The 57,671-nt window shown below is 72.5% G+C and carries 45 protein-coding genes and 1 pseudogene (1 of these 46 running past the window's edge); 25 read left to right on the top strand and 21 right to left on the bottom strand.

Going from position 1 to position 57,671, the window contains the following annotated elements; translation table 11 throughout:
* The coding region (locus IF43_RS0123000; RefSeq protein WP_234332493.1) for a TPM domain-containing protein at window positions 1–1,896 on the bottom strand (1,896 nt) is incomplete at its 3' end.
* Window positions 1,897–2,642: 746 nt separating this feature from the next.
* Between IF43_RS0123000 and IF43_RS0123005 the strand changes: the two genes are divergently transcribed.
* The gene (locus IF43_RS0123005; protein ID WP_030203835.1) at window positions 2,643–3,218 is read left to right on the top strand and encodes a hypothetical protein; all 576 of its coding nucleotides are present in this window, start codon (window positions 2,643–2,645) and stop codon (window positions 3,216–3,218) included.
* 94 nt (window positions 3,219–3,312) lie between these two features.
* On the opposite strand, the gene IF43_RS0123010 is transcribed toward IF43_RS0123005, so the two are convergent.
* The 4 genes from IF43_RS0123010 to IF43_RS0123025 all read right to left on the bottom strand — a co-directional run bounded on the left by IF43_RS0123010 (window position 3,313) and on the right by IF43_RS0123025 (window position 7,268).
* Window positions 3,313–4,077 (bottom strand): succinate dehydrogenase/fumarate reductase iron-sulfur subunit, encoded by a 765-nt coding sequence (locus tag IF43_RS0123010; RefSeq protein WP_030203836.1) that lies wholly within the window; start codon window positions 4,075–4,077, stop codon window positions 3,313–3,315.
* Window positions 4,074–5,987: a fumarate reductase/succinate dehydrogenase flavoprotein subunit gene (locus IF43_RS0123015; protein ID WP_030203838.1), complete on the bottom strand. Its 1,914-nt coding sequence runs from the start codon at window positions 5,985–5,987 to the stop codon at window positions 4,074–4,076. The genes IF43_RS0123010 and IF43_RS0123015 overlap by 4 nt, the downstream gene beginning before the upstream one ends.
* Window positions 5,988–6,013: 26 nt before the next feature.
* On the bottom strand, window positions 6,014–6,838 hold the full coding sequence (locus IF43_RS0123020; protein WP_030203840.1) for a hypothetical protein: 825 nt from the start codon (window positions 6,836–6,838) through the stop codon (window positions 6,014–6,016).
* Between the two features lie 202 nt (window positions 6,839–7,040).
* The gene (locus IF43_RS0123025; RefSeq protein WP_030203843.1) at window positions 7,041–7,268 is read right to left on the bottom strand and encodes a hypothetical protein; all 228 of its coding nucleotides are present in this window, start codon (window positions 7,266–7,268) and stop codon (window positions 7,041–7,043) included.
* 356 nt (window positions 7,269–7,624) lie between these two features.
* On the opposite strand from IF43_RS0123025, the gene IF43_RS0123030 reads away from it, so the two are divergent.
* From IF43_RS0123030 to IF43_RS36780, 7 genes and pseudogenes are all read left to right on the top strand, one after another.
* Entirely contained in the window at window positions 7,625–10,084 is a 2,460-nt protein-coding gene (locus IF43_RS0123030; RefSeq protein ID WP_030203845.1) for an ABC transporter family substrate-binding protein, read from the top strand.
* A 415-nt stretch (window positions 10,085–10,499) separates the two neighbouring features.
* Entirely contained in the window at window positions 10,500–12,404 is a 1,905-nt protein-coding gene (gene typA, locus IF43_RS0123035; protein WP_030203847.1) for a translational GTPase TypA, read from the top strand.
* Between the two features lie 507 nt (window positions 12,405–12,911).
* The gene (locus tag IF43_RS0123040; protein WP_030203850.1) at window positions 12,912–14,543 is read left to right on the top strand and encodes an ABC transporter substrate-binding protein; all 1,632 of its coding nucleotides are present in this window, start codon (window positions 12,912–12,914) and stop codon (window positions 14,541–14,543) included.
* 133 nt (window positions 14,544–14,676) lie between these two features.
* Window positions 14,677–15,603, top strand: a complete 927-nt coding sequence (locus IF43_RS0123045; RefSeq protein WP_030203853.1) for an ABC transporter permease — start codon at window positions 14,677–14,679, stop codon at window positions 15,601–15,603.
* Window positions 15,596–16,540, top strand: coding sequence for an ABC transporter permease (locus IF43_RS0123050; RefSeq protein ID WP_030203856.1), 945 nt, complete (start codon window positions 15,596–15,598; stop codon window positions 16,538–16,540). Before IF43_RS0123045 ends, IF43_RS0123050 begins: the two co-directional genes overlap by 8 nt.
* Before the next feature lie 11 nt (window positions 16,541–16,551).
* Entirely contained in the window at window positions 16,552–17,613 is a 1,062-nt protein-coding gene (locus IF43_RS0123055) for an ABC transporter ATP-binding protein (protein ID WP_030203858.1), read from the top strand.
* Window positions 17,606–18,546 (top strand): annotated as a pseudogene (locus IF43_RS36780) (ABC transporter ATP-binding protein). The gene IF43_RS0123055 and the pseudogene IF43_RS36780 overlap by 8 nt, the downstream one beginning before the upstream one ends.
* 138 nt (window positions 18,547–18,684) lie before the next feature.
* On the opposite strand, the gene IF43_RS39760 reads toward IF43_RS36780, so the two are convergent.
* Window positions 18,685–19,296, bottom strand: coding sequence for a hypothetical protein (locus tag IF43_RS39760; protein ID WP_051795900.1), 612 nt, complete (start codon window positions 19,294–19,296; stop codon window positions 18,685–18,687).
* A gap of 161 nt (window positions 19,297–19,457) precedes the next feature.
* On the opposite strand from IF43_RS39760, the gene IF43_RS0123070 reads away from it, so the two are divergent.
* Window positions 19,458–19,766, top strand: coding sequence for a hypothetical protein (locus tag IF43_RS0123070; RefSeq protein WP_030203862.1), 309 nt, complete (start codon window positions 19,458–19,460; stop codon window positions 19,764–19,766).
* On the opposite strand, the gene IF43_RS0123075 is transcribed toward IF43_RS0123070, so the two are convergent.
* From IF43_RS0123075 to IF43_RS0123100, 6 genes are all read right to left on the bottom strand, one after another.
* Window positions 19,763–20,731 carry an ABC transporter ATP-binding protein gene (locus IF43_RS0123075; RefSeq protein WP_051795903.1) on the bottom strand — a complete coding sequence of 323 codons (969 nt, stop codon included), beginning with the start codon at window positions 20,729–20,731 and terminating at the stop codon, window positions 19,763–19,765. The two genes, IF43_RS0123070 and IF43_RS0123075, sit on opposite strands and share 4 nt — an antisense overlap.
* A complete protein-coding gene (locus IF43_RS0123080; protein WP_030203869.1) occupies window positions 20,724–21,707 on the bottom strand; it encodes an ABC transporter ATP-binding protein in 984 nt (327 codons plus the stop codon). The genes IF43_RS0123075 and IF43_RS0123080 overlap by 8 nt, the downstream gene beginning before the upstream one ends.
* Before the next feature lie 40 nt (window positions 21,708–21,747).
* Window positions 21,748–22,668 carry an ABC transporter permease gene (locus IF43_RS0123085; RefSeq protein ID WP_199922769.1) on the bottom strand — a complete coding sequence of 307 codons (921 nt, stop codon included), beginning with the start codon at window positions 22,666–22,668 and terminating at the stop codon, window positions 21,748–21,750.
* A gap of 133 nt (window positions 22,669–22,801) precedes the next feature.
* Window positions 22,802–23,725, bottom strand: coding sequence for an ABC transporter permease (locus IF43_RS0123090; RefSeq protein WP_030203873.1), 924 nt, complete (start codon window positions 23,723–23,725; stop codon window positions 22,802–22,804).
* A gap of 96 nt (window positions 23,726–23,821) precedes the next feature.
* Window positions 23,822–25,444: an ABC transporter substrate-binding protein gene (locus IF43_RS0123095; protein WP_030203875.1), complete on the bottom strand. Its 1,623-nt coding sequence runs from the start codon at window positions 25,442–25,444 to the stop codon at window positions 23,822–23,824.
* A gap of 168 nt (window positions 25,445–25,612) precedes the next feature.
* On the bottom strand, window positions 25,613–26,542 hold the full coding sequence (locus IF43_RS0123100; RefSeq protein WP_030203877.1) for a GNAT family N-acetyltransferase: 930 nt from the start codon (window positions 26,540–26,542) through the stop codon (window positions 25,613–25,615).
* 415 nt (window positions 26,543–26,957) lie between these two features.
* Between IF43_RS0123100 and mdlC the strand changes: the two genes are divergently transcribed.
* The 6 genes from mdlC to IF43_RS0123130 all read left to right on the top strand — a co-directional run bounded on the left by mdlC (window position 26,958) and on the right by IF43_RS0123130 (window position 35,448).
* On the top strand, window positions 26,958–28,673 hold the full coding sequence (mdlC, locus tag IF43_RS0123105; RefSeq protein ID WP_037889673.1) for a benzoylformate decarboxylase: 1,716 nt from the start codon (window positions 26,958–26,960) through the stop codon (window positions 28,671–28,673).
* Between the two features lie 85 nt (window positions 28,674–28,758).
* The gene (locus tag IF43_RS0123110; RefSeq protein WP_030203879.1) at window positions 28,759–30,156 is read left to right on the top strand and encodes an FAD-binding oxidoreductase; all 1,398 of its coding nucleotides are present in this window, start codon (window positions 28,759–28,761) and stop codon (window positions 30,154–30,156) included.
* Window positions 30,153–31,604 (top strand): cytochrome P450, encoded by a 1,452-nt coding sequence (locus tag IF43_RS43560; protein WP_030203880.1) that lies wholly within the window; start codon window positions 30,153–30,155, stop codon window positions 31,602–31,604. The genes IF43_RS0123110 and IF43_RS43560 overlap by 4 nt, the downstream gene beginning before the upstream one ends.
* A gap of 169 nt (window positions 31,605–31,773) precedes the next feature.
* Entirely contained in the window at window positions 31,774–33,150 is a 1,377-nt protein-coding gene (locus tag IF43_RS0123120) for a hypothetical protein (RefSeq protein ID WP_030203882.1), read from the top strand.
* A gap of 127 nt (window positions 33,151–33,277) precedes the next feature.
* On the top strand, window positions 33,278–35,191 hold the full coding sequence (locus IF43_RS0123125) for a peroxidase family protein (RefSeq protein WP_078910373.1): 1,914 nt from the start codon (window positions 33,278–33,280) through the stop codon (window positions 35,189–35,191).
* Window positions 35,188–35,448 (top strand): hypothetical protein, encoded by a 261-nt coding sequence (locus tag IF43_RS0123130; protein ID WP_030203886.1) that lies wholly within the window; start codon window positions 35,188–35,190, stop codon window positions 35,446–35,448. The genes IF43_RS0123125 and IF43_RS0123130 overlap by 4 nt, the downstream gene beginning before the upstream one ends.
* A 58-nt stretch (window positions 35,449–35,506) precedes the next feature.
* Here IF43_RS0123130 and IF43_RS0123135 read toward each other — a convergent pair whose 3' ends face one another.
* The 5 genes from IF43_RS0123135 to IF43_RS0123155 form a co-directional block, all read right to left on the bottom strand.
* Window positions 35,507–36,748, bottom strand: coding sequence for an ABC transporter ATP-binding protein (locus IF43_RS0123135; RefSeq protein ID WP_078910374.1), 1,242 nt, complete (start codon window positions 36,746–36,748; stop codon window positions 35,507–35,509).
* Entirely contained in the window at window positions 36,745–37,833 is a 1,089-nt protein-coding gene (locus tag IF43_RS0123140) for an ABC transporter ATP-binding protein (RefSeq protein WP_030203893.1), read from the bottom strand. Before IF43_RS0123140 ends, IF43_RS0123135 begins: the two co-directional genes overlap by 4 nt.
* A gap of 11 nt (window positions 37,834–37,844) precedes the next feature.
* Window positions 37,845–38,822 carry an ABC transporter permease gene (locus IF43_RS0123145; RefSeq protein ID WP_030203895.1) on the bottom strand — a complete coding sequence of 326 codons (978 nt, stop codon included), beginning with the start codon at window positions 38,820–38,822 and terminating at the stop codon, window positions 37,845–37,847.
* A 79-nt stretch (window positions 38,823–38,901) separates the two neighbouring features.
* Window positions 38,902–40,710 (bottom strand): ABC transporter substrate-binding protein, encoded by a 1,809-nt coding sequence (locus IF43_RS0123150; RefSeq protein WP_051795904.1) that lies wholly within the window; start codon window positions 40,708–40,710, stop codon window positions 38,902–38,904.
* 119 nt (window positions 40,711–40,829) lie between these two features.
* A complete protein-coding gene (locus IF43_RS0123155; protein ID WP_078910375.1) occupies window positions 40,830–41,858 on the bottom strand; it encodes an ABC transporter permease in 1,029 nt (342 codons plus the stop codon).
* A gap of 544 nt (window positions 41,859–42,402) precedes the next feature.
* On the opposite strand from IF43_RS0123155, the gene IF43_RS0123160 reads away from it, so the two are divergent.
* The 8 genes from IF43_RS0123160 (at window position 42,403) to IF43_RS0123195 (ending at window position 50,258) form a co-directional block, all read left to right on the top strand.
* Window positions 42,403–42,597, top strand: a complete 195-nt coding sequence (locus IF43_RS0123160; protein ID WP_030203903.1) for a hypothetical protein — start codon at window positions 42,403–42,405, stop codon at window positions 42,595–42,597.
* A gap of 24 nt (window positions 42,598–42,621) precedes the next feature.
* Entirely contained in the window at window positions 42,622–43,515 is an 894-nt protein-coding gene (gene mshB, locus IF43_RS0123165) for an N-acetyl-1-D-myo-inositol-2-amino-2-deoxy-alpha-D-glucopyranoside deacetylase (RefSeq protein WP_030203906.1), read from the top strand.
* Window positions 43,512–43,958, top strand: coding sequence for a DUF6113 family protein (locus tag IF43_RS0123170; protein ID WP_030203908.1), 447 nt, complete (start codon window positions 43,512–43,514; stop codon window positions 43,956–43,958). The genes mshB and IF43_RS0123170 overlap by 4 nt, the downstream gene beginning before the upstream one ends.
* A 356-nt stretch (window positions 43,959–44,314) precedes the next feature.
* Window positions 44,315–46,567 (top strand): peptidoglycan binding domain-containing protein, encoded by a 2,253-nt coding sequence (locus IF43_RS0123175; protein WP_051795907.1) that lies wholly within the window; start codon window positions 44,315–44,317, stop codon window positions 46,565–46,567.
* Between the two features lie 211 nt (window positions 46,568–46,778).
* Window positions 46,779–47,705: an ABC transporter ATP-binding protein gene (locus IF43_RS0123180; RefSeq protein WP_030203912.1), complete on the top strand. Its 927-nt coding sequence runs from the start codon at window positions 46,779–46,781 to the stop codon at window positions 47,703–47,705.
* A complete protein-coding gene (locus IF43_RS0123185; protein WP_030203915.1) occupies window positions 47,702–48,445 on the top strand; it encodes an ABC transporter permease in 744 nt (247 codons plus the stop codon). Before IF43_RS0123180 ends, IF43_RS0123185 begins: the two co-directional genes overlap by 4 nt.
* The gene (locus IF43_RS0123190) at window positions 48,442–49,641 is read left to right on the top strand and encodes a sensor histidine kinase (RefSeq protein WP_051795909.1); all 1,200 of its coding nucleotides are present in this window, start codon (window positions 48,442–48,444) and stop codon (window positions 49,639–49,641) included. The genes IF43_RS0123185 and IF43_RS0123190 overlap by 4 nt, the downstream gene beginning before the upstream one ends.
* Entirely contained in the window at window positions 49,638–50,258 is a 621-nt protein-coding gene (locus IF43_RS0123195) for a response regulator (RefSeq protein ID WP_030203919.1), read from the top strand. The genes IF43_RS0123190 and IF43_RS0123195 overlap by 4 nt, the downstream gene beginning before the upstream one ends.
* A 79-nt stretch (window positions 50,259–50,337) precedes the next feature.
* On the opposite strand, the gene IF43_RS0123200 is transcribed toward IF43_RS0123195, so the two are convergent.
* Window positions 50,338–51,189 (bottom strand): MBL fold metallo-hydrolase, encoded by an 852-nt coding sequence (locus IF43_RS0123200; RefSeq protein WP_030203922.1) that lies wholly within the window; start codon window positions 51,187–51,189, stop codon window positions 50,338–50,340.
* A gap of 69 nt (window positions 51,190–51,258) precedes the next feature.
* Window positions 51,259–52,233, bottom strand: a complete 975-nt coding sequence (locus tag IF43_RS0123205; RefSeq protein WP_078910376.1) for an alpha/beta fold hydrolase — start codon at window positions 52,231–52,233, stop codon at window positions 51,259–51,261.
* Window positions 52,234–52,314: 81 nt separating this feature from the next.
* Here IF43_RS0123205 and IF43_RS0123210 point away from each other — a divergent pair, with 81 nt between their 5' ends.
* Both IF43_RS0123210 and IF43_RS0123215 read left to right on the top strand, forming a co-directional pair.
* Window positions 52,315–52,908: an ABATE domain-containing protein gene (locus IF43_RS0123210; RefSeq protein ID WP_030203926.1), complete on the top strand. Its 594-nt coding sequence runs from the start codon at window positions 52,315–52,317 to the stop codon at window positions 52,906–52,908.
* 207 nt (window positions 52,909–53,115) lie between these two features.
* The gene (locus IF43_RS0123215) at window positions 53,116–55,803 is read left to right on the top strand and encodes an ABC transporter substrate-binding protein (protein WP_158939469.1); all 2,688 of its coding nucleotides are present in this window, start codon (window positions 53,116–53,118) and stop codon (window positions 55,801–55,803) included.
* A gap of 97 nt (window positions 55,804–55,900) precedes the next feature.
* Here the strand turns inward: IF43_RS0123215 and IF43_RS0123220 are convergent, their stop codons facing one another.
* Both IF43_RS0123220 and IF43_RS36790 read right to left on the bottom strand, forming a co-directional pair.
* Window positions 55,901–56,728, bottom strand: coding sequence for a transglutaminase-like domain-containing protein (locus IF43_RS0123220; protein ID WP_030203933.1), 828 nt, complete (start codon window positions 56,726–56,728; stop codon window positions 55,901–55,903).
* Window positions 56,725–57,671 carry the 3' portion of a GNAT family N-acetyltransferase gene (locus tag IF43_RS36790; protein WP_030203937.1) on the bottom strand. The gene runs 100 nt beyond the window's last position, so the window shows 947 of its 1,047 coding nt (coding positions 101–1,047); its start codon lies beyond the right edge, outside the window; its stop codon occupies window positions 56,725–56,727. Before IF43_RS36790 ends, IF43_RS0123220 begins: the two co-directional genes overlap by 4 nt.

A 57,671-nucleotide genomic window follows, 5' to 3' on the forward strand; every position in this document is an offset into this window, starting at 1 on the left:
ACCCCCACCCCCGCCCCAACTCCCGCCCCCGCCGTACGGGGACAGGAAGCCCCCCACGTCCTGCTCGGCCAGCTGCTGCGCCTCACGGGCCAGCGCGTCCGCCCGCTGCGCCTCCGCCAGCGCGCCCGACGCGTCCGGGCCGGCCAGCTCCCGGGCCCGTTCCAGGTGCCGCTGCGCCTCCGCCAGCCGGGTGCGGGCCCGGCTGCCGACCGCCCCCCGGGAGGTCGTGACGTAGTCCGCGGCCGCTCCGATCGTGCTGCGCGCGGTCAGCAGGGTCTGCTCCAGCAGGGCCCGGGCCCGCTGGTTGGAGGTCTCCCGCTCCCGCGCACCGGCCAGCGCCTCGTCCAGCACGGCGTCCGCCTCCTCGGTCCGGCGCAGCGCGTCGAGCGGGTCGTACCGGCCGGCGGCCCGCTCCTGCCGTACGTCGGCCAGCACCGACTCCGCCCGGGCGATGCGGCCGCGCAGGTCGGCGGTGGACACCCCGTCGGTGGTGCCCGTGAGGAGTCCGCGCGCGTCGGCGAGGTCGGTCTCGGTCTCGGTGAGCGCGCCGTCGAGCCGGCCGGCCGCCTCGGCGAGGTCCTGGGCCCGCCGCTCCACGGCGTCCACGAGGGTGGCGGCCTGGTCGACCGCGCCCTCCGCGGCCCGGACGTGGACGGCGGCGACGGCGTTGTCCGCGGCGTCGAGGGCGGTGCGGGCCTCGCCCAGGCTGGTGGTGGCGAACAGCAGCCGGTCCTCGGCCTGTTCGACGCTGCCGGCGACCGGGGCGGAGGCGGAGTCGGCGTACCGGGTGCGCAGTGCGGTCAGGGTGGCCCGGGCGATGGTGGTCCGGCCGGTCAGCTCGCGGAAGCGGGCCTCGACGGCCGCCAGCGCCTGCGGGGCGTTCTTCTGCAGGTCGCGCAGCCGGTCGAAGGCCTCCGTCTCGGCGTCGAGGCCGGCGTTGGCCTCGGTGCAGCGGGCGATGATCTCGTCGAGCATGCGGCGCCGGGTGGGGTCGTCCTCGGGGTAGGCGTCGTCGAGTTGCTGGCGCAGCCGGAAGGCGGCGGTCAGCTCGTCCTCGGCGCGGGCCAGGGCCTCGGTGAACGGCCGGGCCGCCGCGTCGCCGAACTGGGCGGTGGCGAAGCCGAGTTCCTCGGTGCTGGTGCGGACCGCGTCGTCGGTCTCGACCAGCAGGGCCTTCGCGTGGGCGTCGAGCTCGGGCAGGGGGACCTGGCCGGGCGGGGCGGCGGGGGTGCCCCAGCCGGGCGGCGCGGGCGTGGTCGTGCCGGCCTTCGCGCCCTTGCGGCGGCGGCTGCGGCGGTAGGCGAGCGCGCCCAGGGCACCGGCGGCGCCGACCGCGACGACGGGCAGCACGTAGTCCCCGGCGCTGGTCCCGTCGTCCTCGGCCGCCGTGCGGCTGCCGCCGCCCGGGTCGGGGTCCCCGGGGGTGATCGCGGGGGTCGGTACGGGCCGGCCGCCGAGCACCGCGTCGTAGCCGTTCGCCGCGCCGATGGCCGCGCCGGCCCAGTCGTTCTGCCGCAGGGCGGGCTCGACGGCCGTCCGGGCCACGTCGTCCAGCTGCTGCTGGGTGAGGCCGGAGTCGGCGGCGGCGGAGTACGCGTACTGGCGGTCGCCGGTGGCGATCGCGAGGAGGACGTCGTCCCTGCCGAGGCCGTTGCGCTCGGCGGTGGCGTCGGCCCAGCTCTGGGGCGAGCGTCCGGAGAAGCCGTCCACGTACGCGACGAACAGCTGCACGCGGCGGCTGTCGTACAGCCGGTCCAGGGCCCGTGCGACCTCCGCCCGCCGGCCCGCGACGGCTCCGACCCGGTCGGTGACCTGGCCCTGTCGGTCCAGCGCGATGGGGTCGTCGGCGGGGGCGCGGGCCGGCCCCGCCGGCTGCGCGTGCGGTACGGCCGCCACGGCGCGCGGTACGGCCGCCACGGCCGTGCCCGGCGCGGTCCGGCGGGCCGGGTCGGTGCCCAGGCCGTCGAGGTGCCCGGTGGCCGCGCGGGCGGCGTGCTCCGGGGGGCGGACGGTGTGCGGGGCGGGACGGTCCGCCCGTTCGGGCGGGGCCGCCACGGCGGCGCCGGGGCCCTGTGACACGGACTCCGTCAGGGCGAAGGCCGTGAGGCCGAGCGCGGCGAGCGCGAGGGCTGCGCGGGCGGCCGCGCCGGCGCGGCTGCGTCTCCTCCTCGGCGGCGTCACATCTGGGAGCGTATGGGGGGTTCGTCCCCCTCGCGACCGGAGCCGCGGGCGGTGTCGTCGGCGAGGCCGCGCGTCCCGGCCGCGGGACGGTGCGGACCCTGCGGAATGCCCCCCCCGGCCGATTGCCCTGGTGCTTCGCGCCGTGCCCTCCATGACGGGGCCGGCAGTGGCCAGAGCCCTTGGTTGCTGGAACCGCCGGTGCCGGGCGCGGCGGGGCCGCTCGGTTCAGCGCGGAATGCGTAAAGGGGATTCGTGCATTCCGTTCCCCCCCTTTTTAGCGGGTATTGAGACACCGGTCGGTCATATCTAGCCGAGCTTGATTGTGGGTGGGGTGTACTTGCTCAGAGCTTCCTCAATTCTGTTGTCGATGTTCACTCAATCGTGATCCCTTGGTCCTGCCCGGCCGCTGACCCGCGACCGGAGCCCCAGGTTGGGCACGGATTATTCGGATCGGAGAACCTGTGAACAAGCAGTTGAAGGCCGTCGCATTCACGACCGCTGCGGCCGGTGCTGCGGTGATGATGGCCGTCACGCCGGCCTCGGCCGCCGTGACGCCCGGAGCCTCGACCATTGTGGCGAAGAGCAGTACCCCGAACACCGCGACCAGTTCCCTTGCGGGCTGGGATGCTCGGCGCGCTCGGGGCTGCACGAGTGGCGCCTACCTCCTGGGCCGCGTCACCTACCACCTCGGCCGGGTAACGGCGACCAGCGTTGAGCTGAAGAGCTTCGACCTTGAACTCACCGGCGGCAAGGTCACCCAGGTCGGCGGCATCCGCATCGCCCGTGGCACCGACGGCAAGCAGGTTTGGGGCAACCCGTGGAGCATCCCCCCTTACACGCCGAGCCGCACCCAGAAGAAGAACTACCCGGTGAACAAGGTAATTCCGGCGGGTGAGGCGAGGGCCAAGGCTATTCAGCTCACCGTCTACTGGAACGTCTCGCAGGCGCGGGGCGGCGAGCCGGCGGACTGCTGGGGCCAGGGTGATTTCATCTTCAAGGTTCGCCCGGGCAGGTTTACCTACAACGAGCCCGCCTGATGCAGCCTGAGGCGGCCCCGCCGAAATAGGCGAGAGGTGCTGCTGTGAGGGAATGGGGTCGCCCGACGGCGACCCCATTCCCTCATTCGCCGCGCTACCGGCGGCGGATGCGGTTGCCGAGCCAGACCAGGGGGTCGTACTTGCGGTCGACGGCGCGTTCCTTCAGGGGGATCAGGGCGTTGTCCGTGATGCGGATGCCCTCGGGGCAGACCTCCGTGCAGCACTTGGTGATGTTGCAGTAGCCCAGGCCGTGGTCCTCCTGGGCGGTCCGCTTGCGGTCGAGGCCCTGGGACTCGGCCGCGTCCAGCGGGTGCATGTCCAGCTCCGCGACCCGCATCAGGAAGCGCGGCCCGGCGAAGGCGGCCTTGTTCTCCTCGTGGTCGCGCACCACGTGGCACGTGTCCTGGCACAGGAAGCACTCGATGCACTTGCGGAACTCCTGCGAGCGGTCCACGTCCACCTGCTGCATCCGGTACTCGCCCGCGGCCACCCCCGGCGGCGGCACGAAGGCCGGGACCTCGCGCGCCTTCGCGTAGTTGAAGCCCACGTCCGTGACGAGGTCGCGGATGACGGGGAAGGCCCGCAGCGGGGTGACCGTGACGGTCTCGGAGCGGTCGAAGACCGACATGCGCGTCATGCACATCAGCCGCGGCCGCCCGTTGATCTCCGCGCTGCACGAACCGCACTTGCCCGCCTTGCAGTTCCACCGCACCGCCAGGTCCGAGGCCTGCGTGGCCTGCAGCCGGTGGATGATGTCCAGCACCACCTCCCCGTCGTTGACCTCGACGGTGAAGTCGGCCAGGTCCCCGCCCTCCGCGTCGCCCCGCCAGACCCGGAAGCGTGCGTCGTAGGTCGTCACTCGTAGAGCTCCTCTTCGGCGAGGTACTTGACCAGCTCTTCCTTCTCGAAGAGCGCGAGCAGGTCCGGACGGATGGGTTCGGTGCGGGTGCGGACCAGCTCGATGCGGTCGGCGGCCGGGTCCGCGGGGGCCGGGTCGACGGGGCGGCACAGCAGGTTCACCGGCCGCCAGGTCCGCTCCATCGCGGGGCGGTCCTCCCGGGTGTGCCCGCCGCGGCTCTCGGTGCGCTCCAGGGCCGCCTTCGCCACGCACTCGCTGACCAGCAGCATGTTCCGCAGGTCCAGCGCCAGGTGCCAGCCGGGGTTGAACTGCCGGTGGCCCTCGACCCCGGCCCGGGCCGCCCGCGCGCGCAGGGCGGAGAGCCGTTCCAGGGCCTCGCGCATCTCGCCCTCCCGGCGGATGATGCCCACCAGGTCGTTCATGGTGTGCTGGAGCTCCTGGTGGAGCGTGTACGGGTTCTCGGCGCCCTCGGCGGCGTGGAACGGCGCCAGCGCCTCCGCCGCCGCCTCGTCGATCCGGGCCTGCGCCACCGTCGGCCGCGTGCCGGTCCCGATCCGCCCGGCCGCGTACTCGGCGGCGTGCAGCCCGGCCCGGCGGCCGAAGACCAGCAGGTCGGACAGCGAGTTGCCGCCCAGCCGGTTCGAGCCGTGCATGCCGCCGGCCACCTCACCGGCCGCGTACAGGCCGGGGACGCCCACGGTCGCGGCGGTCTCGGAGTCGACGGCGATCCCGCCCATCACGTAGTGGCAGGTCGGGCCGACCTCCATGGGCTCGGCGGTGATGTCGACGTCGGCCAGTTCCTTGAACTGGTGGTACATGGAGGGCAGCCGCCGCCTGATCCGCTCCGCCGGCATGCGGGTGGACACGTCCAGGAAGACCCCGCCGTGCGGGGAGCCGCGCCCGGCCTTGACCTCGGAGTTGATGGCCCGGGCGACCTCGTCGCGGGGCAGCAGCTCGGGCGGGCGCCGGTTGTGGTCCGGGTCCTCGTACCAGCGGTCGCCCTCCTCCTCCGTCTCGGCGTACTTCTCCTTGAAGACGTCCGGGACGTAGTCGAACATGAAGCGCCTGCCCTCGGAGTTGCGCAGTACCCCGCCGTCGCCGCGCACCGACTCGGTGACGAGGATGCCCTTCACCGACGGCGGCCAGACCATGCCGGTGGGGTGGAACTGGACGAACTCCATGTTCAGCAGCGGCGCCCCGGCCAGCAGTGCCAGCGCGTGCCCGTCGCCGGTGTACTCCCACGAGTTGGACGTCGTCTTGAAGGACTTGCCGATGCCGCCCGTGGCCAGCACGACCGCCGGGGCCTCCAGGACGAAGAAGCGGCCGGACTCCCGCTCGTAGCAGAAGACGCCGGCGACCGCGCCGCCGGCGTCCTTCACGACGCGGGTGACGGTGCACTCCTGGAAGATCCTGATGCCGGACTCGTAGTCGCCGGTCTCGGCGTGGTCCTTCTGCTGCAGCTGGACGATCTTCTGCTGGAGCGTGCGGATCAGTTCGAGGCCGGTGCGGTCCCCGACGTGCGCCAGCCGCGGGTACTCGTGGCCGCCGAAGTTGCGCTGCGAGATCCGCCCGTCCGGGGTGCGGTCGAAGAGGGCGCCCCAGGTCTCCAGCTCCCAGACCCGGTCGGGGGCCTCCTTGGCGTGCAGCTCGGCCATCCGCCACTGGTTGAGGAACTTCCCGCCGCGCATGGTGTCGCGGAAGTGCACCTGCCAGTTGTCGTGCTCGTTCACGTTGCCCATGGAGGCGGCGATGCCGCCCTCGGCCATCACCGTGTGGGCCTTGCCGAAGAGGGACTTGCAGATCACCGCGGTACGGGCGCCCCGCTCGCGGGCCTCGATCGCGGCCCGCAGCCCGGCGCCCCCGGCGCCGACCACGACCACGTCCCACTCCTGCCGGTCGACTTGAGCCATCTCGTGCAGCACCTTTCCGTGGGGAGCTAGAAGAAGCGCGGATCCTCGAAGGCGCCGGTGGCCAGCAGGTACACGTACAGGTCGCACACCGCGACGCTGACCAGCGAGGACCAGGCCAGCAGCATGTGGCGGGCGTTGAGCCTCCCCACCCAGCCCCACATCCGGTAGCGCACCGGGTGCTTGGAGAAGTGCTTCAGGCGGCCGCCGATGATGTGCCGGCAGGAATGGCAGGACAGCGTGTACGCCCAGATCAGCACGATGTTCGCGAGGAAGACCAGGCTGCCCAGGCCCATGTGGCCCCAGGCGTAGTGCTCGTCGCGGAAGGTCAGCACGGTGTCGTACGTGAGGATGCCGGCGACCGGCAGCGCCGCGTAGAAGAAGTACCGGTGCAGGTTCTGCAGGATCAGCGGGAAGCGGGTCTCCCCGGTGTACGCCGTGTGGGGCTCGGCCACCGCGCAGGCGGGAGGCGAGGCCCAGAAGCCGCGGTAGTAGGCCTTGCGGTAGTAGTAGCAGGTCAGCCGGAAGCCGAGCGGGAAGACCAGGATCAGCAGGGCGGGGGACAGGCCCCACCAGCTGCCGAACAGGGCCCAGTTGGGGCCGCCGTGCATGGGCGCGCAGTTCTCCGCCAGGCAGGGCGAGTAGAAGGGCGAGACGTAGGGCGCCGCGTAGTAGTGGGCGTTCGCGAAGGCCCGCCAGGTCGAGTACGCGATGAAGGCGAGCAGGCCGGCCGCGGTGGCGGCGGGGGCCAGCCACCAGCGGTCGGTGCGCAGGTGCCGGGCCCGGATCGCGGCCCGGGAGGGGTCGTGGACGCCGGTCAGCCGGTGGGGCGGTGGTTGGGTGCCTGTGGCCAAGAGGGACTCCGGGTGGAGTGGGCGAGGGGTGTGCGGCCGCGCCGCCGGGGTGCGGACCGGCGCGGCCGTGGGGGCGGGAACGCGACGGCGCCGCACCGGGCCGCCGCGGGAACGCGGTGGCCCGGACGGCGCCGGAGCGCGCGCCGGTGGCCCGTGCCCGGTGGGGGCCCGGGGCCTGGGGGAGCCGGGGGAGCCGGGGGAGCTACGGGGCCCGGCGGTCGCGGGCGCCGAGGCCCTCGTCGTCCGAGTCGGACCACAGGGCGGAGTCGTACGGCGTGTCGGGGATGCTGACCATGCCCGACCGGCCCGGCGGGGTGTCCCGGCCGGCGGCGGGCGGCTGCCCGGCGGCCTTCCGCTCCAGTTGCTCGACCTTTCGGGTGAGCTCGTCCAGGTTGCGGCGTACGGCGTTCAAATCGTCCTGCAGGGACATGACTTGCCCTCACTTCCGCAGGTTGCGGTGGCAACGCTCATGTGCGCCTGCGAGTGTCGCGCCTCCCGTCCCCGCTTGTGAAGGGACGTGCGGCGATTGCGGGCGCGCAGGCGCGATCTGTGCGCCCCCTCCTGTGTCCATTCTCGTCCCTCCGGGGAGGGAAGGCGCTGCCGACCCGCAACTCGCGTTGGTCCGAGCGGGTGGGGTTCGCGGCGTGGCGGGGCCCGGCTGAGGGGGCTGCGGCGGGCGGTCGATTTCAGTGGGTTCCGACACCGGTGTGATCAGCTCCATATACCGCCGAAAGTGATCGTTCACGGCCGTCCCCGCCCGTTCCGTCCCGTTCCGGAGGTACCCCCATGTCCCAGCGAAGGCGCGGCTCCTTGGCGTTCCTGACCTCGGGCGTCCTCGCTCTGCCCCTCCTGGCAGGCTGCAGCGCCTCCGACGGCGGCGGCCCGGCCGCGTCCCCGCCGGACATCCAGGCCACCGTCCGGGACCTGGTCGCGGACGGTGGGGTGATGCGGTGGGCGGTGGACTCCCTGCCGGACACCCTCAACGCCTACCAGGCCGACGCGGACGCCACGACCGGCCGGATCGCGGGCGCGGTGCTGCCCGCCCTCTTCACCCTCGACGACCGCGGCCGGCCCGTGGCCAATCCGGACTACCTGGAGAAGGCCGAGGTCACGGGGCGCGAGCCCAAGCAGGTCGTGGTCTACAAGCTGAACCAGCAGGCCGTGTGGAGCGACGGGCGGGAGATCGGCGCGGCCGACTTCGTGTCCCAGTGGCGGGCCCTGAGCGGCCGCGACTCCGCCTTCTGGACCGCCCGCAACGCCGGCTACGACCGCATCGAGAAGATCGAGCGCGGGGCGAACGACCTGGAGGTCAAGGTCACCTTCGCCAAGCCGTACGCGGACTGGCGGTCGCTGTTCTCCCCGCTCTACCCCAAGCAGGTCACCGGCACGCCGGACGCCTTCAACGAGGGCGCCCGCGGCGCGCTCAAGGTCACCGCGGGCCCCTTCACCCTCGGCGCGGTCGACAAGGGCGCCCGTACGGTCACGCTGTCCCGCAACCCGCGCTGGTGGGGCAAGCCGGCCAAGCTCGACACCCTCGTGCTCACCGCCGTGCCGCGGGCGGAGCGGGCGGCCGCGCTGGCCGCCGGGAAGCTGGACATCGCCGAGATCGACCGGGCCACGGCCGAGCGGATCACGCTCGCCGTCGGGGACGCCCCCGGCGGGGCGGCCGGCACGCCCGCGCACGGGTCCGGCGCCCGGACCACGACCGGGCAGGCCGCCCGCCCGTACGACGCCCAGCGGCGGGCGCTGGCCGGGTACCGGGTCCGGCGCTCCCTGGAGCCGGTCTGGACCCAGCTCGCCCTGAACGGCTCCACCGGCCCGCTCGCCGACGAGCGGGTGCGCCGGGCGGTGGCCCGCGCCCTGGACCGGCAGGACCTGGCCGACCTGGTGCTGCGGCCCCTCGGGCTGCCGGCGAAGCCGGTCGGCAGCCACCTGGCGCTGGCCGGGCAGCGTGCGTACGCCGACAACAGCGACGCGCTGGGCGGCCAGGACCCGAAGGCGGCCCAGGCGCTGCTGGCCGACGCGGGCTGGCGGCGCGGGGCCCCGCTGAGCGACCGGACGGACGGGGCCCGGGCCGGCAGTCAGGCCACGGGGGAGGAGCGCGACAAGAAGGACGACGGGAAGACCGCGCGCGGCGACGGCACCGGCAACGACGGGCTGTACATCGTCGGCGACGACAAGAACCCCGACGGCAAGAACCCCCAGGGCAAGAACCCCGGGGGCGGGGCCGCCGACGCGAAGCACCCGGCCCGCGCCGCCACCCAGTACCGCGTCTTCGGCGCCCCCGCCCTCGCCCACGGGGCCGGCCACGGCAGCGCGGCCGATCCGGGGCGCGCGGCCGTCCCGGAGGGCGGCTACCGGAGCCGGCCGGACGGCGAGGCCGTCGGCGCGGACACCGCCGGCGAGCTGCGGGGCGGCCCCGCCCTGATCGCCCCGGCCCCGCTGGCGGCCCTGCAGGGCGCCTCGCTCGTCGCCCAGGCCGAGGCGGCGGCCCAGGCGGACGCGGCCGGCGCCCGCGACGACGGCAAGAAGCGGGCCGAGGAGGAGCCGGCCGCCCCCGCGGACGGCAAGGACCCGGCGGCCGGGGCCCGCGCGGTGGGCGAGCCGCAGGCCGGCGCCTACGCCCCGCAGGGCACTCCGGCCCCGGCCCCCGCCAAGCAGGTCCGCACCTCGGGGAACCTGCTCGCCAAGGACGGCCGGACCCTCTCGCTGCGGTTCGTCCTGCCCTCGGGCCCGGGCTCGGAGCAGCTGCGGGCGGTGGGCGACCGGATCTCGCAGATGCTGCTGAAGATCGGCATCAGCACCGAGGTGACCAAGGTGGCGGACGACAGCTTCTTCAAGGACCACATCGCCTCCGGCCAGTACGACCTGGCCCTGTACTCGTGGCCCGCGACCGCCTTCCCCGCCACCGACGCCCGGCCGATCTTCGCCAAGCCGGAGCCGGCCGCGGACGGCTCGCTGCTGATCGAACAGAACTACACCCGGGTCGGCACCGACCACATCGACCAGCTGTTCGACCAGGCCCTGGGCGAGCTGGACGAGGACGAGGCCCGGGAGCTGATGAAGAAGGCGGACGCCCGGATCTGGGCGGCCGCCGGTTCGATCCCGCTCTTCCAGCGGCCGGAGCTGGTCGCGGTCAAGGCGGGCGTGGTCAACGCCGGCGCCTTCGGCCTCGGCGCCCCGCACTACCAGGACATCGGCTGGAAGAAGGCCGGCGCGGCCGGCGCCCCGAAGAACAAGGGGTAGCGGCTCCGGGAACACCGGCCGCCCCGCCGGCGAAACCTGCGGGGCGGGCACCGGGAGATCCTGTGGAGACCGGGGTCCGCAACCTCAGAAGTGCCTCAATTTCCTTGCCCGCCGGCGCGCCCGGCGGGCAAGGTCGTACGCACCCGTTGACCCGGCCCCGCACCGTTCCACCCGGCCCTTGACCCGGCCCCGTGCCCCATCGCCCCGGCTCCGCCGGCCGCGTCCGGTCCCCACGACCGTACGGACTCGGCCACCCCCGAAAGCTCCTCCCTCCGGGCTCTTGACATACCCCCGGCATGCGCCCCGCGCTGCGCGAAGTACCATGGGGTAAGGCCGTGGCAGGTTTTCCGCCCGGCGGGCTCGCGTGCCGGACCGTACGCGACGCCAATCCACGATCCGGGAGAAGCGCCGAAGTATGCCCACGCGCCACGATATTCGTAACGTCGCCATCGTCGCCCACGTCGACCACGGCAAGACGACCATCGTCGACGCCATGCTCAAGCAGGCCGGCGCCTTCGCGGCCCACCAGCAGCTCGACGACCGCATGATGGACTCGAACGACCTGGAGCGTGAGAAGGGCATCACGATCCTCGCCAAGAACACGGCGGTGAAGTACCACCCCAAGGACGGCGGGGCCCCGATCACGATCAACATCATCGACACCCCCGGCCACGCCGACTTCGGTGGCGAGGTCGAGCGCGGTCTGTCGATGGTCGACGCCGTCGTCCTCCTGGTGGACGCCTCCGAGGGTCCGCTGCCGCAGACCCGCTTCGTGCTCCGCAAGGCGCTCCAGGCCCGGATGCCCGTCATCCTCTGCATCAACAAGACGGACCGCCCGGACTCCCGGATCGACGAGGTCGTCAACGAGACGTACGACCTCTTCCTGGACCTGGACGCCGACGAGGACCAGATCGAGTTCCCGATCGTCTACGCCTGCGGCCGCGACGGCATCGCCTCGCTGACCAAGCCGGAGGACGGCACCGTCCCGGCGGACTCCACCAACCTGGAGCCGTTCTTCTCCACGATCCTGGAGCACGTCCCGGCCCCGACGTACGAGGAGGACGCGCCGCTCCAGGCCCACGTCACCAACCTCGACGCCGACAACTTCCTCGGCCGCATCGCGCTGCTCCGCGTCGAGCAGGGCGAGCTGCGCAAGGGCCAGACGGTCGCGTGGATCAAGCGCGACGGCACGATCTCGAACGTCCGCATCACCGAGCTGATGATGACCGAGGCGCTCACCCGCAAGCCCGCCGAGGTCGCCGGCCCCGGTGACATCTGCGCCGTCGCCGGTATCCCCGACATCATGATCGGCGAGACGCTGGCCGACCCGGAGAACCCGATCGCGCTGCCGCTGATCACGGTGGACGAGCCGGCCATCTCCATGGTCATCGGCACCAACACCTCCCCGCTGGTCGGCCGCGGCGGCAGCGGCAAGGGCGCGGACGCCAAGTCCGCCGTCAAGGACCGCAAGGTCACCGCCCGCCAGGTCAAGGACCGCCTGGACCGCGAGCTGATCGGTAACGTCTCCCTGCGCGTCCTGGACACCGAGCGCCCGGACGCCTGGGAGGTGCAGGGCCGCGGTGAGCTGGCGCTGGCCATCCTGGTCGAGCAGATGCGCCGCGAGGGCTTCGAGCTGACCATCGGCAAGCCCCAGGTCGTCACCAAGGAGGTCGACGGCAAGACCCACGAGCCCGTCGAGCGCATGACGATCGACGTGCCCGAGGAGCACATGGGTGCCGTCACCCAGCTCATGGGCGTCCGCAAGGGCCGCATGGACAACATGTCGAACCACGGCTCCGGCTGGGTCCGCATGGAGTTCGTCGTCCCGTCCCGCGGCCTGATCGGCTTCCGTACGGAGTTCCTGACGCAGACCCGCGGCACCGGCATCGCGCACTCGATCCACGAGGGCCACGAGCCGTGGTTCGGCCCGCTGCAGACCCGCAACAACGGCTCCCTGGTCGCCGACCGCGCCGGTGCGGTCACCGCGTTCGCGATGACCAACCTGCAGGAGCGCGGCGTGCTGTTCACCGACCCCGGCACCGAGGTGTACGAGGGCATGATCGTCGGCGAGAACTCCCGCTCCGACGACATGGACGTGAACATCACCAAGGAGAAGAAGCTCACCAACATGCGCTCCGCCTCCGCCGACTCCTTCGAGGCGATCGTCCCGCCGCGCAAGCTCTCCCTGGAGCAGTCCCTGGAGTTCTGCCGCGACGACGAGTGCGTCGAGGTGACCCCGGAGGCCGTGCGCATCCGCAAGGTCGTCCTGGACCAGAAGGAGCGCTCGCGCACCGCGTCGCGCGCCAAGGCCGCCAAGTAGGGCGTACGGCCGCCGAGTAGTAAGCAGAGTCACAAGGCCTGGTAAAAGAGGCCGCACCGCACTGGCCGCCGGAGTGTGCCGTGGCGCACACTGCGGCAGGCGCGACGGATGACAACAGCCCGGCCCCCACGGACTCGTGGGGGCCGGGCTGTGTGCGTTGTCCGACGGTTTGTCAACCGGATTGTTGCACTCCGGTGTCCGGATTCCGACCGTCACACTCCGGAACGTGCGCTAACAGTCCGTTTCGCACGTGTCTGTCTGTGCTCCCTTTGTCCGTATTTCGGGTTTTGAGAGCTGTTGATGTTGTGAAAACGAGACCCTTTAAGTGTGGTTAACGGACAGTGCTGTCCTTGAGGATGTCTGCATTGAGCTCGGGTCAATGGGTCACGCGCTGTGGGGAGCGCCGACTCACGAGCACACTCGGGGCACTGTCTCGCAGCCGTCAGGGGTGTCGGCTGCTTACTTGTGTCCCTCATGTTGATCAGTGGACTCATGAGGAGGAATCCCATGCGCGGTGCCAAGAGCGCCAAGCTGGTAACGGGCGCGATCGTCGTCGCCCTGGCGGCCACGGCCTGTGGTGGCAACGACGGCAAGACCGGCTCGGCCAAGGGTGCCGTTGACCCGAAGGGTGTCTGGAGCTACCAGAGCTCCGAGCCGCAGAACCCGCTGCAGCCCGCCAACGCCATGGAGGTCGGTGGCGGCCGCATCATCAAGAACCTGTTCCGCGGTCTCCTGGACTACGACCCGGCCACGGGCAAGCTGCGCAACCAGATGGCCGAGAAGATCGAGACCACTGACGCCCAGCACTACAAGGTCACCCTGAAGTCGGGCTGGACCTTCCACGACGGCACCCCGGTCACCGCCGCGTCCTTCGTGGACAGCTGGAACTGGTCCGCCGCGACCAAGAACAACCAGATCAACTCGAACTGGTTCGCCGACATCGCCGGTTACACCGACGTGCACCCGGAGAAGGGCGCCGCGAAGACCGACAAGATGTCCGGTCTGAAGGTCGTCTCGGACACCGAGTTCACCATCGACCTGGTCCAGCCGGTCTCCTACTTCCAGTACAAGCTCGGCTACACGGCCTTCTCGCCGCTGCCGAAGGCGTTCTTCGGTGACCCGAAGAAGTACGGCCAGGCCCCCATCGGCAACGGCCCGTACAAGTTCGTCAGCTGGGAGCACAACAAGGCCGTCACGCTGGCCGCGTACGACGGTTACAAGGGCGACGACAAGCCGAAGAACGGCGGCATCGTCTTCAAGAACTACACCCAGGCCGAGGCCGCCTACAAGGAGGCCGTGTCCGACACCCTGGACGTCCTGGACCAGGTCAGCCCGACCAACCTGCTCAAGTACAAGTCGGACCTCGGTGACCGCGCCGTGGACCAGGCCATGGGTGGCATCACCTCCATCGCCTTCGCCATGTACAACAAGGACTGGCAGGGCGTGAACAAGGCCCAGGTCCGCAAGGGTCTGTCGATGGCGATCGACCGCGACACGATCACCAAGACCGTGCTGCAGGGCTCCCGTCAGCCCGCCGACTCCTGGGTCGCCCCGGGTGTCGCCGGCTACAAGTCCGGCGCCTGCGGCGAGGCCTGCAAGTTCGACGCGGCCAAGGCCAAGGAGCTGATCAAGGCCGGCGGCGGCGTCCCCGGCAACAAGATCACCATCCTGTACAACGCCGACGGTGGTCACAAGGAGTGGGTGGACGCGGTCTGCAACTCCATCCGTCAGTCCACGGGCGTCGAGTGCGTCGGTGACCCGAAGGCCGACTTCAAGACGGCCCGCGACATCATCGACGGCCACAAGGTCAAGAGCATCATGCGCTCGGCCTGGCAGCAGGACTACCCGCTGAACGCCAACTTCCTCCGTGACATCTACGGCACCGGCGCTTCCGCGAACGACTCGCTGTACTCCTCCCCCGAGTTCGACAAGCTCACCAAGGAGGCCGACAAGGCCACCTCGGTCGACAAGACCACCGAGCTGTACCAGCAGGCCGAGGCCGTCCTCGCGAAGGACATGCCCTCCATCCCGCTCTGGTACTACAAGACGAACGCGGGCTGGTCGAACAACGTCCAGAACGTGACGTACGACTCCTTCGGCGACCCGGTGTTCACCCAGGTCGAGGTCAAGAAGAAGTAACTGGTCGGCAACCGGCCCACCCCTCACGCTCCGCGAACCGCGGAGCAGGCAGTTTGACGACACGGCCGGACGCTCCCCCCGACTCTGGGGGAGCGGTCCGGCCGCTGTCGCGCCGACCACCAATGGAGGCACCATGGGGCGCTATGTCGCGAGGCGACTGCTCCAGATGATCCCGGTATTCCTCGGGACCACTTTGCTCATCTTCCTGATGGTGTACGCCCTCCCGGGCGACCCCGTCCGAGCCATGTGGGGCGACAAGGCGGCAGACCCCGCCCAGCTCGCGTCCATCAAGCACGAACTGGGCCTGGACCAGCCGCTGTGGAAGCAGTACCTGGACTACATCACCAACCTCGTCCAGTTCGATTTCGGCAAGACGATGTCCGGCCGCCAGGTCACGGACGTGATGGGTGAGGCCCTCCCCGTCACCGTCCGCCTCGCCCTGCTGGCCTTCAGCATCGAGCTCGTCCTGGGCATCCTGCTCGGCGTTCTCGCTGGTCTGCGCCGCAACAAGATCATGGACAAGCTCGTCCTGGTCGTCACCCTGCTGGTGATCTCCATGCCGATCTTCGTTCTCGCGTACATCCTCCAGGCGGTCTTCTCCGACACCCTGGGCTGGGTCACCCCGACCGTCCAGGACTCGATGGACCTGCAGCAGCTGATGCTGCCGGCCATCGTGCTGGGCTCGCTGTCCCTGGCGTACGTCGCCCGTCTGACGCGGACGTCGATCGTCGAGAACATGCGCTCGGACTACATCCGCACCGCGGTGGCCAAGGGCCTGCCCCGCCGCCGGATCATCGGCCGCCACCTGCTGCGCAACTCGATGATCCCCGTGGTCACCTTCCTCGGTACCGACCTGGGCGCCCTCATGGGCGGCGCCATCGTCACCGAGGGCATCTTCAACGTGCAGGGCGTGGGCAACGCGCTCTACCGCGCGATCAACGGCAAGGAGGGTGCGACGGTGGTCGGTTTCGTGACCGTGCTCGTCGTCGTCTACCTGCTCTCCAGCCTGATCGTCGACCTGCTCTACGCCGTCCTGGACCCGAGGATCCGGTATGCCTGACACCATCCAGACGGCCGAGGCCGTGACCGAGCAGACCGCTGCCGCCGCCGCGGCGCCGGCCAAGAAGGACGACAAGGCCCGCAGCCTCTGGTCGGACGCGTGGGGCGACCTGCGCCGCCGCCCGGTCTTCGTCCTCTCGCTCGCGCTGATCGTCCTGCTCATCGCCATCGCCATCGCGCCCGGCCTGTTCACCTCGGTGGACCCGCGCGCCGGCGACCTGCGCAACCACTACCTGTCGACCCCGAACTGGGGCCACCTGTTCCAGCCCGACTGGTTCGGTTACGACGGCCAGGGCCGCTCGATCTACGCCCGTATGCTCTACGGCGCCCGCGCCTCGATCACCGTCGGCATCACCGTCACCGGCGCGGTCACGATCATCGGTGGCATCACCGGTCTGATCGCCGGCTACTTCGGCGGCTGGGTCGACACCGTCGTCTCCCGCATCACCGACATCTTCTTCGGCATCCCGCTGCTGCTGGGCTCGCTGATCGTTCTGAACGCCTTCGCGGAGCGCACCATCTGGACCGTGGTCTTCGCGATGACGTTCCTCGGCTGGACCCAGATGACCCGCGTCATGCGCGGTGCGGTGATCATCGCCAAGGAGGCGGACTACGTCACCGCCGCCCGGGCGCTGGGCGCCGGCACCTGGCGGATCATGCTCCGCCACATCGTGCCGAACGCCATCGCGCCCGTGATCGTCGTCGCGACCATCGCGCTCGGCGGCTACATCGGCGCCGAGGCGACCCTGAGCTACCTGGGCATCGGCCTGCAGGACCCGACCATCAGCTGGGGCATCGACATCTCGTCGGCCCAGCAGGTGATCCGCACGGCCCCGCACGTGCTGTTCTTCCCCGCAGGCATGCTGAGCCTCACCGTGCTGGCGTTCATCATGCTCGGCGACGCGGTGCGCGACGCCCTCGACCCCAAGCTGCGCTGAGGAGGGCGTACGTGACCACCACCGACAAGACCGCGACGGTCCCGGCCCCGCGCAACGGGGAGAAGGACTACCAGGGCTCGCTGCTCGAAGTCCGAGACCTGCACGTCGAGTTCCACACCCGTGAGGGTGTCGCCAAGGCCGTCAACGGCGTCAACTACTCCGTCGACGCCGGCGAGACGCTGGCCGTGCTGGGCGAGTCCGGCTCCGGCAAGTCCGTCACCGCGCAGGCGATCATGGGCATCCTCGACATGCCCCCCGGCCGCATCCCGAAGGGCGAGATCGTCTTCCGCGGCCAGGACATGCTCAAGATGAGCAACGAGGAGCGCCGGAAGATCCGCGGCCGGAAGATCGCCATGATCTTCCAGGACGCGCTGTCCTCCCTGAACCCCGTGCTCAACGTGGGTTACCAGCTGGGCGAGATGTTCCGCGTCCACGAGGGCATGTCCGCCAAGGACGCCAAGGCCAAGGCCGTCGAGCTGATGGACCGGGTGAAGATCCCCGCCGCCAAGGCCCGGGTCAACGACTACCCGCACCAGTTCTCCGGCGGTATGCGCCAGCGCATCATGATCGCCATGGCCCTGGCCCTCGAGCCGGACCTGATCATCGCCGACGAGCCCACCACCGCCCTGGACGTGACCGTCCAGGCGCAGGTCATGGACCTGCTGGCGGAGCTCCAGCGCGAGATGAACATGGGTCTGATCCTGATCACCCACGACCTCGGCGTCGTCGCCGACGTCGCGGACAAGATCGCGGTCATGTACGCCGGCCGGATCGTCGAGACCGCCCCGGTCCACGAGATCTACAAGCGCCCGGCGCACCCGTACACCAAGGGCCTGCTGGACTCGATCCCGCGGCTCGACCAGAAGGGCTCGGAGCTCTTCGCGATCAAGGGCCTGCCGCCCAACCTGCTCAACCTCCCGAGCGGTTGCTCGTTCAACCCGCGCTGCACCGCGGTCCAGGACGTGTGCCGGACCGAGGTCCCGGCGCTGCAGCTGGTGACCGAGCAGGACGGCAGCGAGCTGCCGGGCCGCAAGAGCGCCTGCCACTTCTGGAAGGAGACGATCCATGGCTGAGCTCAGCAAGAACGACGGGGCTGCCGAGGAAGCCGTCTCCGCCGAGGCCGTCGAGGCCGCGATCAGCGCGCCCGTCGCCAAGGGTGAGCCGATCCTGCAGGTGCGCAACCTGGTCAAGCACTTCCCGCTGACCCAGGGCGTCCTGTTCAAGAAGCAGGTCGGCGCCGTCAAGGCCGTCGACGGCGTCTCGTTCGACCTGTACCAGGGCGAGACCCTGGGCATCGTGGGCGAGTCCGGCTGTGGCAAGTCCACGGTCGCCAAGCTGCTGATGAACCTGGAGCGCGCCACCGCGGGCGAGGTCTTCTACAAGGGCCAGGACATCACCAAGCTGTCGGGCCGCGCCCTCAAGGCCGTCCGCCGCAACATCCAGATGGTGTTCCAGGACCCGTACACCTCGCTCAACCCCCGTATGACGGTGGGCGACATCATCGGCGAGACCTTCGAGATCCACCCCGAGGTGGCCCCGAAGGGCGACCGGCGCCGCAAGGTGCAGGAGCTCCTCGACGTCGTCGGCCTGAACCCGGAGTACATCAACCGCTACCCGCACCAGTTCTCGGGCGGTCAGCGCCAGCGCATCGGCATCGCCCGCGGCCTCGCGCTCAACCCCGAGATCATCATCTGCGACGAGCCGTGCAGATCTACGACCACCCGACGCACCCCTACACCCAGGCGCTGCTCTCCGCCGTCCCGGTCCCGGACCCGGACGCGCGCGAGCACCGCGAGCGGATCATCCTCACCGGTGACGTCCCCTCGCCGGCCAACCCGCCGTCGGGCTGCCGCTTCCGCACCCGCTGCTGGAAGGCCCAGGACAAGTGCGCCGAGGAGGTGCCCGTGCTGGCGATCCCCGAGCGCTTCAAGGGCTCGGACTCCCCGGCCGCGCACGAGTCGGCCTGCCACTTCGCGGAGGACAAGGACGTCCTCGGCGTCGTCTGATCCTCCCGGTACGTCCTCAGGGCGCCCGAGCCGCTTCCGAGCGGCCCGGGCGCCCTGCGGCGTTTCCGGGGCGACGGCCCGCCGGATCCGCTCAGCCCGTGGTACTCAACGGTCGCAGTGCGGGCGGTCGGCCCGGGGTCAGGCGTGCGCCACGATCTGGGTCACGACCCAGATCGCCCAGGCCAGGGGGACGAGCGCCACGTAGGCCGGGGGTCGCTTCAGGACCGGCGGACCGGGGTCCAGCTGGGTGCGGCCGGGGGCGGGGGCGGACGGCGGGAGCTTGCGGTACGTGAGGTGGGCGCGCAGGTTCCACAGCAGCGTGAACGGGTTGAAGATCACCAGGGAGAGCGGCCCCCACCAGCCCAGCATCAGCGCCCGGGTCGTCATCTGGCGGACGACGGACAGGCCGCAGGCCCGGCAGAACGGTCCGTCCAGGTGCTCGAACCGCATGACGACGAGGAAGCCCACGTGGGCCCGGACCTTGGTGTGGGCGACGGCCTGGCCGCCGCACGCGCGGCACGTGGTGGGCGGCACGAAGTAGACCGGGCCGGTGCCGGCCTGCGCGGCAGCCGGCCCGGGTGCGGCGTGGCCGCCGGGGGCCGGGGCGGCGTAACCGACGGGGGCGGCGGCTGCGTGGCCCCCCGGGGCCGCGGGGACCGGGCCGCCGGGCGCCGGGGTGTGTCCGGCGGGCGTGGTGTAGGGGTTGCCCGGTGCGGGGGCCGGGCCGGTCGGGTGGTGCGGTGTAGCCATGATCGAGGGGTTCTCCGGTTCTTGGGGACGTGACCCGAGACGGGTCGACCGGAGTGTTCGGTTCCATGATCGGGTGGCGGGATCAACGGGCTTGACCTCAAGAGAACTTGAGGTTCTAGGGTCGGTGGCGACGTTGTCTGTTCCCACGGAAGGAGAAGGGCATGAGGACACTGGTGCTGGGGCGGACGCCCTCCAGGCTGGCCGCGGTGCTGGAGACGCTGCACGCGGACGGCTTCGACGCGCAGGGGGTGAGCACCGACGAGGAGGCCCTGGCGCTGCTGGCGACCGGCACGTTCGGGGTGCTCATCATCGGCGGGGGCGTCGGACCGGAATCCCGCGCGCACATGAAGGAGTTCGCCGCCGGGCACGGGGTGCGGCGCGTCGTCGACGGCGCGCTGGCCGCGCCGTTCGACGTCTACACGCGACGCGAGTTCGAGCCGGTGATCAGGGAAGTCGCCGCCACCGCCTAGGAGTCCGGGCCTGTTCCCGTCGGCGGGGGCGGCGGCGGGGGCGGGGGGAGGTGGCCCTCGGGCGGGACCACCGTCTTCTCGGCGGCGAAGTGGCAGGCGGAGGGGTGGGCCGCCGGGCCCCCGGCGGCCCGGAACGCCTCCGGCACGGCCAGCAGCGGGACTTCGACGACGCACCGCTCCTGCGCCTTCCAGCAGCGGGTGCGGAAACGGCAGCCGGAGGGCACGTTCGCCGGGGAGGGCACGTCGCCGGTGAGGATGATCCGCTCGCGGTGCTCGCGCGCCGCGGGGTCCGGCACCGGCACCGCCGAGAGCAGCGCCTGGGTGTACGGGTGGGTGGGGTGGTCGTAGATCTGCGCGTCGGTGCCGGTCTCGACGATGCGGCCCAGGTACATGACCCCGACCCGGTCGGAGATGTGCCGGACGATCGACAGGTCGTGGGCGATGAAGACGTACGAGAGCCTGAACTCGTCCTGCAGCCGCTCCAGCAGGTTGACCACCTGGGCCTGCACCGAGACGTCGAGGGCGGAGACCGGCTCGTCGCAGATGATGATCTCGGGGTTGAGCGCGAGGCCGCGGGCGATGCCGATGCGCTGGCGCTGACCGCCCGAGAACTGGTGCGGGTCCTGGAACACCATCTGGATGTTGCGGCGGACCGCCTTCAGCGCCCGGCCGGACAGCTTGGTGATGTCCTCGCCCTTGTACGAGATCGAGCCGGCCGTCGGCCGTTCCAGGTTGACCAGCATCTTCGCGACGGTGGACTTGCCGCAGCCGGACTCGCCCACGATGCCGAGGGTTTCCCCCTCGCTCAGGTCGAAGGAGACGCCGTCGACCGCCTTGACCGCGCCGATCTGCTTCTTGAAGAGGATGCCCTGGGTCAGCGGGAAGTGCTTGACCAGGTCGCGGACCTCCAGGATGGCTCCGGTCCCCCTGGCCGTCGCCGCCGTCGCGGTCGTCGCCTCAGGCATGGAGGCACTCCTTCCAGAAGTGGCAGGCGCTCGCGCGGGGTACGGGCGACTCGGTGACGGGGTACAGCGGGGGCACGTCGGTCCGGCACACCGGCTGGGCCATCGGGCAGCGCGGGTGGAAGGCGCAGCCGGACGGGATGGCCAGCAGGTTCGGCGGCAGGCCCTTGATGGCGTACAGCTCCTGGCCCTTCTGGTCCAGCCGCGGGATCGAGTCCAGCAGGCCCCGGGTGTACGGGTGGGCCGGCGCCTTGTAGATCTCGTGGACCGGCGCCTGCTCCACGATCCGGCCGGCGTACATGACCGCGATCTTGTCGGCGACGTCGGCGACGACGCCGAGGTCGTGGGTGATCAGGATCAGGCCCATGTTGAGCTCCCGCTGGAGCTCCGCGAGCAGGTCCATCACCTGCGCCTGGACGGTCACGTCGAGGGCGGTGGTCGGCTCGTCGGCGATGATCAGCGAGGGCTCCAGGGCCAGTGCCATGGCGATCATGATGCGCTGGCGCATGCCGCCGGAGAACTGGTGCGGGTAGTCCGTCACCCGCTGCGCGGCGGCCGGGATCTTCACCCGGTCCATCAGTTCCACGGCCCTGGCCTTGGCGTCCTTGCGGGACATCCCGCGGTGCACCTGGAACATCTCGCCGAGCTGGGCGCCCACGGTCAGCACGGGGTTGAGGGAGGACAGCGCGTCCTGGAAGATCATCGCCATCCCGGCGCCCCGGACCTTGCGCCGCTGGTCCTCCTTCATCTTCAGGAGGTCCTCGCCCTTGAAGAGGATCTCGCCGCCGGCGATCCGGCCGGGGGGCACGTCGAGGATGCCCATGACGGCCTGCGCGGTGACGGACTTGCCGGAGCCGGACTCGCCGAGCACGGCCAGGGTCTCGCCCTCCTCGACCGAGTAGTCGACCCCGTTGACGGCCTTGGCGACCCCGTCCCTGGTCTTGAACTCCACGTGCAGATCGCGGACTTCGAGCAGCATCTTCCGACTCTCCTCGGATCTCCTTGGAAGGGGGCGCGCCTCAGCGCAGCTTGGGGTCGAGGGCGTCGCGCACCGCGTCGCCGAGCATGATGAACGCCAGCACCGTGATACTCAGCGCGCCCGCGGGCCACAGCAGCATGTGCGGGGCGTTGCGGATCTGCGGGGCGGCGTTGGAGATGTCGATGCCCCACGAGACGGTGGGCGGGCGCAGCCCGACGCCGAGGAAGGACAGGGTGGCCTCCAGGGCGATGTACGTGCCCAGGGCGATGGTCGCGACCACGATGACCGGGGCCACGGCGTTGGGGGCGACGTGCCGCAGCAGCATGCGCCCGTTGCCGGCGCCGAGGGCGCGGGCGGCCTGCACGTAGTCGTTCTGCTTCGCGGTGATGACGGAGCCGCGGCCGATGCGGGCGATCTGCGGCCAGCCGAGCAGCACGATGAAGCCGACCACCGGCCACACGGTGGTGCTGGTGACCACGGAGAGGAACACCAGGCCGCCGAGGACGACGGGGATGCCGAAGAAGATGTCGGCGACCCGCGAGAGCACGGAGTCGTACCAACCGCCGAAGAACCCGGCCAGCCCGCCGAGGAACGAGCCGAGCAGGGCCGCGCCGACGGTCGCGCAGATGCCGACCGTGATGGAGGCCCGTGCGCCGTAGACCGTCCGGGTGTACACGTCGCAGCCCTGGGTGTCGTACCCGAACGGGTGGCCGGGCTCGGAGCCCTGCTGGGACTTGGACAGGTCGCACTGGAGGGGGTCGCCGGAGGCGATGAGCTGGGGCCAGACGGCGATGACGACCAGGAACAGGATCAGCAGCGAGGAGATGATGAAGACCGGGTTGCGGCGCAGCTGGTGCCAGGCGTCCGACCACAGGCTGCGGGGCTTCTGCGCCGGCCCGGAGCCGCCCTCGTTGTCGAGGGACTTCTCCAGGCTCTCGGCCTCGTCGAGTGCGAGGTCCATGGGTCCGCCCTGTCCGGTGGGGGCGATCGCTTCCCGGCGTCCGGGTCGCAGGGGGTCGTAGTGCCCGGGGACGCCGGGCTGCTCGGTGCGTTCGGGGACGTCCGGCTCGGTCGGGGGGCGCTCGGGGTCGGGCTCAGGCATAACGGATCCTCGGGTCCAGGACCGCGTAGAGCAGGTCGACGAGCAGGTTCGCGAGCAGGAAGACGATGACGAGGATGGTCACGAAGCCCACGACGGTGGGGGAGTTGTTGCGCAGGATGCCCTGGTAGAGCTGGTAGCCGACGCCGTGGATGTTGAAGATCCGCTCGGTGACGATGGCGCCGCCCATCAGGGCGCCGATGTCGGTGCCGATGAAGGTGACCACCGGGATCAGGGAGTTGCGCAGCAGGTGCCGGGTGATGACCCGGTGGCGGGGCAGGCCCTTGGCTGTGGCGGTGCGGACGTAGTCGGCCTTGGTGTTCTCGGCGATGGAGGTGCGGGTCAGCCGGGTGACGTACGCGAGGGAGACCAGGGCCAGCACGATGCCGGGGAGGATCAGCTCGTTGAACGGCGCGTCCGAGGAGACGGTGGGCGACACCCACCCCCATTTCACGCCGAGGACGTACTGGAGGAGGTAGCCGGTCACGAAGGTGGGGACGGAGATCACGACGAGGGTGAGGACCAGCAGCGTCGTGTCGACGGCCCGCCCCCGGCGCAGTCCGCTGATCACGCCGAAGGTGATGCCGACGATGATCTCGATGAGGATCGCGATGATCGTCAGGCGCAGGGTGACGGGGAAGGCCGAGGCCATCAGCTCGGTGACGGGCTGGCCGTTGAAGGCGGTGCCGAAGTCGCCCTGGAAGATCTGGCCCATGTAGTGCAGGTACTGCTTCCACAGGGGCTGGTCGAGGTAGAGGTCCTTGCGGATGCGGGCGGCGGTGGCGGGGTCGGGGGCCTTGTCGCCGAAGAGGGCCGCGACCGGGTCGCCCAGTGCGTACACCATGACGAAGATCAGGAAGGTGCTGCCGATGAAGACCGGGATCATCTGCAGCAGCCGCCGGATGACGTAGCGTCCCATGGACGGCTCCAGGGTCCGGGTGGGTGCGCCGGCGGCGGCGCGGGGCGCGAGGGCGTACGCGCCGCCGCCGGGGTGCCCAGGGCTGGGTCGGGTGGGTCAGCTGACCTTGATCTGGTCGTAGACCGGGACGCTGAACTGGTTGAGCGAGACGTTCGACAGCCGCTCCGAGTAGCCCGCGCTGCCGTTCTGGTACCAGAGCGGGATCGACGGCATCTGCGCCGCCAGGATCTTCTCGGCGTCCTGGAACTTCGCGATCGCCGCGGCGGTGTCGCTCTCCTGGTTGGCCTCGTCGACGAGCTTGTCGAAGTCGGGGTTGCTGAACTTCCCGTAGTTGGAGGAGGCGCCGGTGTAGTACAGCGGCTGCAGGAAGTTCTGGATCAGCGGGTAGTCGCCCTGCCAGCCGGACCGGAAGGGGCCGGTGAGCTTGAAGGAGCTCTGCTGGTTGCGGAAGTCCGCGAAGGTGCCGACCGGGTTGACGGTGCAGACCGCGCCCTGGCCGAGGACGTTGTTGATGCTGTTGCAGACGGCGTCCATCCAGACGCGGTGCGAGCCGGTGTCGACGTTCGAGGTGATCGTCATCTTGCCGCCGGGCAGGCCGCCGCCCTCCTGGATGAGCTGCTTGGCCGCCGCCGGGTCGTACGTGCAGAGGTCGCCGCAGACGTCCTTGAAGCCGCCCTTCTCGCCGAGGGCCGAGGAGGTCCAGTCCTGGGCGGGGCTGCGGGTGTTCTGGAAGATCTGCTTGGTGATCTCGGGGCGGTTGATGGCGCGGGAGATGCCCTGGCGGACCTTCTCCATGCCCGGCTTGCCCCACTGGGGGTCGTACAGCGGGAAGGTGAGGGTCTGGATGATGAGCGCCGGCTGGTTGATGTAGCGGTCGCCGAGGTCGTTCTTGACGTTCTTGAGCTGCTGCGCGGGCACGTCGTCGACGAGGTCGAGGTTGCCGGCCAGCAGGTCGGTGTAGGCGGTGTTGTTGTCGGTGTAGACCCGGAGGTCCACGCCGCCGTTCTGCGCCTTGTCGGGGCCCGTGTAGCCGTCCCACGCGCGCAGGTTCATGCCGGTGCCCTTGGTGTACGAGTCCACGGTGTACGGGCCGTTGCCGACGGGCTTGTTCAGCCAGCCGGCGTGGTCGGTGAAGAAGGACTTCGGGAGCGGGGAGAAGGCCTGGTAGCCGAGGGTGTCGGGCCAGGTGGAGAACTTGTCCTTCAGGGCGACGGTGAAGGTCGTGTCGTTCTTCACGACCAGGCCGCTCATGGTCTTGGCCTTGGGCTCGCCGCTCTCCGGGTGGAGGTCGTCGTAGCCGACGATGTTGGAGAAGAAGGGCGAGTTGTTCTGCTTGTTGCGCACGTCGGCGGCGTAGTTCCAGGCGTCGACGAAGGAGCTCGCGGTGACCGACTCGCCGTTGCTGAACTTCCAGCCGGGCTTGAGCGTGACCGTGAAGTTCTGCTGGTCGGTGGTGTCGATCGACTGGGCGACCATGTTGTCGGCCGCGCCGGTCTTGGGGTCGTACCGCTTCAGGCCCCGGAAGATCATGTCGAGGACCTTGCCGCCCTGGACCTCGTTCGTGTTCGCCGGCTCCAACGGGTTCTGGGGGTCGCCCCAGGAGGAACTGACGATGCCGTCGCCCCCGCCGCCGCTGTCGCTTCCACCGCCGCATGCCGTCGCCGCGAGGGCTACGGCCACCGCACATGCGGCCCACTTGGCGTGGGTGGCTCCGCGCATGGAGTGCCTCCTATTGGCTCCCAGGACTCACTTAGGCGCCAATATCACCCCAAACAGGTGGGTCACGCACATTATGCGCGCCCGTCCGCGGCCGGGCGTCACCCGCCGTTCAGCCGACCGGCCGTCACCCGGACGGGGGCCGGTCGGCGGGCGCCGCTCCCGCGGCGGTCAGGACAGGGTGACCTCCCACGTGTCGACCGAGTACCGGGCGCTCATCCCGTGCGCCTCGTACAGCGCCAGGGCCCCGCTCGCGTTCTGCGTGTCCACGCCCAGGCCCAGGGTGTCCCGGCCCCGGGCGGCGTACACGGCGAAGGCGTGCCGGAGCAGGTGGCCGCCGATGCCCCGGCCGCGTACGTCCTTGCGCACGCCGAGGCTGCGCACCCAGCCCATGGCGGCCCGGTTGTCGCGGCTGATGCACACCGCGACGTCGCCGCGGTCCGCGAGCCGCGCGATCCACACCAGGGACCAGTCGACCTCGCCGCGCACCGCCCCTATGTCGGCGAGCCACTGCTCGTACGTCCGCGGCTGGTGGTCGAAGTGGTCCGCGAAACTCTCCATCAGGAGGGCGTGCGCCACCCGCCGGTCCGCCTCGTCCGTGCAGTCGCGCAGCGCGAGCCCCTCGGGCGGGGCGGGCGGCAGGTCGGCCGTACGGGACACCGCGCGCGTCATCACGTAATAGCGGCGGACCGTGCGCCAGCCGCGGCCGGCCAGGACGGCGGTGTCGGTGGTCGGCGCCGAGTTCAGCTGCAGATGCACCACGGCCCGCCCGGCGCCGCCCTCCCGGGCCCGCTCCAGCGCCCGCGCCTCCAGCAGTGCGAGCAGCCGCTCGCCGGCCGCCTGGTGGTCCGGCAGCACGTAGTGGTCGGAGTCGATCCGCTCGGGGTCGCCGTCGCACCACAGGCAGGCGTACGCGACCACCTTGCCGTCCTCGAGGGCCAGCCACGAGTCGCGGGCCAGGTCCATCTCGGGGTGCAGCAGGTCGGACTCCACCTCGCCCAGGTCGGTCTCGGGGTGGCCGAGCTCGATGACGTCGATGGCGTTCATCAGGCCGCAGATGTCGGCGGCGTCACTGGGCCCCGCGGGCCGTACGGTCAGCATCGCCCCACTCTCGACCGCCCGCCCGCCCCCGGCAAACCCTTTTGCGGGCAGCGGTGCCCGGACACCCCCTACGGCTCGAGGTGCTCCAGGGTGAACGCCGGGAGGGCGAACCGACCGCCCTGGGGCGCGGCGGGGTCGGGCGGGAGGTCCGCTCGCGTCCTCGTCCCGCGCCACCCGTCCCGGCAGACCCCGCGGACTCCTGACGGTCCGTCGGTCGTGGGCTCGTATGAACGTTCACCCCTGCGTGGGATCCGCGGGGCCGCCGGTGGACGGGGGCGGGGGGCGCGGGCCTTGGGGCGCACGGGGTGCGGGGGCGCATATACCAGGCGCGAGTGCGGCGCGTGGGGATTTTGCCAAGATCCACGGAGCGTGCTGGATTGATCACCGAAAGTGCCGCCTGCGCCGAGGGGATCACATGCGCACCGTTCGCGAAGCCGTGCTCGACGTTCTGCGGACCCGGGGGATGACCACGGTCTTCGGCAACCCCGGCTCCACCGAGCTGCCGATGCTCAAGGACTTCCCCGACGACTTCCGTTACGTGCTCGGCCTCCAGGAGGCCGTGGTCGCCGGCATGGCCGACGGCTTCGCGATGGCCACCGGCACCACCGCCCTGGTCAACCTGCACACCGCCCCCGGCACCGGCAACGCCATGGGGGCGATCCTCAACGCCCGCGCCAACCGCACCCCCATGGTGGTCACCGCCGGCCAGCAGGTGCGCCCCATGCTCACCATGGAGGCCCTGCTCACCAACCCGCAGCCCACACTGCTGCCGCAGCCCGCCGTGAAGTGGGCGTACGAGCCGCCCCGCCCCGCGGACGCGGCCACCGCCCTCGCCCGGGCCGTGCAGATCGCCGAGACCCCGCCGCAGGGGCCGGTGTTCCTCTCCCTCCCCATGGACGACCTCGACGCGCCCCTCGACGAGGACGAGGACCGGGCCGCGCGCACCACCGCCGCCCGCCGGGTCCACCACGCGACCCGCCCCGCCCCGGACGCCGTACGCGACCTGGCCGACCGGATCGCCCGCGCCGCCGACCCCGTCCTCGTCGTCGGCAACGACGTGGACGCCGCGCCCGGCGCCTGGGACGCCGTCGTCGCGCTCGCCGAACGCGCCGCCCTGCCCGTCTGGTCCGCGCCCACCGAAGGCCGCGTCTCCTTCCCCAAGACCCACCCCCGCTACCGCGGCACCCTGCCCCCGGCCATCGCCCCGCTCGCCCGCTGCCTGGCCGGGCACGACCTCGTCCTCGTCGTCGGCGCACCGGTCTTCTGCTACTACCCCTACCTGCCCGGCGACTACCTGCCCGAGGGCGCCGCGCTGGTCCTGCTCACCCGCGACGCCGACGAGGCGGCCCGGGCCCCCGTCGGCGACGCGCTCGTGGCCGACCTCGCGCCGACGGTGCGCGAGCTGGTCCGGGAGCTGGGGGAGCGGGGACGGGCGTCGGGCGACCGGGCGGCGAAGGCGGGCGACGGCGCGGCGGAAGCGGGCGCGGCGGGGGCGGGCGCCGCAGCAGCGGGCGCGGCGGGGGCGGGCGCGGCGGAAGCGGGGAACGCCGGCACCGCGGCCACCGAGTCGGGGCAGACCGACGACGGTGCGCTCACCCCGCTCGCCGCCCTCACCGCCGTCGCCCAGGGCGCCCCCGCCGACACGCTCTGGGTCAACGAGTCCCCGTCGAACCTCCCGCAGTTCCACGAGGCCACCCGCATCAGCCGCCCGCACTCGTTCTTCTTCACCGCCGGCGGCGGGCTCGGCTACGGCGCGGCCGCCGCCGTCGGCGCCCAGCTCGGCCGCCCCGACCGGCCCGTGGTCGCCGTCATCGGCGACGGCTCGATGCACTACGCCGTCCAGGCCCTGTGGACCGCCGCCGCCTACAAGATCCCCGTCACGTACGTCGTGCTCAGCAACCAGCGGTACGCCATCCTCCACTGGTTCGCCCAGGTCGAGCGGGCCGCCGGCGCGCCCGGTCTCGACATCCCCGGCCTGGACATCGCCTCCGTCGCCACCGGCTACGGCGTCCGCGCCCACCGCGCCACCGGCGCCGGCGAACTCGCCAAGCTCGTCCGGGAGTCCGCCGCCCAGCAGGACGGCCCCGTGCTCATCGACGTACCGGTCACGACGGAACTCCCCTCTCTCTGAAGGCCGTGGGCGGGAGTCCCCCTGTGCCCCCGCCCCACGCAGCGCGCCCCTCCCCTGTCCCGCGTACCGTCCGGAAGGCACCGGCATGCCCCACCCCGAGCTCGTCGACCAGCTCCTCGCCCACCTCCCCGCCGACGCCCTGATCACCGACCCGGTCCAGCTCGCCGCCCACGCCCGCGACTCGGCCCCCTTCTCCGACTGCGGCACCCCCGCCGCCCTGGCCCTGCCCAGCACCCCCGAGCAGGTCCAGCACATCCTCGCCACCACGTACGGACTCGGCGTCCCCGTCGTCCCCCAGGGCGCCCGCACCGGCCTGGCCGGTGCCGCCAACGCCGTCGACGGCTGCGTGCTGCTGTCCACCGCGCGCATGGACCGCATCCTCGCCGTCGACCCCGCCAACCGCCTCGTCCGCTGCGAGCCCGGGGTCGTCACCAAGCACCTCAACGAGGCCGTCGCCTCGCACGGCCTGACCTACCCGCCCGACCCCGCCTCCTGGGAGCGCTGCACCATCGGCGGCAACATCGCCACGGGCGCCGGCGGCATCTGCTGCGTCAAGTACGGCGTCACCGCCGACTACGTCCTCGGCCTCGACCTCGTCCTGCCCGACGGACGGCGGATGCGCACGGGCCGGGACACCGCCAAGGGCGTGGCCGGTTACGACCTCACCCGCCTCGTCGTCGGCTCCGAGGGCACCCTCGCCGTGGTCGTCGGCGCCACCCTGGCACTGCGCCCGCTGCGCCCGCCGGCCCTCTCGCTGCTCGCCCAGTTCCCGACCCTGACCGCGGCCGGGGACGCGGTGGCCGCCGTCATCGCCGCCGGCCACACCCCCTCCGCCCTCGAACTCCTCGACCGGGCCACCACGCGGGCCGTCGCCGACCACGGCCACCCGCTGCTGCGGGCCGACAGCGCGGCCACGCTCATCGTGGAGAGCGACAGCCCCCGGCCCGCCGCCGACCTGGAGGCGATGGCCCTGCTCTGCAAGGAGGCCGGAGCCGACCACGTGGTCAGCGCCACCAGCCCCGAGGAGTCGCGGCGCGTCATCGAGGCCCGCCGGCTGGTCAGCCCGGCGCTCGCCCGGTGCGCGGCGGAACTGCCCGGCTCGCCGACCGCGTTCATCGAGGACGTGGCCGTACCCCGCTCCGAACTGGCCAAGTTCATCGGCACCATCGAGGAGATCGCCCGTCGCCACCGGCTGCGGATCTTCACCCTCGGCCACGCCGGGGACGGCAACCTCCACCCCACCGTCGTCTTCGACGAGTCCGACCCCGCGGAGACGCAGCGGGCCAGGACGGCGTACGACGAGATCATGGCGGCGGGCCTGGCGCTGGGCGGCACCACCACCGGCGAGCACGGCATCGGCACCCTCAAGCGCGACTGGCTCACCCGCGAACTCGACCCCGCGTCGCTGGAGCTCCAGCGCGGCCTCAAGCGGCTCTTCGACCCGAAGAACCTGCTGAACCCGGGCAAGGTGGTGTTCGCGTGACCGCCTCCACGGACCCCGCCGCCACCGACCCGGCACCCGCGGCCCCCACCCCCGCCGGCACCCCTGCGGGCTGCCCGGTCACCCAATCCGGCCCCGACACGGGTGGGGCGACCGCCCCCGGGGCCCGCCTGCCCGTCCCGCGGACCGCCCGGGCCTCCCGCGCCGAGACCCTGCGCTTCGTCGCCACCCACACCCTGCCCGCCTTCGTCCGCGGCGTCGTGGTCCCGCGCGGCCCGGTCCTGACCGCGTACGCCGCCCTCGACCAGGCGGCCTGGTCCGCCGCCACCCTGCGTGCCCTGCGCGACCGGCACGGCGGGGCGCCCGTACGGGTGCGGGGCCTGTCGGGCGAAGTGCTGGTCCTCCTCGACCCCGCCGACGTCCGGCGGTTCTTCGCCCTGCCGGTGCCCGTCCTGGCGATGGACGCCGCCGACAAGAACCGGGCGTTCTCGGCCTTCGAACCCGACGGGGTCCTGTGCACCCACGGCGAACTGCGCGAGCGGCTGCGCCGGGTCAACGACGAGGTGCTCGGCTGGGACCAGCCGGTGCACCCGTCCTGCGCGGAGTACCTCGCGGTGGTCGAGGAGGAGTGCGCCTCCCTCACCCACGGCGGGACCCTGCCGTACGGGCGGATCCAGCGCGTCCTGACCCGGATCTCCCGCCGGATCGTGCTCGGCGACCGGGCCGCCGGCGACGAGGAGTTCGGCGGCTGGCTCCACGCGCTGCGGGCCGAGGCCAACTGGATGGGGTTGCGGAAGGGCCGCCGGGCCGCGACCCGTGCGCTGTACGAGCGGGCGTCCGCCCGGATCGCCGAGTACGCCGCGGACGCCCCGGCCCACACCCTGGCCGCCCGGGCGCTCCGGGCCGACAGTCCCCCGGGCACGGACCCGCTGGCCCAGACCCACCACTGGCTGGCCGCCCTCGACGCCTGCGCCCCGGTCACCGCCCGCACGCTGATGCTGCTGGCCGCCCACCCGGCCGAGCAGGAGTGCGCCGCCCTGGTCCCGGCGGAGGCCGAGCCGCAGGACATGGACCGGCTGCGGGCCTGCGTCCAGGAGTCCCTGCGCCTCTACCCGCTCGTCCCGGACCTGCTCCGGGTCACCCGCGCCGAGACCGAGTGGCGCGGGGTGCACCATCCGGCCGGCACCACCGTCCTGGTGCCCATCGGGTTCCACCAGCGCGACCCCGCACACGTCCCGGGCGCCGACCTGTTCGTACCCGGACGGTGGCTGCGCCCCGGCGCCGACCGGGACACGGCGACGGCCCCGTTCAGCCACGGCGGCGGCCGCTGCCCGGGCGACCAGCTCGGCCTGCTGCTCACGGCCGCGGTCTGCGCGCGGGTGCTGCGCGGCCACCGTGTCACCGGCGCCCGGCCGCACCTCGACCCGGTCGGGCCGCTGCCGGGGGCGGTGGACACCCCGGCGATCCGGCTGACGCTCCGCCCGCGCTGAGCGTCCCGGCCCGCCCCGCTGCCGGCCCCGCCCCGGCGGCCGTTCCGCTCCGGTCGGGCGGGCCGTCCCCGCCCCGGCCCACCCGACCGGTCCCGTACCCGAAGCCGTCCCCGAAGCCGTCCCCGAAGCCGTCCCCGAAGCCGGACCCCACCAGGAGACCCGCCCCCTCATGTCCGAAGCCGTGACCTCCGACGCCACCGCCGCGGCCGCCCGCGAGCCGGACGTGGCCTCCCTGCACCACCTCTGCCGGGTCCTGGCCGAGGCCGCCGAGGCCGTCGGGGAGGCCGCGGCGCACGCTTCCGAGCTCGCGCTCGGCGGCCCGGCGGGCGGGGGCGCGCGACTGCCCGCCCCCGCCCGCCGGGCCCTGCTGCGCGCCCTCACCCACGCCGGGGGCCTCGGCTGGGCCTGGCGCGGCCGCGGACTCCTGGCCCGGGCCGGCTGGCTGGTCGGGGTGTTCACCAGCCGCGAGTCGCTGGCCGTCTCGCTCGCCGTCACCGGCCTCAAGGCCCGCATCCGAGCCGCGGCCGTCTCGCACCCCGAACTCCTCGACCACGGCGCCGCCGCCAAGGTGCTGCGCGCCATCGAGGCCGACCGGCAGACCGAGGCCGCCGGCCACTTCCGCCGGCTGATGACCGAGCGCGGGGCGGAGTACGCCCTCGCGGTCCTCGCGCCGTCGTTCACCGACCTGCTCGCCTGGAACGCGCTCACCGACGAGAACCCCTTCAACGACCGGGCCGGCTGGCAGATCGCCACCGGCCGCCCGCTCACCTCCGAGCCCCTGCTCGGCGTGGCCGCCCCCGTCTGGTCCCGCCTGGACCGCGGTCCCGGCCGCGCCGAACCGCACCGCCCCGACGCCGCCCTGCGCGAGCGGGTCGACACCTCCGGCACCATCACCGGCTACGTCCGCAACATCGGCCTCATCGGCACCGGCGGACTGCTCCTGGTCCAGCCCGTCACCGGCCCCGACGGGGTGCGCCGGTACGTCGTCCAACTCGCCGGCATGGCCCCCGGCAAGCCCAACCACGACAGCCCCCAGGACCTCATCGGGGCCATCGACGCCGTCGGCGCCGCCGAGACCCCCTACACCCGGGCCGTCACCAAGGCCCTGCGCCAGACCGTCCCCTCCGGCGCCGAACTCGCCCTCGTCGGCCACAGCCAGGGCGGCATCACCGCCATGAACCTCGCCGGCAGCCGGGACTTCACGGCCGTCTACACCGTCACGCACGTGGTCGCGATCGGCTCGCCCATCGACCACAAGCGCCCGGCCGACCCCGCGACCCGGGTGTTCTCCCTGGTCAACGAGCACGACATCGTGCCCAGCCTGGAGGGTCGGTCGGCCGTCTCGCCGTACGGACTGCCGGCCGGCTTCACCGAGTTCACCTGGACCGACGACACCCACGCCTTCCCGCTGTGCCACGCGGCCGAGCGGTACGCGCACAACCTCCGCCACGACGTCCCCGACGTGGCCGCCCGCGTCGACAAGGAGCTGGCCGCCTACCGCGGTCGCCCGGCCGCAGCCCGCTTCTTCACCCTGCACGACCGCTGAGCCCGCGGGCCTCCCCCGACCGCCCCTCCGTTCGCTCCCACCCCCGACCGCCCCTCCGTTCGCTCCCACCCCCGTCCCACCCGACCGCCCCGCCGCCGCCCCCGACCCGCTGAGGATGACACCGCCCATGACCGCCACCCCCGACGCAGCAGCCGCGGACGAAGCCGCGGACCGGTCCGCCGACGCCCGCTCCGCCGTCCCCGGCCCGCGCACCCCCGCCTCCGGCGCCCCCACGCCGCCCCCCTACCCCCCGCCCGGCCCGCTGGAGCGGTTCGGCTCCGCCGCCTTCGCCCGCGTCAACCGGACCCGCGAGTGGTGGGAGCTGCCCGGCCCGCTCGCCCTGTTGAACCTCCGCGTGCTCCGCGACGACCTGCGCCGCGAGAACCTGTACGACACCTACGGCGCCGGCGGCGAACGCCCCCGCCGCGCCCCCCGGCGCCTCGCCCCGTACCGCTCGTACGACGGATCGGGCTACGACCCGCACGACGAGGACATGGGCCGGGCCGGCACCCGGCTGGACCGCAACGCCCCCCTCGCCCTGTCCCATCCGGACGACGACGGCGACCTGATGGACCCGAGCCCGCGCGAGATCAGCCGGCAGCTGCTCGCCCGCCGCTCCTTCACCCCGGCGCCCACCCTGAACCTGCTGGCCGCCGCCTGGATCCAGTTCCAGAACCACGGCTGGGCCAACCACGGCGACAACGAGGAGGCCGAGCCCTTCACCGTCCCGCTCGCCGCGGACGACGACTGGGCGGGGGAGTGCCCGATGCGGATCCGCCGCACCCGCCCCGACCCCGTCGCCCACACCACGCCCGACGCCCCGCCGACGTACGAGAACACCGTCACGCACTGGTGGGACGGCTCCCAGATCTACGGCAGCGACGAGGCGCGCTGCCGTTCCCTGCGCACCGGCGAACGCGGCAAGCTGATCCTGGTCGACGGCCGGCTGCCGGCCGACCCCCGCCCGGGCCTGGACTGCCTGGACGCCACCGGCTTCAACAGCGACTACTGGGTCGGCCTCTCGCTGCTCCACACCCTCTTCGCCAAGGAGCACAACGCGATCTGCGACCTGCTCGCCGCCCAGCACCCCACCTGGGACGACGAGCGGACCTTCCACACCGCCCGACTGGTCAACACCGCCCTCATGGCGAAGATCCACACGGTGGAGTGGACCCCCGGCATCCTCGACACGCCCGTGCTGCGCCGCGCGATGAACGCCAACTGGTACGGCGTACTGCCCCGCTGGGTCACCCGGCAGTTCGGCCGGATCGGCGCGGGGGAGATGCTCAGCGGGATCCTCGGCTCCCCGACCGACCACCACGCGGCGCCCTTCTCGATGACCGAGGAGTTCGTCTCCGCCTACCGGCTGCACCCGCTGATCCCCGACGAGATCACCCTCCGGGACCACCGGGCCGGCGGCGTGCTCAAGACCGTCGGCTTCGACGCGGTGCAGGGCGCCACCACCCGCACCGCCGTCGACGACCACGGCATGAGCGACCTCCTCTACACCTTCGGCACCGAGCACCCCGGCGCACTGGTCCTGCACAACCACCCCGACGCGCTGCGGAACCTGGCCCGGCTCTCCGGCGAGCACATCGACCTGGCCACGGTCGACGTCCTGCGCGACCGCGAGCGCGGCATCCCCCGCTACAACGCCTACCGGCGCATGCTCCGCAAGCGGCCGGTCACCTCCTTCGAGGAGCTCACCGGCGGGCACCCCGGGGACACCCCGCTGCTGAGGGAGGTCTACGAGGGCCGGCTCGACCGGGTCGACACCCTGGTCGGCAACCTCGCCGAGCCGCGGCCGGCCGGCTTCGGCTTCAGCGACAGCCTCTTCCGCATCTTCATCCTGATGGCCAGCCGACGGCTCAAGAGCGACCGGTTCTTCACCACCGACTACCGGCCCGAGGTCTACACACCCGAGGGGCTGGAGTGGATCGACCGCAACACCATGGTCACCGTCCTGCTGCGGCACCACCCGGAGCTCGGCCCGGCCCTGGCCGGCGTCGACAACGCCTTCGCCCCCTGGAAGGGCCTGTGACCACGATCCCGGGCCCGCGCGCCGGGGCCCCGACCGCGCCGGGCGGGACGGCCACCGGCGGCCACCGGCCCCCGGGCGCCGCCCTGCGCGCCCACGCCGAGTCCCTGCGGACCCAGGCCGACCGCCTCCGCGCGGCCGTCGACGCCCTCGCCTGGACCGGCCCGGACGCCGACGCCCTCCGCGCCCGCGTCACCGCCCTCGCCACCCGCTGCGACAGGGCGGCGACCGACCTGGCCCGGAGCGCGGAACTGGTGTAGCCGCTTCCCGACCGAGGTCCGCACCGAGTGGCTGCGGTCACGCGCCGCTGCGAACCGTTCAGGGCGTCAGGCGCGGTCCGTCGGCCTCCTCCAGCGCCGCCAGCGCGGGGTCGAGGACGATGTCCTCGCCGCGCGCCCCGGCCGCGGTGGTCGGCTCCTCCGGGAAGTGGCAGGCCGTCAGGTGCCCCTCCCGGTTGCCCTCGATCCGTACCAGCGGCGGCTCCTCGGCCGCGCACTTCTCCCGCGCCTTCCAGCAGCGGGTGCGGAACCGGCAGCCCGAGGGCGGGTCCACCGGCGAGGGCACGTCCCCGGCGAGCCGGATCCGCTCCCGGGCCGCGTGCTCGTCGTCGTCGGTCAGCGCGGCCTCGGGCACCGCCGACAGCAGCGCGTGCGTGTACGGGTGCCGCGGCCGCAGGTAGATCGAGTCCCGGTCGCCCACCTCGATGATCTTCCCGAGGTACATCACGGCCAGCCGCTGCGAGAAGTGCCGTACGACCGCCAGGTCGTGGGCGATGAACACGAAGGCGATGCCCAGCTCCCGCCGCAGCTCCTGGAGCAGGTTGACCACCTGCGCCTGGATGGAGACGTCGAGCGCCGACACCGGCTCGTCGGCCACGATCAGGCGCGGTTCCAGGGCGAGGGCCCGGGCCACCCCGATGCGCTGGCGCTGGCCGCCGGAGAACTCGTGCGGGAAGCGGTTGTAGTGCTCGGGGTTGAGCCCCACCGTCTCCAGCAGCTCCCGGACCCGCCGCTCGCGCCCGCCCGGCGGCTCGATGCCGTTGATCTCCATCGGGCCGCGGATGATGGTGCCGACCGTCTGGCGGGGGTTCAGCGACGAGTACGGGTCCTGGAAGATCATCTGGATCTCGGAGCGGACCGGGGCCAGTCGGCGGCGTCCGGCATGCGTGATGTCCCGTCCGCGGTACTCGATCGAGCCCGCGGTCGGCTCCAGCAGCCGGGTGAGCAGCCGGCCCGTCGTCGACTTCCCGCACCCGGACTCGCCGACCAGGCCGAAGCTCTCGCCCGCGTGCACGGTCAGGTCGATCCCGTCCACGGCCTGGACGGCGCCGACCCGGCGCTTGAAGGGGAAGCCGCCCATGATCGGGAAGTGCTTGGTCAGGCCCCGGGCCACCAGCAGCGGCTCGCCCACGGCCGGCGCGGCCGGCGCCCCGGCCGCGGCCGGGGCGGCTGGGGACGGCGCCGCGGCCGGCCCCGGTCCGGACTGCGGCGGCACGCCGCCGGCGGCCGGCTCCGCCCCGGCCGGCTTCCGCTGCGCGGGCAGGGTGGTCTCTTCGCTCATGGCCTCTGGCTCCTCGGTGCCCGGCCGAGCCGGGGCAGGATCTGCTCGGTGAACAGGGTCCGCTGCTGCTCGTCGGTCAGGTGGCAGGCGCCCGCCCGCCCGTCGGCCAGCACCGGCCGCTCGCTCGCGCACCGGCCCCCGCCCACCTGCGCGGTGAAGCCGCAGCGGGGGTGGAAGGCGCAGCCGGAGGGCGGGTCCAGCAGACTGGGCGGACTGCCCGGGATCGGGCTCAGCGCGCAGGTGTCGACGTCCGAGCCGAGCCGGGGCATCGAGCCGAGCAGGCCCCACGTGTACGGGTGCCGGGGCGCCCGCAGCACCTCGCGCACCGGGCCGCGCTCGACCGCCCGGCCCCCGTACATCACGAGGATGTCGTCGGCGGTGTTGGCGATCACCCCGAGGTCGTGGGTGATGAAGATGATCGCGCTGCCGAACTCCTGCTGGAGGTCGCGCAGCAGGTCCAGGATCTGGGCCTGCACGGTGACGTCCAGGGCGGTGGTCGGCTCGTCCGCGATCAGCAGGTCGGGGTTGCAGACCAGGGCCATCGCGATCATCGCGCGCTGCCGCATGCCGCCGGAGAACTGGTGCGGGTAGTCCTTGGCGCGCAGCGCCGGCTGCGGGATGCCGACCTTGGCCAGCATCTCCACCGCCCGCGCCCAGGCCTCGCGGCGGGAGGCGCCGGTGTGCTTCATGTACGGCTCGGCGATCTGGCGGCCGATCGTGTAGTACGGCGAGAGGGCGGTGAGCGCGTCCTGGAAGATCATCGCCATCTTGTTCCCGCGCAGCTTCTCCAGCGTCCGCTCCGGGGCGCCGGTCAGCTCCTGCCCGTCGAGCACGATCTCCCCGGCGACCTCCGTGAACTGCGGGTTGTGCAGCCCGAGCACGGTCAGGTTGGTCACGGACTTGCCGGATCCGGACTCGCCGACGATGCCGAGGGTCCGGCCGCGCTCCAGCTCGAAGGACAGCCCGTCCACGGCCTTGACGACGCCGTCCTCGGTCGAGAAGCGCACGTACAGGTCGCGCACCGAGAGGAAGGCGCCCGTGTCCCCCGCGGCGGCCCCGCCCGCTTCCTTGGTCAGAGTGGTCACTTCGGCGTCCCCTAGGCCAGCCGCACGCGCGGGTCGATGAACGCGTACAGGGCGTCCACGATGATGTTGAAGAGCAGGATCATGGCGGCGCCGAAGAGCATCACGCCCAGCAGCAGCGGCAGGTCGGAGTCGGTCACGGCGTGCACCGAGAGGTTGCCCAGGCCCGTGAGGCCGAAGGTGTACTCGGTGATGATCGCGCCGCCGAGCAGACTGCCCAGGTCGATGCCGAAGATGGTGATGATCGGTACGAGGGAGCCGCGCCAGGCGTAGCGGAAGAACACGTACCGGCCGGACATGCCCTTCGCGCGGGCGGTCTTCACGTGCTCCTCCTGGAGCTGCTCGACCATCGTGGAGCGCGCCATGCGGGTGTAGTTGCCGGTGAAGATGGTGGACAGGATCACCCACGGCAGCAGCAGGCCGGTGAACCAGGCCACCGGGTTCTCGGTGAGGTCCGTGTACTTGGGCTCGGGCAGCAGCTCGGTCTGGAAGACCAGCACCGCCAGCGCCATCGGTCCGAGGAAGTAGATCTGCATCGAGCTCAGGACGAGCGAGCCGCCGCTGAAGACCTTGTCGGTGAGGGTGCCGCGGCGCCAGGCCGAGACCATCCCGGTGCCCAGGCCCACGAGCAGGAAGCACACCGACGAGCCCACGGTCAGCGACAGGGTGACCGGGAAGCGGTCCAGCAGCAGGTCCCAGACCGGCTCGCTCTTGGCGAACGAGTAGCCGAAGCACGGTGCGGGGCACGGCCCGAGGTCGAAGTCGCGGCCGGCGAACAGGCCCTTGAGGAACTCCCAGTACTGGACCGGGACCGGTTCGTCGATGCCGAGGTTCTTGTGGATCACCGCGAGCGCGTCCGGCGTGCAGGTCTTGCCGCAGGCGAGCAGGGCGGGGTCGTGCGGGATCGCGAAGAAGAGGTAGAAGGTGAAGACGCTGATCAGCAGCAGGATCACGACGGAGCCGAGGGTCCGGCGGATGAGGAAGCGCAGCATGGTGGTCGGCAGCTCCCGGCGGCGGCGGTGGGCGGAGGGGGGTGGCGGGGCGGCCGGGGCGGCCACCCCGCCGGGAGCCTTACTTCAGGAAGAGCTTGCGCGGGTCGATGCCGCCGATGACGTCGTCGTAGACGACGCCGCCGACGCCCGAGCCGGCGATCTGCACCTGCTTGTAGTAGCCGGTGGGCACGACGTTGACCACCTCGGAGAGCAGGTACTCGTTGACCTTGTTCCACTCCTTGGCGGCCTGGACGGCGTCCGTGATCCCGTTGATCCGGTCGATGTCCGCGTTCACCTTGGGGTCGTTGACCTGCGAGTAGTTCTGCGCGCCGTCCTGGATCTGGCGGCCGTCGTACAGCGGCGGGATGACGGTGGAGGCCGAGGGCCAGTCCGCGCCCCAGGCGGTGTGGAAGATGTCGTACTTGTTGTTCACCTTGCTGATGACGTCGTAGTACGTGTCCTTCGGGATCTCCTGGCGCTGGACGTCGAAGCCGGCCTTCTTCAGGCCCTCGGCCATCGCGTTGGAGTACTGCTGGCCCTCGGGGGTGTTGATGTAGCCGAAGGTCAGCTTCAGACCGGTCTTGCCGGCCTCCTCCAGGAGCTTCTTGGCCTTCGCCGGGTCACCCGCCGGCTTCTTCTTCTTGCCGAACGGGTCGGACTCGGCGTAGCCGCTGACGGTCGGCGAGATCAGGCCGCCCGCGATGGCCATGGCGTCCTCGCCGCCGTACGCGCGGACGAAGGGCGAGACCGGCAGCGCGTAGGCGATGGCCCGGCGCACCCGGACGTCCTTGAGCTCCGGCTTGCTCGTGTTGATGTTCATCTGGCCGACGTACGGCTGGAAGCCGTCCACCGAGCGGGCCTTGAGCTTGGCGTCCGCGTGCAGCTTGGCCAGGTTGGTGGCGTCCACCTGGTTGGTGAAGCTGAGGGCGGTGCGGTTCTCGCCGGTGTCCGCGATGAGGCGGCGGCTGGAGTCCTCGTACTGGTGGTTGAAGGTGATGTCGAACTCGTCCACGTACGCGGTGCGGATCGGGTCCGTCCTCGGGTCCCAGTTCTCGTTGCGCACGAGCGTCATGGACTTGTCGGCCTTGAATTCCTTGATCTTGTACGGGCCCGTGGTGACGGGGGCCTTGTCGTACGCCTTCTGCGTGTCGCCCTTCATGGAGACGACGCTGTAGCCGGCCATGGCCAGGGCGTAGGGCAGGTCGCCCTTGGGCTTGGCGAAGTGGAAGACGATCGTCTTGTCGTCCGGGGTGTCCAGGACGGACGCGGGCAGGTGGGCCCCCTTGTACGGGCCGTCCGGCAGCAGCTTGCGGTACTCGGCGCCCGGCTTGTCGGCCATCCACTGCTGGACGTACGTCGGGCCCTCGGTGATGACCTGGGAGAACAGCCGCTCGAAGGTGTGGCGGACGTCCTTGGCGGTGATGGGCGTGCCGTCGGCGAACTTGATGCCGTCCTTGAGGGTGTACTTCCACGTCCGGCCGCCGTCGGAGGGCGTGCCGCTGTCGGTGGCCAGGTCGCCGACCACGGTGTGGCCCTTGCCGGTCGCGTCGGCCTTGTAGCCCGTCAGGCCGCGGTGGATCAGCTGGGACAGCACCATCTCGTCGGACACGTAGATCTGGCCCGGGTCGAGGTGCGCGAAGCTGTCGCGCTGGAACACTCTCAGCGTTCCGCCCGTCTTGGCGCCCGAGACCGCGGGGGCCGGGCCCGTGGAGTCGGCCGCCGTGCCGAACTTGATCTGGGCCTGCTGGCGCTGGGCGTTGTCCTTGTCCTTGGCGCCGTCGTCGCCGTCGTCCCCGCCGCCGCTGCCGCCGCAGCCGGTGAGCGCGAGCGCTCCGGCGGCGATCACCGTGATGGCGGCGTACGCCCTGCGTCCACCTTGAGGAGTCACTGGTTCCACCTGTCCGTCCGTCGTCGTCGAGGGATCTAGGGGTGTGCGTGTGACGTGGGCCGACCCGGTCCGGGGCGGGCGGGCGCCCGTCCGGCGGTCGGGTCGGCGCCCGGCGCCGGCTAGCGCGCGGCCTTGGGATCGAAGGCGTCCCGGACCGAGTCGCCGAGCAGGTTGAAGGCCACGATGAAGACGATCATCGCGACGCCGGGGAAGAACATGTACGTCAGGTCGCCCTCGTAGACGGACGCCGCCTTGGCGAACATCGCGCCCCAGTCCGGGGTGGGTTCGACCACCCCGACGCCGAGGAAGGACAGGCCCGCCTCCGCGGTGACGAAGTTGGGCAGCATGAAGGTGCCCTGGACGAGGATCGGCGTGACGAGGTTCGGCAGGATCTCCCTGCGGATGATCCGCCAGGGCGAGGCGCCGCTGACCTTGGCGGCCTCGATGAACTCCCGCTCCCGCAGGGTCAGCGTCGTGCCCCGCAGCAGGCGGGCCAGGCCCATCCAGCCGAGGAACCACTGCACGGCGATGAGCGCGACCACGCGCACGTACGTCGGTGTCTCGTCGCGCGGGTCGACGAAGAGCGAGACCACGACCGGCATGGACGCGATGAAGAACAGCTGCGCCGGGAAGGCCAGCAGCAGGTCGATCGTGCGGCCGATCCAGTAGTCCGTACGGCCGCCCAGGTAGCCGGCGGCCACGCCGAGCAGGATGCCGGTGAGCACGGTGGCCACGGTCACCGCCAGCGAGATCATCAGCGAGGTGCGGATCCCGTAGAGCAGCTTGGTGAACACGTCGTAGCCGTTGCCGGGTTCGAGCCCGAACCAGAACTCGGAGCTGATCCCCCCGTTGGGCCCGACCGGCGTGCCGGCGCTGTCGAACAGGTCCATGCGCTCGTCGGCCCAGACGGTGTACGGGTCCTTGCCGTACAGCGCGGAGATGACCGGCGCCAGCAGGCCGACGGCGAAGAAGAACAGCACCACGTACGCCGAGACGACTCCGGTGCGGTCGCGGCGGAACCGCCGCCACATGAGCTGCCCGGGCGAGCGCCCGGCGAGCTCCCGGGCCCCCGCGGGGTCGACGGGCGCGAGCGGATCCTGTGGAGGCGTCGAGGACGCTCCGGGTAAGGCTTGGGAAGGACTCGACATCGCCGGCGGCTCCCCGCGGTCGGTGTGGGAATTGAGCGGAACTCTCTTCACGCGGAGCGGGCCAGTCAAGGGGGGCGGACAGGTTGGGTGTGGCGAACGCCACAACTTGAGGAAAGGGTGCTCCGATCGCCGCCGTAATGTGCTTGACGGAGCGTCAGGCCATGCGGACATGGGCGATAAATACCCATGAAGTTCGTTAACACGCAGGCAACTTGACTGTCGCAACACCGATATACGGACCGGCGAACCTGGACAGCGTACGGCCGTGCGGGTGCCGTCGGCCGACCGGGAGGTGCGAACCGCCCGGTCGGCCATCCGCGCGCCGCCGTCCGCAACCGCGCGCCCCCTCCGCTCCAGCGCCATGCGCCCCCTCGTGCACCCGTGCTCCGACGGATGTCCGGCCACGGATAGCTATGATCCGTAGCGCATGGTGGGTATGACTCCGCCACGTGCGACTTCCACGGGCGGCTCGTGCGCCCGTGGCGAGCCGCCGCGCGTCATGAACGCTGTCCGGGTCCGTGAACAGATGTGGAGGTGAACCGCCGTGGCACTCTCGATTTCGGCGGTGGTGCTGCTGGCGATCATCGTCTTCCTGCTGGTCCGCAAGTCGGGCCTGAAGGCGGGTCACGCATTCGTCTGCATGCTCCTCGGGTTCTACCTCGCCAGCTCCACCATCGCCCCGACCGTCCGCGAACTCACCACGAACGTGGCGGGCATGATCAGCGGCCTGAAGTTCTGAGGTCCGCCTCGTAGGCTGTTCTCCATGAACGGTCTTCCCGCCCGGCGCATGCTGCTGGTGCACGCGCACCCCGACGACGAGTCGATCAACAACGGCGTCACCATGGCCAAGTACGCGGCCGAAGGCGCGCACGTCGCGCTGGTGACCTGCACCCTGGGCGAGGAGGGCGAGGTCATCCCGGCCGAGCTGGCCCACCTGGCGGCCGACCGGGACGACACCCTCGGCGCGCACCGGGTCGGCGAACTGGCCGCGGCCATGGCCGAACTCGGCGTCACCGACCACGGCTTCCTGGGCGGGCCGGGGCGCTTCCGCGACTCCGGGATGATGGGCGTCGCGCAGAACCGGCGCCCCGGTGCGTTCTGGAACACCGACGTGGACGACGCCGCCCCGTACCTCGTCGAGGTGATCCGCCGGATCCGCCCCCAGGTGCTCGTCACGTACGACCCCCACGGCGGCTACGGCCACCCCGACCACATCCAGGCGCACCGCGTCGCCATGCGCGCGGCGGAACTCGCCGCCGAGAAGGCCTTCCGGCGCGACCTGGGGGAGGCGCACGAGATCGCCAAGATCTACTGGAACCGCATTCCGCGCTCCGTGGTCGAGGCCGGCTTCGAGCGGTTGCGGGCAAAGGGTCAGGAATCCCCTATGCCGGGCATCGCGGCCGTGGAGGACGTACCGGGAGTCGTGGACGACGACCGCATCACCGCCGAGATCGGGGGCGCGCAGTACGGCGCCGCCAAGGCGGCCGCCATGCGCGCGCACGGCACGCAGATCGCCGTCGACGGCCCCTTCTTCGCGCTCTCCAACGACCTGCTCCAGCCGCTGTTCACCACCGAGTTCTACGAGCTCGCCGTCGGGCGCTCCGGCGCGCCGGCCGGCGAGCGGGAGCAGGACCTGTTCGCGGGGGTGGACGCGTGAGCGGCGGTGGGCGGGCGCGGGCGGGCAGCGGCACGGCCGGCTCCGCGGGTGCGTCCGGCGGGCCCCGGGCGGGCGGTCAGGGGTGGGCGGCGCCCATCGGCCCCCTCCGCATCCTCCTCGCCCTGGGGCTGCTCGTCCTGGGCGCGCTCGTCGGGATCGCCGGCGCCCTCGTCGTCGAGGCCTGGCCCCCCGGCGGTCTGGTGCTCGCCCTGCTCGCAAGCCTCGGCTGCTTCATGGGCGCCCGGATCGCCACCGGCGGTGCGCTCGGCGTCGGCGCGGCGGCCACCGGATGGCTGATCGCGTTCATGTGGCTGTCCGCGCCCCGTGCGGAAGGTGACACCGTGTTCGTTGCCGGAATCAGCACGTATGTGTACATGGTGGGTGGAATCGTCGCCGCTGTGATCTGCGCCACCCTGCGCGGTACGGTCCACCGTCGGGTTTGAGCCGTCCGAACCGGCAGATGACGTGGCGTTCGGGCCGACGCCGGGTCCGCGTGCGGGGGTTGCGGAGCGCGCCCCCGTGCGCCCCTCCGGCCACCAAGCGGAACCGGGCTTCACCCAGGGGTCAGTTGCGTTCGCGCAGCGGCCAGTATGGTGGACCGCGCCGCCGAGCTGCCCGCGCACGGTATGACGGGCGGCGGAGCAAACCGGGAGAACCTGCCTTGAGTCGTGAAACTGACAGTTCGTCCTCCGGGCCCCCGGGCCGCGGCGGAGCCGCCTACCCGTCGGGTACGCCGCCGTACGGATCCCGCCAGTACGCGTCCACGGACACCGGATCCCGCGATCCGGAGGAGCAAACGATGACTTCGAAGCCCGCGCCGTCCTCCCAGGACGCGGACGAGCCCAAGACCGAGACCACGCTGACCACCCGGATCCGCATCAACATCCCGGGTTCGCGTCCGATCCCGCCCGTGGTGGTCCGCAAGCCCGTCTCGTCCGATTCCGCCACCACGGACCCGGAACCGGCCGCTGCCTCTGACGCGTCCATGCCCGAGGAGTCCACCGCGGCCCCGGCCCCGGCCGCCGAGCCGAAGGCCGAGGCCAGCGGCTGGTTCGCCCCGCGCAAGAACCTGGGCCAGGCCCCGGTGCGGCGCCCCGCCCTTCCGGGCCCGGGCGCCGGCCCCGCTGCCACGCCCCCTGCGGGGGGCGCTGACAACGGGGGAGAGGACATGAACGGATCGGCACCGGGCGGCCAACGCCCTGGAGCCCCGCGCGCGAGCCTGCCGCAGCGCCCCGTCGGGCGCGCGGGCGCGCCCGGGGCGCCCCGCACGGGCGCGGCCGGCGGCTTCGGCGCCGGCAGCCCCGGCGCGGGCACCGCGGCGGGCCCGGCGGGCGCCGCGGGCAACGGCTTCGCGCCCGGCGCACCGGGTCCCGCGGCACCCGGCCCCGGCGCACCGGCGGGCCGACTGCCCGTGCGCGGCCCCGGCGGCCCGGCCGCCGGCCCCGGCGCGCGCGGTGGCGCCCCCGGACGCCTCGGCCCGGGCGGTCGTCCCGGCGCCCCGGCGGGCCCGGGCGCTCCCGCGGCTCCCGGCAACGACTTCGCGCCCGGCGGCCCCGCTGCCGGCATGCCCCAGCCCGGTGGGAACTTCGGCCCCGGCGGCCCCGGTGCTCCGGGCGTCCCGGGTGCTCCCGGCGTCCCCGCCGGTCCGGGCATGCCCGGCGGTCCGGGTGCCCCCGCGGGTCCGGGCGGCTTCGTACCCGGTGGCCCCGGTGCTCCGGGAGTGCCGGGTGCCCCGAGCGCCCCGGCCGGTCCCGGCGCCGACTTCGGCCCCGGTGGCGACTTCGGCCCCGGCCGCGGTGCCGGCGCCCCGCTGAACGGGGCCGGCCCCGCCGGCCCCACCACGGGTCCCGGGTACGGCACGATGCCGGTCGCCCCCCGTGTCGAGGACGAGGCCGCGGCGTACGGCTCGCAGTGGCCCGGCCCGGAGTTCGCCGACGACGCGCCCACCAGTGCCCTTCCGACGGTCCCGCCGCCGGGACCGCAGGGCCCCCGGCCGGGGGTCCCGCAGGCGGTCCCGCAGTCCGGTCCCGACGTGGACAACCCCGCCCTGACGACGCCCGGGCAGCCGCCCCGGCGCCCGATGCCCAAGGCCAAGAAGGCGGCGGCGGCCCGCAAGGGCGGCTCCAAGATCGTGCTGGCCTGCTCCGGCGTGGTGGCCCTGCTCGGCGTCGCGTACGGCGCCGGCCTGCTGCTCAACCACTCCGACGTGCCCAAGGGCACCACGGTGCTCGGCGTCGACATCGGCGGCACCAAGGAGGAGGCGCTCGGCCGTCTCGACGAGGCCTTCGGCACCCGTGCCACCACCCCGATCCGGCTCACGGTCGGCGGCAAGCAGGTCGAGCTCCGGCCCGAGCGGGCCGGCCTGACGCTCGACGCGCAGACCACCGTCCGCAACGCCGAGGGCAGCGACTACAACCCGCTGTCCGTCATCGGCTCGCTGTTCGGCAACGACCGCGTCGCCGAGCCGGTCCTGCCGGTCGACGACGAGAAGCTGCTGGCCGCCCTCACCGACCTCGCGGGCTCGGCCGGTTCCGTCGTCGAGGGCACGATCAAGTTCGAGCCGAACAAGGTGACGGCGGTCCCCGGCAAGGCCGGCACGACCCTCGACGTCGACAAGTCGGCCGCGGCCGTCAAGGCGGCGTTCCGGACCCAGTTGGAGACCGGCAAGGCCCCCGCCGTGGAGCTGCCCGTCACCACCAGGGAGCCGGTCGTCGACCAGGCCGAGCTGGACCGGATGATGGAGGCGTTCGCCAAGCCCGCCATGTCCGCCCAGGTGGTCATCAAGGCGGGCCCGAAGTCCATCCCGTTCGGCCCCGCCCGCTCCCTGCCCAAGATCCTCGGCGTCAAGGTCGTGGACGGGCACCTGGAGGAGACGTACGACCTGGAGGCCCTCAAGGAGCTGTACGGGGACACCTTCGACGGCGTCCTGATCACGCGCGCCGAAGGGAAGACCCCGGTCACCCCGCAGGACGTGGTGGTGGCGCTCCGCAAGGCCCTGCACGGCAAGACCGCAGCGGAGCGGGTCGGCGTCATCGAGACCGACCCGAGCTGACCCACGCACCACGCACCACGCACCACGGGGCGGCCCCCGCACGGCCACGGCCCACGGCCGCGCACCGTACGACAGAGCCCCCGCCGGCACCCGGCGGGGGCTCCGCCGTGCGCACCGGCAGGCCGTCACCCCGTCGGCATGACATCTGTCATGCCGGACCGACGACGCCCGACACTGCCGCCGGGACCCCTCCGCGGGCGAGTCTTGGGCCATGACGACGACGACCGTGAAGAGCACCGCCACCTCCGTGGTGCACTTCGAGAACGTGACCAAGAGTTACGGCCCCGTCCGCGCGGTCGACGGCCTCTCCCTCGAACTCCACGCAGGGGAGACCGTCGCCCTGCTCGGCCCCAACGGCGCGGGCAAGTCCTCCACCCTGGACCTGCTGCTCGGCCTCCGCACCCCCGACTCCGGCACCGTCCGCCTCTTCGGCGGCACCCCCCAGCAGGCCATCTCCGGCGGCCGGGTCGGCGCCATGCTGCAGAGCGGCGGCCTCATGGAGGAGGTCACCGTCCGCGAACTGGTCTCCCTCGGCTGCTCGCTGCACCCGAAGGCGCACCCGGTCGACGAGGTGCTCGCCCGGGCCGGCGTCACCGAGATCGCCGACCGCCGGGTCGACAAGCTCTCCGGCGGCCAGGAGCAGCGCGTCCGCTTCGCCCTCGCCACCGCCGGGGCCAACGACCTGATCGTGCTCGACGAGCCGACCACGGGCATGGACGTCACCTCCCGGCAGGCCTTCTGGGCCACCATGCGGGAGCAGGCCGACCAGGGGCGCACGGTCCTCTTCGCCACCCACTACCTCGAGGAGGCGGACGCGATCGCCGACCGCGTCCTGGTCCTGCACCGCGGCCGGCTCCTCGCGGACGGCACCGCCGCCGAGATCAAGGCCCGCGCCGGCGCCCGCCGGATCTCCTTCGACCTGACCGACCCCGTCGACGAGGACGCCCTGCGCCGGCTGCCGTTCCTCACGCGGCTCGAGGTCAACGGCCGTACGGTCCGCCTGCAGTCCGCCGACGCGGACGCCACCGTGCACGCCGTCTACGCCGCCGGCCTCTACCCCCGCAACCTGGAAGTCGCCGGGCTGGGCCTGGAGCAGGCCTTCATCGCCCTCACCGAGGCCGAGGAGGCCCGCTCATGAGCACCGCACTGGTCCGCCTGGAGATCACCCGGGCGCTGCGCAACAAGAAGTTCCTGTTCTTCACCGTCATCTACCCGGCGGCGCTGTTCCTGATGATCGGCGGCACCCAGAACGGCAAGATCCCGGTCTTCGGCACCGAGCTCACCATGGCCGCCTTCTACATGGTCGCCATGGCCTCGTTCGGCGCCCTGACCGCGGTCCTGATGGGCAACAGCGAGCGCATCGCCAAGGAGCGCGAGAAGGGCTGGGTCCGCCAGCTCCGGCTGACCGCCCTGCCCGGTCGCGGCTACGTCCTGGCGAAGATCGCCAGTGCGGCCGTGGTGAGCCTGCCGTCCATCGTGGTGGTCTTCGTCGTGGCGGCCGCCGTCAAGGGCGTCCGCTTCGACGCCTGGCAGTGGTTCGCCCTCACCGGTGCCATCTGGGCCGGCAGCCTGGTCTTCGCCGCCCTCGGCGTGGCCATCGGCTACCTGGTCAGCGGCGACACCGCCCGTCCCGTCACGATGATCATCTACTTCGGCCTGTCGATCCTCGGCGGCCTGTGGATGCCCACCACGGTCTACCCGCAGTGGCTCCAGGACATCGCCGAGTGGCTCCCCACGCACGCCTACGCCGCGCTCGGCCAGGCGATCGAGCTCGGCGACGCCCCGCACGCCAAGGACGTCGCGGTCCTCGCCGTGTACTTCGTCCTCTTCGCCGGTGGTGCCGCATGGCTCTACCGCAAGGACACACTGAAGGCATGACGGTGGACACCGCACGGGACCGGGCCGGCGCCCTCGAGGGCGCCGGCCTCGTCCGCATCGGAGAACGCCCCGTGGGGCGACGGCAGACGGTCGTGAAGTCCCTGTGGATCGGCATCTGGCTGCTGTACCTCAGCGCGCCGGTCGACGACATGATCAGCGGCGGCCACGGGCCCGGGGCGGTGACGCTCGGGGCGCTCGGCCTGGCGGCCTTCGTCGCCTGGTACCTGGTGCTCGTCTTCCGTACCGTGCGGCAGTTCGCGCCGCGGCGGGTGCTGCTCTCGCTCGCCGTCATGGCCGTGCAGGCCGGCGTGCTGTCCCTGGCCCTCGGCCGCGAGTGGCTGGTGCTCTTCGTGTACGTGGCCATCGCCTCCGGCGCCGCGCTGCCCCCGCGGTACTCCCGCTGGACGGTGCCCGGCGCCACCGCCCTGCTCGCCGTCACCGCGACGGCGGTGCCCGGCGGTGTCGAGTACCTGGTGGGACTGGTGGTGCCGGCTCTGCTCGGCGGCTTCGCGATGGTCGCCATCCGGAAGATGATCCAGACCACGGTCGAGCTGCGGGAGGCCCGGGCCACCGTCGCCGCCCTCGCGGCCAACGAGGAGCGGCTGCGGCTGGCCCGGGACCTCCATGACCTGCTCGGCCACTCGCTCTCACTCATCACGCTCAAGAGCGAGCTCGCCGGCCGCATGCTGCCCGACCACCCGGAGAAGGCCGCCCAGCAGGTGGCCGACATCGAGAAGGTCAGCCGGCAGGCGCTGGTCGACGTGCGGGAGGCCGTCAGCGGCTACCGACGGCCGACCCTGACCGCCGAGCTCGCGGGCGCCCGCACGGCACTGACGGCAGCCGGCATCGCGGCCGCGGTGCCGCTGGACCCGACGCTGCCCGAGCTGCCCGAGGAGGCGGAGTCGGCCCTGGCGTGGGCGCTGCGGGAGGCCGTCACCAACGTCGTACGGCACAGCGGCGCGCGCCGCTGCACCGTCGAGCTGGTGGCCCGGCAGACCCTCGACGGCCCCGAGGTGGAGCTGTCGGTGCGCGACGACGGCGCCGGTGGCGGACCGGTGCAGCCCGGCAACGGCCTGCACGGCCTGACGGAGCGTCTGGCGGCGGTCGGAGGGCGGCTGTCGGCGGCCCCGGCGACCGGCGGGTTCACCCTCGCGGCCCGGGTCCCGCTGCCGCAGCCCCTAGGATCGGACGCATGACCGGCACCACCCCGATCCGTGTCCTCCTGGCCGAGGACCAGTCGATGGTGCGCGAGGCGCTGGCCGCCCTGCTCGGGCTGGAGCCCGACATCGAGGTCGTGGCCCAGGTGGCGCGCGGCGACGAGGTGCTGGCGGCGGCTCGCGGCCACGACGTGAACGTGGCACTGCTCGACATCGAGATGCCGGGCCGCACCGGCATCGAGGCGGCCGCCGAGCTGCACGCCGCGCTGCCGGGGCTGAAGATCGTGGTCCTGACGACGTTCGGGCGCCCCGGCTACCTGCGCGGCGCGATGGAGGCGGGTGCCTCTGCGTTCCTCGTCAAGGACGCCCCGGCCGCCCAGCTCGCGGACGCCGTGCGCAAGGTCCTGGCGGGGGAGCGGGTCATCGACCCGACCCTCGCCGCCGCCGCCCTCGCGGAGGGCGCGAACCCCCTGACCGACCGCGAGCGCGAGGTGCTGCGGGCGGCCGGCGACGGGGCGAGCAACGCGGAACTCGCCGCCGCCCTGCACCTGTCGCAGGGCACGGTGCGCAACTACCTGTCGACGGCCATCCAGAAGCTCGCCGTGCGCAACCGGGCCGAGGCGGTGCGCATGGCCCGCGAGAAGGGCTGGCTCTGAGGGACGCCCCCTGGCCGAGCGGCGGTTTCTGGTCGTAGGCGCCGGAATGCGGCAGATCCAACGCCGTGGGACAGCGCCGTCACGTGCCCGACGGCCGCGGCTGCTCCGGCGGAACCGAGCTCTCGGCAACGGCCATCCACTGGTCCAGGTCGGCCTGGGTGAACTCCGGCCACGGTGGCATTCCGGGGAGCTGGCGGAGGAGGTCGTAGGCCTCGGGGATCTGGGGGCCGCGGAGGACCGGGCAGTGGCAGCCGGCGATGACCTCGGCGTTCAGGTGCTGGAATTCGGTGACGACCGTGCCGAACTTCTGAGTGTCCAGCAGGGCGACCCAGGGGGAGACCAGGCGTCCGCCGAAGAACTGGCCGTCGCGGAATTCGTCCGGCGACATCGCCGCTGTTTCGGGGATGGGGGTCGGCACGTTCGTGGCGAAGGTGTCGACGGCCCACAGGACATCGGTCCTCGGGTCGAAGAGGGCGCGGGTCGTGGGGTTGTCGTACAGGGGCGGCCGCTTGGCGACCAGGGTGCGGTCGCCCACGTCGATCGTGTCGCCGTCGGTCATGAAGCGGCACCGGTTGATGGGAGTCTCCCACTCCTCGGCCATGCGGCCGATGGAGAACCACGTCGTCAGCAGGGTCGCGTTCGGGCATGCCGCGAGGACCGCGAGGAGATTGCCGGCGTGGTCGCGGTCGTCGTGGGTGAGGAAGATCCACCGTACGTCCAGGGGATCCACGACGGACCAGGCCGCCTCCAGCCACTGGGAGCGCACCGCGGGCGCCCCGGTGTCCACGAGGACCGGTTCGGCTCCCCGGATCACCATCGAGTTCATCGGGAAGTGGCCGACCGGCGGGGCCTCGAGGGCCCACGGGATGACGAAGGTCTCCTCGGCGATCTTGTAGGGCTGCAGAAGGTCGAAACTTTCCAGGGTTGTCATCGCCGGTCTCCCTAGGGCGGAGTCGCCGCAGCGTCCATGCATCCAGTGCAGCCCCGTGCCGGTCTGACGTCAAACGCGGTACTCGTGACGGTCGGCTTCGGTGAACGACGGGGAGTGCACGGTCGGCGTCGCCGGCAGGTCCCGCCTCGGCTGGGCGTCGGCCCCGTCGGCGTCGGCGCCGGCGTCCTTGGCCCGGGCGCGCAGGAAGTCCGCGACCAGCGGGGCGATCCGCGGCAGCTGGTCCTCCAGGGCGAAGTGGCCGGTGGGGAGCAGGTGGAGCTCGGCCTCCGGGAGGTCGCGCAGGTACGCCCGCGCACCCGGCTCGGTGAAGAACGGGTCGCCCGTGCCCCACACGATCAGCGCCGGCGGGGTGTGGGCGCGCAGCCACTCCTGCCAGGCGGGGTACAGGGCCACGTTGGAGCGGTAGTCGAGGGCGAGGTCGACCTGGGCCGCCTTGCGGCCGGGCAGGTCCAGGAAGTGCTGGTCGAGGGTCCAGCTGTCGGGGTCGAGCAGTGCCGGGTCGGCGACGCCGGTCTCGTACTGGAACCGGGTGCCGTCGAGGGTGAGCAGGTCCTCGATCTGCTCGACGTCCCCCGGGTTCCCACGGCGCAGGGCGATGAACTCCCGTGCCGCGTCGGACAGTCCGTCCTCGTACGCGTTGCCGTTCTGGACGATCAGGCCCTCGATCCACTCCGGGTGCCGGGCGGCGATCCGGAACCCGACGGGCGCGCCGAAGTCGAAGACGTAGAGGGAGAAGCGGTCGAGGCCGAGGGCGGTCACGAAGCCCTCCGTGACGTCGGCCAGCGCGTCGAAGGTGTACGTGAAGTCCGCCGGCGCCTCGGTGCGCCCGAAGCCGGGGTAGTCGGGGGCGATGAGCCGGAACTCGCCCCCGAGCTCCGCCATCAGGCGGCGGTACTGGTGGGAGCCGGACGGGAAGCCGTGCAGGAGCAGCAGGACGGGGGCGTCCGCGGGACCCGTCTCGCGGTAGAAGACGCGGACGCCGTCGACGTCGAGGTGGCGGTGGGTGATCAGGGCCGAGCTCATCACATGCCTCCTTGGGGTGTGGTGGCATTAGATTCGCCGATCATGGCTAACGTGTCAACCGCCTGAGTTAGCATTAGAGTCATGACGGCATCGTTCCCGCTCACCGGCGAGCCCCTCGCCCTGGACCTGGTCAACACCCGTGTCCTGGACGGCACGGTGGACCTCCTCGGCACCCCCGGGGCGCTCGCGGACTGGCTGGCGGCACAGGCCGGCCGACTGGCCGCCGTACCCGGCCCGGTCCCGGAGGTCGGCGCACCCGAACTGGCCGCGGTGCGTGCGGTACGTGACACCGCCGCCCGCCTCATCGCGTCCGCCCGGGGCGGGCAGGCCCCGCCGCCGGACGCCCTGGACCGCCTCAACGGCCACCTGGCGGCCGCCCCCGCCCACCGCGAACTGGCCTGGGGCGAGGACGGCTTCACCGCCGGCACCCGCCGCCCCGCCCCACTCGCCGACCGGCTGGCCGCCGAGCTCGCCGAGGCCGTGGCCGACCTCCTGACCGACCCCCGGCTCGACCGGGTCCGCCGGTGCGAGGGACACGACTGCGTGCTGCTCTTCCTGCCCGCCCACCCCCGCCGCCGCTGGTGCGTCCCCTCCGTCTGCGGCAACCGCGCCCGCGTGGCCCGCTACTACGAGCGCCACAAGGGGGTCCCGCAGGAGCGCCGCCAAGCCCCCTAGGGGCTGCCCCCGCCCGTCCCCGAAATCTCGGGCATTTTCCTTTGGCGTGACCGTCCGTAGCGCTACTGTGACGGAGCTCACTGCCGCCGGGGGGTGGGCGGTCGCACGCGGCCGCCGGGCGTGACCTCGCCCCGCCCTGCCCTGCGGCCGTGTGCCCGGAGGCCGGCGGGCTTCGCCGGCCGCCGCCCTGACGAGCAGAGGAGCAGCGTGGCGCGGCCGCTTCCCCAAGGGATCGAATACCTCATCGAGCAGTTCGACACGTTCGCGGCCAGGCGGGGCGGGAGCCGACGGATACCCGTCGTGCTGCTCAAGCGGGACCCCGCCGAGTCCTGGCGCACCCATGCATCCACCGGACGCACGGTCATCCTGGAGTACCGGGACCGCCTCCGCGACACGGAGCAGACTCCCGCGGTCGACCTCGTCCCGCACGCGCTCGTCGAGGACGACGACGCCAGTCCGCGGGACGCCTTACCCGGGGAGGAGGACCGCGACCCGCCCGGCCAGCACGTCCAACTGCTCGACGCCGTTGTCGAGCAGTTGGAGAGCGCGATGCCCCCCGGCGCCGGCGAACTCAGGCTGCCGCGGTTCCACACCTGCCGCGCCGCCCTCGACGTGCGGGTCGGCGCCGGGCCCACCGCGGCCAGGCGGCGGCGGCTGCGCGACGCCCTCTACGCCCAGCTCCTGCTCCGGCGCCCGCTACTCAACGCACTGGCCGGACTGGCCGGAGCCACCGGCGGCAACTTCGTGTCAGCCGCCTGGAGCTCCCTGGTCCAGCTCCTGGTCGTCGGACTGCCCCGCCGGGTCTACGGCCTGTGGCTCAGCAGGCGCGGCACCCTGCGCTGGCTCGGCTCCCGACGCCCGAAGGGGGCCAACTTCCTCCGCGTGGCGCTGACCGTCACCCCGGCCGGTACCTCCCGGAGCAACCACGCCCTGATCCAGCGCATGCTGCTCATGGCCCTGCTGAACGACCTGTCCAGAGCCGCCAGACCGTCCTGGCTCTGGGTCCACCGGGCACGTCGGCGCTGGCCCTTCGTCCTGCTCCTGCCCGACGTCGGCGGGGAGGGCACCCCCGTGCGCCAGCTGCTCGACACGTACGCGGACATCGCGCGGACCGAGCGGCCCGCGCCCCTGATGGTCCTGGGCGCCGTGTCGGACGAGCCGCCCTCGTACGCGCAGGTCCTGTCCGCCGACCCCCGCAGCGTGACCGTCCTCGGCGACCGCGTGGAGGGCCTGTACGCCCGCGGCACGTCGGCCGTGTACGTCGTCCCGCTGTCCGCACACGACGACGACGGGCCGGCCGACCTCTGGTGGGAGACCAACCCGGTGGTCCCGGTCCGGGCGAACGGCCGGGGGGACTACGTGCGGGTCGTGGCCGTCCCGGTCGTCGTGCTCGCGCTCGTCGCGGGGGGCCTGTACTCCTTCGCGCACCGGGCGGCGCCGTCGTGCCACGAGGTGAGCACGGGAGAGACCGTCGGCATCACCGACGGACACCAATGCCGCTTCGGCGTCCCCGGCCGGGACACCGAGCTGCTCGCCCTGCAGGAGATCGCGGCACGGCAGAACGACGCTGCGGTGCACAGCGGGCGCCCGTACCGGACCGTGGTGTTCTTCGCGCCCCTGACCACCAAGGTCGGCGACTCCACCCCGGTCAGCATGCAGAGCCTGCGCGGCGCGCTCGCCGCGCAGTCCGAGATCAACAGCCGCGTGGGCGACGTCGTCCAGGTACGCCTGCTGATCGCCAACGCGGGGCAGTACTTCGCCTACGGGTCCCGCAACGACCGGGGACCCGACGTGGCGCGGCAGATCATCGATCGGCAGGACCGGGACGGCATCGCCGCCGTGGTGGGCATCACCCAGAGCCGCCCCGCCTCGCTCGCCGCGGTGGAGGAGCTCTCGGACGCGAACATTCCCGTGATCGGCAACTCGGTCACGGGCAGCAGGATGGTGGACGAGCGGCACCCTCCCACCTACTTCCAGGTGTCCCCCTCGAACGACCGGATCGGGCAGGTGATGGCCGCGTTCGCCACGCACGCCGAGCAGCTCGCGGAGTTGACGACGCCGAAGGACGGCGGCCGGACGGCGGTGGTGGTCTACGACCCGTACGACGAGTTCTTCAGCTCCGATCTCCGGACCAAGTTCGCCGAGTACTACAAGGGCGGCAAGGTGGTGACCGTCTCCTACTACGAGCACCGCAACCAGGACGTCAAGGCCGTGGCGCACGAGATCTGCGGCAAGGTCCGGGCCTCCGGCGGGTTCATCCTGTACGCGGGCCGCTCGGGCGAGATGCCGGAGCTGTTCGACACGCTGGACAGGGCCCCGGACTGCAACAAGGAGGACGGGAAGCCGGTCGCCGTCTTCGCCGAAAGCGTGGACGCGGCGTACCTGCAGGACCCCGCGCGCATGCTCCGGGAGCACCCCCATCTGAAGCCGTTCTACGTGACGCTCAACGACTCCAATGGGGCGAAGAGGCCCGGCAGCCCGTACTCCGAGTTCATCTCCCGCTTCCGCACGGTCTTCGGGCCCGGCCCGGTGCCGGAGGGGAACGCGGCCGGGGCCTACGACGCGCTCCGGCTGACAGCCGAGTCGATCACCTCGATCTACGGGCTGAACAAGTCGTCGCAGAGCGGCGGTGCGACCGTCCGGCCGGGGGACGTGCTCCAGCAGCTGTCGAACGGCATCCGGGACTTCTCGGGCACTTCCGGCCTGCTGTCCCTGGACAGCGGCCACCGGTACCCGCCGAACAAGGCGGTCTACGTCATGGAGCCGCGCACGGACGGGAGCGTGCGGACCCTGTTGGCGTGCGGTCTGCTGCCCGACCAGCCGCCCGGCCTGAACCACCCCGCCACCTGGGGCGGCCGGGACACGCCGCACCCCTGCCCCGTGGACGCTCCCTAGCGACGTCGCCCGGCCGCCCGGTGGGCCCCGTGCCCCCGGGCGGCCCTCCCGCCCCCCACGCCCGCGGCGGCCCGCGGCCCGCCCCCCGGCGTCCGCCTCAGTTCAGCATCGCCCGGGCCGCCGCCGCCTCCGCGCGGATCCGGTCCCCGCCCGGCGGGTCGTACGCCGTCACGATCGCCGCGTAGGAGTCCAGCTCCGCGGCCCCGCGCAGGAACTCGCCCCGCTGGACCAGGAGCTGCGCCCGCTCGTAGCGCAGCCGGGCCGGGTGCGAGGGCATCCGCAGCGCCAGCTCCAGTGCCGCGAGCTGGACCCCCGACTGCTCCGGCCGGGCCGCGGCCCAGGCGCGGATGTTGCCCAGGATCCGCTGCACGATCGCCAGCGGCGGGGCCGGCTCCAGGTGCGAGGGGTCCAGCGGGCTGCCCGTGGCGCCGACCACCAGCAGCTCGGCGTCCGTACCGGTCAGCGGCCGCCCGCCGGCGAACGGGTCGGCCAGCACCCGTTCCGCCGGGTCGCCGAAGCCGACCACGAAGTGCCCCGGCAGCGCCACGCCGTACACCGGCGCGCCCGCCCGCCGGGCCACCTCCATCCACACCACCGAGAGCATGATCGGGAGTCCGCGGCGGCGCCGCAGCACCTCGTGCAGCAGCGAGGACTCCAGCTTCTGGTAGTCCACCGGCACACCCTGGAAGCCGTACCGGCCGCCGAGCAGCCCGGCCAGCGCCGAAGCCCAGCCGCGGGCGTCGCGCATGCCGTACGGGAGCTCCCCGGCGAGCCGGTCGAGCTCGATCTCGGCCTCGTCGATGCCCCGTTCGTCCAGACCGGGGTCGCCCGGGTCCAGCTCCGCGGCCAGCAGCAGGCACAGCCGTGCGAGGTCGGGCCGCTCCTCGCGGGCGGCGGAGGCGAACTCCTCCCGCCACCGGCTCACGGCGCGGTCCCGGAGGCGTCGCCGGACGGTGCCCGGAAGTGGTGGTAGGCGTGGTGCGCGGCGAAGCCGAGGCCCTCGTAGAGGCCCTGCGCCCCGCCGTTGTCCGCCTCGACCTGCAGCCAGGCGGCCGACGCGCCCTCCGCCAGCGCCTGCCGGGACAGCGCGGCCATCACCGCGGTGGCCAGCCCCCGCCGCCGCTGCTCGGGCGCCACCTCCACGGCCATGAACCCGGCCCACCGGCCGTCCACCACGCACCGCCCGATGGCCAGCACCTCGCCGGCCCCGGCGCCCTCGCCGCCCTCGCCGCCCTCGACCACCGACGCGAACCACACCGACGGACCGGCCCCGAGCACCTGCGCCACCTCGGGTGCCGGCTCGCCGGACCGCTGGTAGCGGCCCATCCAGGCCGCGTCCGCGGTCCGCGACAGCCGCACCGCGGAGAGGTCCGCCGCCACGTCCGCGATCGGCGCCAGGGCCGCGATCCGCACCTCGGCCGACACCTCCCGCACCCAGCCGCGCCGCTCCAGCTCGGCGCACAGCACCTCCTGGGTGCCCGCGGCGCCGGTCGCCACCTGCACGTACGCCGGAAGCCCTCGTTCCGCGTACCAGGCCGTCACCCGCGCGAGTGCATCGTCGAGGGATATCCCCGGATCGCCGAGCGGCAGGACGGAGTTGGCCCGGCGGGTGAATCCGGCGGCGGCGCGCAGCTGCCAGTCGCCCAGCGCTTCGGCCTCCACGGGCTGCCAGGCGCGCGCAGAGGCCCTCGCGAGCTCCTCGAAAGTCGCTGCCGGACCGCGCCGCCGGGCCGGGGCAGGGGGCACAATCTTGCCCGCTACCAGCGTCGATTCCGCGATGTGGACGGTTTCCCCGGTTCGTCGTGTGATCACGAGCACACCTTCGTCCCAGGATGCGAGAACCCCGACCGTGTCAGTAAAGGTACCGG

Origin of the sequence: Streptomyces sp. NRRL S-87 (assembly GCF_000719335.1) — a bacterium.
Taxonomy (GTDB): domain Bacteria; phylum Actinomycetota; class Actinomycetes; order Streptomycetales; family Streptomycetaceae; genus Streptomyces.

Bases quoted from the DNA above. Each gene is read 5' to 3' on its own strand.
- IF43_RS0123155 (WP_078910375.1), bottom strand. From the start codon at position 41,858: ATGTCGAGTCCTTCCCAAGCCTTACCCGGAGCGTCCTCGACGCCTCCA.
- IF43_RS0123145 (WP_030203895.1), bottom strand. From the start codon at position 38,822: ATGCTGCGCTTCCTCATCCGCCGGACCCTCGGCTCCGTCGTGATCCTG.
- IF43_RS0123180 (WP_030203912.1), top strand. From the start codon at position 46,779: ATGACGACGACGACCGTGAAGAGCACCGCCACCTCCGTGGTGCACTTC.
- IF43_RS0123110 (WP_030203879.1), top strand. From the start codon at position 28,759: ATGCCCCACCCCGAGCTCGTCGACCAGCTCCTCGCCCACCTCCCCGCC.
- IF43_RS0123015 (WP_030203838.1), bottom strand. From the start codon at position 5,987: ATGGCTCAAGTCGACCGGCAGGAGTGGGACGTGGTCGTGGTCGGCGCC.
- IF43_RS0123200 (WP_030203922.1), bottom strand. From the start codon at position 51,189: ATGACAACCCTGGAAAGTTTCGACCTTCTGCAGCCCTACAAGATCGCC.
- IF43_RS0123045 (WP_030203853.1), top strand. From the start codon at position 14,677: ATGGGGCGCTATGTCGCGAGGCGACTGCTCCAGATGATCCCGGTATTC.
- IF43_RS0123095 (WP_030203875.1), bottom strand. From the start codon at position 25,444: ATGCGCGGAGCCACCCACGCCAAGTGGGCCGCATGTGCGGTGGCCGTA.
- IF43_RS0123120 (WP_030203882.1), top strand. From the start codon at position 31,774: ATGTCCGAAGCCGTGACCTCCGACGCCACCGCCGCGGCCGCCCGCGAG.
- IF43_RS0123025 (WP_030203843.1), bottom strand. From the start codon at position 7,268: ATGTCCCTGCAGGACGATTTGAACGCCGTACGCCGCAACCTGGACGAG.
- IF43_RS0123210 (WP_030203926.1), top strand. From the start codon at position 52,315: ATGACGGCATCGTTCCCGCTCACCGGCGAGCCCCTCGCCCTGGACCTG.
- IF43_RS0123175 (WP_051795907.1), top strand. From the start codon at position 44,315: ATGACTTCGAAGCCCGCGCCGTCCTCCCAGGACGCGGACGAGCCCAAG.
- typA (WP_030203847.1), top strand. From the start codon at position 10,500: ATGCCCACGCGCCACGATATTCGTAACGTCGCCATCGTCGCCCACGTC.
- IF43_RS0123190 (WP_051795909.1), top strand. From the start codon at position 48,442: ATGACGGTGGACACCGCACGGGACCGGGCCGGCGCCCTCGAGGGCGCC.
- IF43_RS0123195 (WP_030203919.1), top strand. From the start codon at position 49,638: ATGACCGGCACCACCCCGATCCGTGTCCTCCTGGCCGAGGACCAGTCG.
- IF43_RS0123205 (WP_078910376.1), bottom strand. From the start codon at position 52,233: ATGAGCTCGGCCCTGATCACCCACCGCCACCTCGACGTCGACGGCGTC.
- IF43_RS0123085 (WP_199922769.1), bottom strand. From the start codon at position 22,668: ATGGACCTCGCACTCGACGAGGCCGAGAGCCTGGAGAAGTCCCTCGAC.
- IF43_RS39760 (WP_051795900.1), bottom strand. From the start codon at position 19,296: ATGGCTACACCGCACCACCCGACCGGCCCGGCCCCCGCACCGGGCAAC.
- IF43_RS0123100 (WP_030203877.1), bottom strand. From the start codon at position 26,542: ATGCTGACCGTACGGCCCGCGGGGCCCAGTGACGCCGCCGACATCTGC.
- IF43_RS0123125 (WP_078910373.1), top strand. From the start codon at position 33,278: ATGACCGCCACCCCCGACGCAGCAGCCGCGGACGAAGCCGCGGACCGG.
- IF43_RS0123185 (WP_030203915.1), top strand. From the start codon at position 47,702: ATGAGCACCGCACTGGTCCGCCTGGAGATCACCCGGGCGCTGCGCAAC.
- IF43_RS0123050 (WP_030203856.1), top strand. From the start codon at position 15,596: ATGCCTGACACCATCCAGACGGCCGAGGCCGTGACCGAGCAGACCGCT.
- IF43_RS0123135 (WP_078910374.1), bottom strand. From the start codon at position 36,748: ATGAGCGAAGAGACCACCCTGCCCGCGCAGCGGAAGCCGGCCGGGGCG.
- mshB (WP_030203906.1), top strand. From the start codon at position 42,622: ATGAACGGTCTTCCCGCCCGGCGCATGCTGCTGGTGCACGCGCACCCC.
- IF43_RS0123075 (WP_051795903.1), bottom strand. From the start codon at position 20,731: ATGCCTGAGGCGACGACCGCGACGGCGGCGACGGCCAGGGGGACCGGA.
- IF43_RS0123040 (WP_030203850.1), top strand. From the start codon at position 12,912: ATGCGCGGTGCCAAGAGCGCCAAGCTGGTAACGGGCGCGATCGTCGTC.
- IF43_RS0123030 (WP_030203845.1), top strand. From the start codon at position 7,625: ATGTCCCAGCGAAGGCGCGGCTCCTTGGCGTTCCTGACCTCGGGCGTC.
- IF43_RS0123070 (WP_030203862.1), top strand. From the start codon at position 19,458: ATGAGGACACTGGTGCTGGGGCGGACGCCCTCCAGGCTGGCCGCGGTG.
- IF43_RS0123090 (WP_030203873.1), bottom strand. From the start codon at position 23,725: ATGGGACGCTACGTCATCCGGCGGCTGCTGCAGATGATCCCGGTCTTC.
- mdlC (WP_037889673.1), top strand. From the start codon at position 26,958: ATGCGCACCGTTCGCGAAGCCGTGCTCGACGTTCTGCGGACCCGGGGG.
- IF43_RS0123080 (WP_030203869.1), bottom strand. From the start codon at position 21,707: ATGCTGCTCGAAGTCCGCGATCTGCACGTGGAGTTCAAGACCAGGGAC.